We start from the raw sequence: 56854 nt of genomic DNA, 5'->3' as shown, positions 1-56854 counted from the left end.
CCGGTCGCCGAGTACGGCATCGACCTGGTCCGCGCCCCCCGCCACGTACCGGTGTCCGCCGCGCTCGTGCTGGCCCGGGGACACGGCGGCTTCAACGCGGCCGCGGCCTTGACCCGACAACGATGAGGAGAGACATGCCCGCCCAAGACGACCGCCACGCCCTGGTCACCGGTGCCACCAGCGGCATCGGGCTCGCCATCACCACCCTGCTGTGCGAACTCGGCCAGCGCGTGTTCATCTGCGCCCGCGACGAGGAGAACGTCGCACTCACCGTCGAACGCCTCCGCGGGAAGGGGTACGAGGTCGCGGGCCTGGCGTGCGACGTACGCTCCACCGAACAGGTCGGCGCCCTCGTGCGGGCCGCCGTCGACCGGTACGGGCCCGTGGACGTGCTGGTGAACAACGCCGGCCGCAGCGGGGGAGGCCCCACCGCGCAGATCACCGACGAGCTGTGGCTCGACGTCATCGACACCAACCTCAACAGCGTCCTGCGGATGACCCGCGAGGCGCTCACCACCGGCGGCATGCTGGAACGGGGCACGGGCCGAGTCATCAACATCGCCTCGACCGGCGGCAAGCAGGGCGTGGTGCTGGGCGCCCCGTACTCCGCGTCCAAGCACGGCGTCGTCGGCTTCACCAAGGCGCTGGGCCTGGAACTGGCCCCCACCGGCATCACCGTCAACGCGGTCTGCCCGGGCTACGTGGAGACGCCGATGGCCCAGCGGGTCAGGCAGGGGTACGCCGCGGTCTGGGACACCACGGAAGAGGCCGTGCTGGAACGGTTCGAGGCGAAGATCCCGCTCGGCAGGTACACCACCCCGGAGGAGGTCGCCGGCCTCGTCGGCTACCTCGTCACCGACCAGGCCGCACCCGTCACGGCGCAGGCGATCAACGTCTGCGGCGGACTGGGCAACTACTGACGGCCGTCCGAGGACCAGGAGACCCGCACCATGACGAACAACCACCGAGCCGAGCACCGGATCACGGTGCAGGCACCCGCCCGCACCGTCTACGGCCTGATCGCGGACGTCGAATCGTGGCCGCGGGTCTTCCCCCCGACCGTGCACGTGGACGTCCTCGACCGGACCGCCGGCGATGAGCGCATCCGCATCTGGGCGACCGCCAACGACGCCGTCAAGACGTGGACCTCGCGCCGCGTCCTCGACCCCGGGGGACTGCGGGTGGGCTTCCGCCAGGAGGTGTCCCAGCCGCCCGTCGCCGCCATGGGCGGCGAATGGACCGTCGAACCGCTGTCGGACACCGTCTCGCTGGTCCGCCTGACCCACGACTTCCGGGCCGTCGACGACGACCCGGAGGGCGTGGAGTGGATCACCCGCGCCATCGACCGCAACAGCGACGCGGAACTGGACGCGCTCCGGCGGGCCGCCGAGCAGGCCTCCGGCACCGGCGCCGACGACCTGTCGCTCGAGTTCGACGACGTGGTGGAGGTGGCCGGCGACCCCGCCGACGTGTACGACTTCCTCTACGACGCCCGGCGGTGGCAGGAGCGGCTGCCCCACGTGAACCGGGTCGAGCTGGAGGAGAGCACCCCGAACCTCCAACTGCTGGAGATGGACACGCTCACCCCGAACGGCGCCGTCCACACCACGAAGTCGGTCCGGGTCTGCTTCCCCTCGGCCGCCATCGTCTACAAGCAGCTCAGGACACCCGCCCTGATAACCGTCCACAACGGCCTCTGGCGGATCGCGAAGAGCACCTCCGGGTGCACCGTCACCTCGACGCACACCGTCGTCCTCAGCCGGGACGCCGTCGTCCCCGTCCTCGGCGAGGGCGCCACGGTCGGGGACGCGCGCACCTTCGTCCGCGACGCGCTCGGCCGCAACAGCACGGCGACGATGCTGCTCGCCAAGGAGCACGCCGAGCGAGCGGCACGGGAGCGCTGATGCGCGTCCTGTTCACCACCTTCGGCGCGCGCAACCACGTCCACGCCCAGGTCGCGCTCGCCTGGGCGCTGCGGGCCGCCGGGCACGAGGTCTGCGTGGCCAGCCACCCCGACCTCGCCGAGGTCATCGCCCGCACCGGACTGACCGCCGTCCCGGTCGGCCGCGAGCTGGGCGAGGAACGGCTGATGGAGGAGCTGCGGGAACGCGAGGACGCCTCCCGCGAGACCTACGACGAGGACGCCCCGGACGCCCAGCTGCTGCTGGCGATGGACGAACTGCGCCCGGAGAAGCTGACGTACGACCACATGCACGGCGTGTTCACCGCGATGACCTCGGCCGTCTTCCAGAACTACTCGTCGGCCGAGATGATCGACGACCTGGTCGGATTCGCCCGCGGCTGGCATCCCGACCTGGTGATCTGGGATCCGCTGACCTTCGCCGGAGCCGTCGCCGCCCGGGTCACCGGGGCGGCCCACGCCCGGCTGATGTTCGGGCTGGACCTGGTCGGTCGCATGCGCGAGAGCTATCTGGCGCAGGTGCGCCGACGGCCCGCCGCGCTGCGCGAGGATCCCCTGCGGGAGTGGCTGGGCACGGTGATGGAGCGCTACGGCGGAGAGTTCACCGAGGACCTGGTGACCGGCCAGTGGACCGTCGACCCCGTGCCGACCTCCCTGCGGCTGCCGGCGGACCTGCCCTACGTACCCGTGCGCTGCGTCGCCTACAACGGCAGGGGCAGCGTCCCGGACTGGCTGCGCGAGGCGCCCCGGCGCCCCCGGGTGTGCCTGACGCTGGGCGTCTCCCACCGCGAGGTGATGGGCGGCGACCAGGCGTCCGTCGGCGAGCTGATCGAGGCGGTGGCCGGACTGGACGTGGAGGTGGTCGCCACCCTGGACGCCCGCCAGTTGCGCGAGGTCGGCAGCCTTCCGCCCAACGTCCGCGCCGTCGACTTCGTCCCGATGGACGTGCTGCTGCCGACCTGCTCGGCGCTCGTCAGCCACGGCGGGTCCGGCACGGTGCACGCGGCGTTCCTGTACGGCGTCCCGCAGATCCTCGTGCCGGGCACCATGTGGGACAACGCGATCCGCGCGGACCTCGTGCAGCGGTCGGGCGCCGGACTGCGCCTGGACGCGCAGACCCTGACCGCCGCCGCCCTGCGCGACGCGCTCACCCGTGTCCTGACCGAGCCGTCCTTCACGGCCGGCGCCGAGCGGCTGCGCCGGGAGGCCCTCGCCACCCCGTCCCCTCGGGACGTCGTCCCGCTGCTGGAGTCGCTCACCGCCGAACACCGCGACGACCTTGTGAGGAACCATGTCTGACGCAGCACCCCTGCCCCCGGTCACGGCTCCGCCCCCGGCCCCGCGGTCGGTCGTGGTCACCGGAGGCGGCTCCGGCATCGGCAGGGCGATCGCCCACGCCTTCGCCGACGAGGGCGCGGCCGTCCTCGTCGTCGGCCGCACCGCCGCCGACCTCGCCGGCACGGCGAAGGGGTACGACACGATCAGGACGCTCGCCGTCGACCTCACCGGGGCCGATGCGCCCCGGGAGGTCGTGGAGACCGCGGTGCGCGAACTGGGCGGGATCGACGTCCTGGTGAACAACGCCGCGGCCCTGGGCCACCGCGCCCTCGCCGACGTCGACCCCGAGCAGGTGGCCGCCCAGCTCGGCACCAACCTGGCGGTGCCCGTGCTGCTCACCCGGGCCGCGCTCGACGCCCTCGCCGCCGACGGCGGCGGCACCGTCGTCAACATGGGCTCGTCCGGTGCACGCGGATCCAGGGCCTGGCCGGGCAACAGCGTGTACGGCGCCGCCAAGGCCGCCCTGGACTTCCTCACCCGCAGCTGGGCGGTCGAACTCGCGCCGCGCGGCATCCGGGCCGTCGGCGTCGCGCCCGGGCTGGTCGACTCCGGCTTCGCGGAGCGGGCGGGCATGTCGCCCGAACAGTACGACGGCATGCTCCACCACGTGGGCGCGCTGACGCCCCAGGGCCGTGTCGGCACCCCCCAGGAGATCGCCTGGTGGGTCACGCACCTCACCCGGCCCGAGGCCCGCCACCTGACCGGCGCCGTGCTGCCGGTCGACGGCGGGCTCTCCCTGACATGAACCGGTACGACCCCCACAGCGGTACGGGACCACAGCGGGCCCCCGGAGAGGCGGAGTTCAGCACATGGTGACCATGAACGAGAGCGAACTGGGCCGTGTGCTGCTCACGCACCGCGGCGTCCAGTGGATCATCGGCACGAAGGACGACCCGTACGCCCTGCTCGTGCGGGCCGCCGGCGACGACCCGCACCGGCTCGGCGAACTGATCCGGGAACGGGGCCCGCTGTACCGGAGCAGCGCCGAGGCCTGGGTGACGGCCCACCACGAGGTCGCCGCGGCCGCGCTCGCCGACCCGCGGCTGAGCGTCCGGCACCCCGACGCGGACGCACCCGCCCCGCAGGACGGGGCGGAGCAGCGCGAGCCCATGCCCTGGGAAGTGCCCGCACTGCGCGAGATCCTCCCCTTCGGCGGGGCCTTCCTGACCGCGGGCCGCGCCGACTGCGAGCGCGTGGGCGAGCTGCTCGAACCCCTGCTCGGCGCGAAGGCCCTGGAACGCCGGCGGCCCGTCGCCGAGCAGGCGCTGCGCCGCGCCCTCGCCGAGGCGGGCAGCGGCTTCGACCTCCGCACGGAGGTGGCCGACCCGTTCGCCGCCGGGATCGTGCGGGAGCTGCTCGGCGTACCGGAGGAGGACCACGACCGCTTCGCGGCGCTGTGCCGGGGCGCCGCGGGCCTCCTGGACGCCACGGTGTGCTCGCCGCACCTGCGCACGGCACGCGAGCTGATCGCTTCCGTCGAGGGCATGCGCTCCCTGCTCGCCGGAGTGATCGCGCAGCGGCGCGAGAAGCCCGGGGACGACCTCGTCAGCGCCCTGCTGGCGGCGACCCGTGAGGACGAGGTGCGGTCGGTGTGCACACTGCTGGCCCTCGTCGGGACCGAGCTGTCCGCGACCCTGTTCTGCGACGCGGTGGCGGAGCTGCTCGACCACCCCGCGCAGTGGCGGGCGCTGTGCGAGGACCCCGGTCTCGCTCCGGCGGTCGTCGAGGAGACGCTGCGCCACGCCCCGCCCGTGCGGCTCGTCCCGCTGTACGCGCTCGAGGACCTCGAACTGGCCGGGACACCCGTCCCGGCCGGCGGCCAGGTCGTCGTGGCGGTCGAGGCGGCCGGCCGGGACTCTGCCGTGCACCCGGAGCCGGCCGCCTTCGACCCGGCCCGGGAACGGGCCGCGGAGCCCCTGGTGTTCGCCGAGGGCCTGCCCACGTCGCTGCCGGCCTCGACGGCGCGGTTCCTCGCGGAGGCCGGGCTCCGCGCGCTCGCGGCCGAGGTCCCGGGCCTGCGTCCGGCCGGGCCCGTCCTGCGGCGCCTGCGGTCCGGTGTCACCGGGGCGGTTATCGAGATGCCCGTCGCCCGCTAGATCCTCACGGTGCGTGACGATCCCTTTGGTCGTGCGACTTGTACGGGTCGTAGTAGAGATACTATCTTTGATCTAACAGGTCTGATCGAAAGGTAGGGGCCTATGGCGGAGTTAAGTGATCTGCGCGAGGCGAACCGGGCTGCGGGAGCACCGGACGGCTCGGCAGGCGAACGAGTGATCGACATCCGCGGACTGCGTATGCGGTACGGGTCCAAAGACGTGCTGAACGGGGTCGACTTCAGTGTCCGCCGGGGCGAGGTGCTCGCTCTGCTCGGGCCGAACGGCGCCGGGAAGACGACGACCATCGAGATCATGGAGGGGTTCCGGACGCGCTCGGCGGGCGAGGTCAGCGTGCTCGGCGTCGATCCGGCCAAGGGCGACGAGGAGTGGCGCGCCAGGCTGGGCGTCGTACTCCAGTCGTGGCGCGACCACGGCAAGTGGAAGGTCCGGGAGCTGCTGGCCCAGCTGGGGGCCTTCTACCGGCCCTACTCCACGCCCGAGCGGCCGCGTCCGCGCGACGTGGACGAGCTGATCTCCATGGTCAGCCTGGAGGAGCAGGCGGACCAGAAGATCGGGTCCCTGTCGGGCGGCCAGCGCCGCCGGCTCGACGTCGCGATCGGCATCGTGGGCCGCCCGGAGGTGCTGTTCCTGGACGAGCCCACCGTCGGGTTCGACCCCAAGGCGCGCCGCGACTTCCACGACGTGGTGCACCGGCTCTCCGACCTGGAGGACACCACGATCCTGCTCACCACGCACGACCTGGACGAGGCCGAGAAGCTGTCCGACCGCATCCTGATCCTCGCCGGGGGCCAGATCGTCGCGGACGGCAGCGCCGACCAGCTCGCCCGGCAGACGTCGGGCAAGGCGGAGGTCCGCTGGAGCCTGAGCGGCGAACAGTTCGTCCACGCCACGCCCGACGCCAGCACGTTCGTCCACGAGCTGTTCAAGCAGCACGGCGACCGGGTCCGCGACCTGGAGGTGCGCCGGGCCAGCCTGGAGGACACGTACATGACCATGGTCCGCCAGCACGAGGCCGGCCGGTCCGACGAGGCGATCGCCGCGTTCCGGGAGGCAGGCCGATGAATCCCACCCTGTACGCCGTGCGACTCGGTCTGCGCCGCGGCTGGACCGAGTTCAGGCAGAGCGTGACGTCGCCGGGCGACATCATCTACTACCTCTTCCTCGGGGGCGTCTTCCTCGGGGTGCTGTTCTTCATGCGGAACTCGACCGTGGAGGGCACCGACCTGTCGCTGGCGACGCTGACCATGCCGAGCATGATCGGCGGCCTGCTTGCCTTCCAGGCACTGGGCGGAGCGGCGTTCGCGCTGGCGGCCGAGCGGGAGGACGGCACGCTGCTGCGGGCCAGGACCGTCCCGCAGGGGCTCGTCGGCTACATCGCCGGCCGCGTGCTGGGCATCGCGCTGAGCACCCTGCTCACCCTGGTCATCATCCTGGTGCCCAGCGTGTTCCTCTTCGACGACCTGATGACCGGGGACCTCGCCAAGTGGCTGAACCTGGTGTGGGTGCTGGCCCTCGGGCTCCTCGCCACCCTGCCGATCGGCCTGATCATCGGCGCCATGGTGAAGAACCCGCGCGGCGCCAACACGTGGGGGATCTTCCCGACGATGGGCCTGATGGCGATCTCGGGTATTTTCTACCCGATCACCTCGCTCGCGGGCTGGCTCCAGGGCATTGCGCAGCTGTTCCCCGTGTACTGGGTGGGCCTGGGCACCCGTGCCGCGCTGCTGCCCGACGCGGCGGTCGCGGTCGAGCTCGGCGACTCCTGGCGCAGGCCCATGACCGCGGTCGTGCTGCTCGCCTGGGCCGTCGTCGCGCTGGTGATCGCACCGAGGGTCCTGGGCCGTACGGTGCGCGGCGAGACGGGTTCGAAGGTCGAGGCCCGACAACAGGAGGCATTGAAGCGCGTTGGGTGACAAGGAAACCGGCGGCAAGCGCGCGTCGGCGCGCCGGGGCACGTCGGCGGCGGAGCCGGAGACCGGGGCGGTGGCCCCGCGGTCCGGCTCCGGCACCGACACGCCCGCGGCGGGCTGGCGTTCGACCGGCGAGCAGGGCCGTCCGCGCGGCGGCGCCGCGAACGAGACGGTGCACAACCGCATCGCCGTGCTGCGGGTCGAGCGCGCCATCACGCGCAGGCAGCTCGCCGACGCCCTCGGGGTGCACTACCAGACGGTGGGCTACCTGGAGCGCGGCGAGTACAGCCCCAGCCTGCACCTCGCCCTGAGGATCGCGGAGTACTTCGAGGTACCGGTCGAGGTGATCTTCTCGACCACCCCGTTCCCCCGGATCGGGAGCACTCCGCCCGCGTAGGCGGCAGCACACCGCGGCCGTCGGGGCACGTACACCCCGACGGCCGCGGCGCACCGGACCCGTTCTAGCGCGACCGGTGTTCGGCGGTGAGCCGCTCCAGGACCGGGACGACATCGGCGGGCGACGGCGTGGCGAGGACCTCCCGGCGGAGCCGGTCGGCGCCGGCACGGAACGACGGCTCCTGCAGCACCCGGACCAGCGCGGCGCGCAGCCCCTGCGGGGTCAGCGCCTCCGGATCGATGCACAGCCCGGCGCCCGCGTCGCGCACCCGGTGCGCCTTGGGGACGTTGCACCACATCTTGGCCGGCACGATCACCTGGGGCACGCCGTGCGCCAGCGCGGTCTGGAGGGTGCCCGAACCCCCGTGGTGCACGATCGCCGCGCTGGTCGGCAGCAGCGCGTCCAGCGGTGCGAAGTCGACGACCCGCACGTTGTCCGGTACGCGCCGGCCCGGATCGAGCTGGTCCGCGGTGAACGTCGCGACCACGTCGACGTCCAGGTCCGCCACCGCCTCCAGCAGGTCGCCGACCGATGTCCGGTCGGTGCCGACCACCTCGCGGAACGACCTGCCGAGGGTCAGGCAGACACGGGGCCGGCGGGGCGGCGGCTCCCGCAGCCAGTCCGGGACCTGCGCCTCGCCGTTGTACGGCACGTAGCGCACCGGCACCGACGGCAGGTCGACCGGCAGCCGCAGCGACGGCGGAACGGGATCGATGGTCCACTGCCCCACGACCAGGTCCTCGGTGAACTCCCGGCCGTACCGCCGCAGGATCCGGTCCATCCACTCCTCCAGCGGATCCTCCCGCAGCGCCGGCGGCAGTCCGGCCAGCCCCCGCAGGTAGTGCTGGCGCATCAGCCCGACCAGGTCCAGGCCGAACATCAGCCGCGCGTGCGCCGCGCCGCTGATCCGCGCCGCGAGCGCGCCGGGGTAGTACATGGTGTCCCAGACGACCAGGTCGGGCCGCCAGGACCGGGCGAAGTCGATCAGTTCCCCGGTGGTGTCGTCCGGCAGGGTGTTCTGGTAGACGAACGAGGTCCACGCGGTCAGTACCCCGTGGACATAGGGAAGGGTCAGCTTCTCCGGCCGCGTCTCGCTGATGTCGAGGACGTCCAGCCAGGCTTCGTCACGTATCTCGTCGGGCTCGTCGGTGTACTCCGGATTCATCGTGGCCGCGACGTCGAGGACCCCGCCGACCGCGACCGCGGTCAGGCCGGCGTTGTTGATGTCCTCGACCACGTCCGGCCGGGTGGCGACACGGACCTCGTGTCCCGCGGCCCGCATCGCCCACGCCAGGGGTACCTGGGTGTGGACGTGGGTGCTCGCCGGGAACGGCGTGAACAGCACTCGCATGGGAGGTCACCCTGCCGGTGCCCGTTCGCACGGCACTCGAGGATTCCCGCAGCCGCGCACGAGCCCGCGTCGACGGGCCTCCAGCGAACTTCGAAGCCCACCGGCGAGTCTCGGCCCCGGGCAACGGAGGTCCGACAGGACGGCCGCCACCGAAGCGGGAGAAGACGATGGCCACAGCTGACAAGGAAGTCGACGTACTGGTAGTGGGCGCGGGCCTGGGAGGCCTGTCCACGACGATGTTCCTCGCCCGCCTGGGCGTGCCGGTGCTCATGGCCGAGAAGCATCCGACGACGTCGATCCACCCCAGAGCGATCGGCCAGAACCCGCGCACCATGGAGCTGCTGCGGCTCGGCGGGATCGCCGAGCAGGTGCAGGACGCCACCGACCACCGCGGTGCCAAGGGCCACTTCACGACCCGGGTCGCCGAGACCGTGCGGGGCGAGGTGCTCGGCACCTTCGACGAGGGCTTCGACAACCTCGTCGCCACGACCGCGCCCTGTTCCCCCATGGCGTGGGCGCTGGCCTGGCAGGACCAGCTGGAGCCCCTGATGCTGGACCGGGCCCGCCGGGACGGGGCGCAGATCCGGTTCGCCGCCGCGCTCGTCTCCTACGAACAGGACGCGGACGGGGTGAGCGCGGTGCTCCGCGACCGCGAGAGCGGCGCGGAGACCACCGTACGGGCGCGCTACCTGGTGGCCGCGGACGGCGACCGCAGCCCCATCAGGGAAGGGCTCGGCATCGCCCGCCGTGGCCACGGCTCGCTGTCCCACGTGGTCGGCATGATCTTCGAAGCCGACCTGTCCGGGGTGCTCACCTCGGACGCGTCCGGGCTGTACTACCTGCGCAACCCAGCCTTCAGCGGCATCTTCATCGGCAGCGACCGACCCGAGCGGCACACCTTCCTGGTCGAGTACGACCCCGAACGCGGCGAGTCCGCCGAGGACTTCACTCCCGACCGCTGCCTCGAACTGATCCGCACCGGCCTGGACGCACCGGACCTGGAGCCCAAGGTGCTGGACGTCCAGCGCTGGGAGATGGCGGCCCGCATCGCCGAACGCTGGCGCGCCGGACGGGTGTTCCTGGTCGGCGACTCGGCCAAGGTCGTGCCCCCCACCGGCGGGCTCGGCGGCAACACGGCCATCGGCGACGGGTACGACCTGGCTTGGAAGCTGTCCGCCGTACTCACCGGCCAGGCCGGCCCCGGCCTGCTGGACAGCTACGAGCCCGAGCGCGGCCTCGTGGCCCGGCTCGTGATGGACGAGTCCATGTCCCTCTACGCCTCCCGGCTCGCCCCGCACCTGCAGGACCGGATGGCGGAGCCCGTCGGCTACGCCGAGGTGATCCTCGGCTTCCGCTACCGCTCGGACGCCGTCATCATCGAAGACGACGACCCCGCCCGGGTCGAGTCCCCGGCCCGGCCCACCGGAAGGCCCGGCTTCCGGATGCCGCACGTGTGGGTGCTCAGGGCGGGCGAGCGGATCTCCACCGTGGACCTCTTCGGTTCCGGCTGGCTGCTCATGACCGGCGCGGACGGCGCCGGCTGGACCGGCTGGGCCCGCAGCGCGAGCAGGGCACTCGGCGTCCCCGTCGAAGTCCACGGTCCGGCCACGGGTCTCGAGGACCCCGACGGCGAACTCGCAGAACGGTTCGGCATCGGCACCGGCGGCGCCAGCCTCGTCCGGCCCGACGGCATCGTCGCCTGGCGCACCGCCACCCGGCCGGACGACCCCGCCGCCGCCCTGCGCGACGCCCTCACCCGTGTCCTGTCCCGCTGAACGGGACCACCCCGTACCCCACCACCACGACGAAGGAGCGAACACGCCATGACGGCCCGAAGCGCCCCGGTCACGGCCGACGTCCTCACCGACGAGGCCCGCCGCCATTACCAGGAGAACGGTTTCGTCCGCATTCCCGAGGTCCTCACCGCCTCCGAGGTCGAGCGGTTCAGGACCGCCTCCGAGGAAGTGGTCGCCCAGCACGGGCCGGAGATCTGGGGCGCCGGCGAGGACGAGGTGCAGGTGCACTTCGTCGCCCAGGCCTGGCTCAAGCACGAGGCGCTGCGCGACCTCGCGCTGCACCCGGCGATCACCGGCATGGCCAAGCGGCTCGCCGGCGGCCCCTTGCGCCTCTACAGCACCGACATCCTCCTCAAGTCCGGCCGGGAGACCCTGAACACGCTGCCCACGCTCGTCCACGACGACGAGACGGGCCTCCCGCTGCACGGCATCGACCGGACGCTCACGGCGTGGGTCGCGCTGGTCGACGTACCGGCCGAGAGCGGGTGCCTCAGCTACGTGCCCGGGTCCCACCTGCGCGACGCCGCCCACCGGCAGGTCCACATGACCAGCTTCGCCGAGTACCGGCCCATCGCCGACATCTGGCCGGACTACGACTGGCAGCCGCGGATCACCGTGCCGCTGAAGGCCGGTGACGTCGCCTTCCACCACTGCCGCACCGTCCACATGGCCGGGGCGAACCTGACCGACAACCCCCGGATGGGCCACGGCATCGTCTACATGGACGACGGCAGCACCTACTGGCCCGGCACCGAGGACGCCCACATCTCCCACATGGCCCCCGGGGACCCGCTGGACAACGAGAAGTTCCCCCTCATCTAGAGGAGACCGTCGAAGGTGAGCGTCATGCACGGCACATGGAACCGCACGGACATCGGAGAGCTGGGCAGACGGCTCCAGCGCGCCCACGGAGAGGTGTGGCTGCACCAGGTCAAGGGCGATCCGTACGCCGACCTCCTGCGCGGCCACGCCGAGGACCCCCGTCCGGGCCAGGAGCGGATCCGCGCGCTCGGCCCGCTGTGGCGCAGCACGACGGGCGCCTGGGTGACGGCGGACCACCGGCTCGCCGGGGAACTCCTGGGCGCGGGGTGGCCGCACCGCCCCCTGGCAGACGACGAGGCCCACGTACCGGTGGACGACGCCGGGCTCGGCGGGGACGCCGCGCACTACGAGCGGCTGCGCGGGTACGCGCGGGACGCCGTGCCCACCGCCGCCGTGCAGGCGGTGTGCGAACGGGTGGTCGGCGCCCTGGCCGCGGACTTCGACCTGGTCACCGACCTCGCGGAGGCCGTTCCCACGAACCTGTTGGCCGCGACCCTCGGGCCGGCCGGCGCGGACCGCCGGGAGCTGGCCCGGGCCTGCAAGGCCGCCGGGGTCGTCCTCGACGGCCTGCTGTGCCCGCAGCGGCTGGACGTCACCCGGCGGGCGGTGGCCGCCGTCGGCCGGCTGCGCGAGCTCCTCGCCGGCCCCGCCGCCGACCCCGAAGCCGGACCGGGGGCCGGCCCGCACGAGGCCGCGGTCCTGCTGGCCACCGCCGGGGTGCGCACCGCGGCGAGCCTGATCGCCGGCTCCGTGCTGGCGGTGGCGGACCACCCCGGGGAGTGGTCGCGCGTCGCCGAAGACCCCGGGCACGCCGCCCTCGTCGTGGCCGAGGTCCTGCGCCACGACCCCCCGGTACGGATCCATCCGGCGGTCGCCCTCGCCGACGTCGAATTCGCCGGACAGCACGTGCGGGCGGGCGAGCGCGTGGTGGTGCTCGTCGCCGCGGCGAACCGCGACCCCGAAGTCTTCGACGATCCCGACCGGTTCGTCACCGGCCGCCCGGTCGAGGCGCTGGTCCCGGCCCTCCACCACCGGGTGACCCTGCCGTTCGCCCGCGCCCAGGCCGAAGCGGTCCTGCGCGCACTGGTGGCCGCCCGCCCGCGCCCGCGCCGCTCGGCCGGCCACCTGCGCAGCCGCCGCTCACCCGTCACGGGACACCTGCTCGGCTGCCCGCTCACCACCGGCTGACCGGCGCCCACAGAAAGGAACCCCGCGATGAGAGTCCTGTTCACGTCGATCGAGGGCAACCACTTCCAGCAGATGGTCCCGCTGGCCTGGGCCCTGCGCACCGCGGGCCACGAGGTGCGGGCGGCCTGCAACGAAAGCCTCGTCGACACCGTCACCCAGACCGGCCTGACCGCCCTGCCGATCCAGTCGCCCACCCTCTGGGAGCAGCTCGACGGCTTCCAGAAGGAGGCGATCTCCCTCTTCAACGAGATCGGCACCAGCAAGCAGGACCCCTCCGAAGCGACCTGGGAGGACCACCTCTCCTACGAGAACATGGTCGTCCCCGCGCTCTACCAGCCGCTCAACAACGACGCGCAGATCGACCAGCTCGTCGCCGCCGCCCGCAGCTGGCAGCCCGACCTGGTCGTGTGGGAGAGCTTCTCGATCGCCGGGGCCGTCGTCGCCGTCGCGACCGGCGCCGCCCACGCCCGCCTGGTGTCCGGGCCCGAGCTCGCCCTCCAGATGGTCACCCGCGGACACTTCGTACGCCACCGCGACCGGCAGCCCGAGCCGCTGCGCGAGGACCCGACGGCCGAGTGGCTCGACTGGACCCTCGAACGCCTCGGCAGCGACCGGCGGTTCGACGAGACCATGCTGACGGGCCAGTGGGTCGTCGACACCCGGCCCGCGAGCCTGCGCCAGGAGCTCGACCTGTCGACCGTCCCGATGCGCTACGTCCCTTACAACGGGCGCTGCGTGGTGCCCGGGTGGCTCAACGAACCGGTGGAGCGCCGCCGGGTGTGCATCACCCTCGGCACGTCCATCACCAGCGAGGAGTCCGAGCGGTTCCGGCTGGGCGAGACCCTCGCGGCCCTCTTCAGGAGCCTGGCCGGACTCGACGTCGAGATCATCGCCGCCCTCGACCCGGCCCAGCGCGGCGCCCTGCCCGACCTGCCGGACAACATCCGCACCACCGACTTCGTCCCGCTCAACGAACTGGCGCCGTCGTGCTCGGTCATCGTGCACCACGCCGGCTACCAGACCAAGGCCACCGCGGACCTGCACGGCGTTCCCCAGGTCGTCATCGTCGGCTACGAGTGGGTGAGCGAGGACATGGGCGAGGAATACGAGAAGTCCGGCACCACCCTGGCCGTCTCCGCCCGCGACCTGACCGCCGAGGTGCTCCGCGAGAAGATCCTGCGGCTGCTCGACGAGCCCTCCTACACCGAACGGGCCGGCGCGCTCCGTGACGAGATCCGCGCCATGCCGACGCCCAACGAGGTCGTGCCGGTCCTCGAGGAGATGACCAGGGAGCACCGGCGCCGCGGATGACCGGTCCACCGGCCCGGCGGCCGGTGGACCAGTGCTCCTCGTGCGCTCCTCGAGATCGGTCCCGCAGATTCGATGCCATGCCGAATCCGTGGGATCTCCCCGACGAACTGCCCACCGACCTTCCCGTCTCCCGCTGCGAACTGCCCGACGGCCGCGTGCTGTCGGCGGTGCAGGAAGCGGAGGCGCACACCCTCTGGGAGGAGATCAGCAGCGCCGCCCCCTACCGCAAGGCGGCCGAGGGCCTCCGCCCCGGCGAGGCCGTCATCGACGTCGGCGCCCACATCGGGCTGGCGTCCCTGCTCTTCGGCGGGCTGGCCCCCGAGAGCCGCGTGCTCGCCTTCGAACCCGCCCCGAAGGCCTACACCTGTCTGGAGGACAACCTCGCCCGCCTCCTGCCGGGGGCGACCGCCTTCCGGCAGGCGCTGGGAGCCGCGTCGGGTACGTCCGAACTGACCTACCGGCCCTACGTGGCCTCTGCCTCGACCCTGTACGACGACGCCGAGGACGACGCCCGCAACCTCGAAGCGCACCTCGACAACATCGGCGCCGACGAGCAGACCAGGGAGGTCGTGCGGCGCACCTTCAACGTGAGCCAGCGGGTCACGGTCGAGGTGACCACGCTGGCCTCCGTCATGGCGGAGCACGACGTCGACCGGGTGGGCCTGCTCAAGATCGACGTCGAACGCGGTGAACTCGACGTCCTCGACGGCATCGCCCCGGCCTGCTGGCCCCGCATCCGGCGGGTCCTCCTCGAGGTCCACGACATCGACGGCCGGCTCGGCCGGGTCGTCTCCCGGCTTTCCGGACTCGGTTTCCACGCCACGGTCTCCCAGTGGGGGGTCTACGTCGGCGGCAGCGTCCACCTGGTGCTGGCGGAGCGGGACTGACATGCCGAGGAGGAAGGGCCGATGAGCGACGGCGCTCCGCGTCCGTCCGGATCCGGGGCGACGGCGGACCGCGCCCTCGCCCCCGATCTCGCCCGGGGCCTGATGCTGCTGATCGTCGCCCTGGTGCACGCCCACATGTTCGTCAGTGGGAGCGCCGCCGTGATCCGGGGGTATCCGCCGGTCGCCGGCTCGCCCGCGGACGCAGCCACGGCGGGGGTGCTCACGGTGCTGGCCGACAGCCGCAGCTTCCCCATGTTCGCCCTGCTGTTCGGCTACGGCACGGGCCGGATCCTCGCACGCGAGAGGGAACGGGGACGGGACGGACCCGGTGCGCGCGGGGTGCTGCGCCGCCGCGCCCGCCGGCTGCTGGTGTTCGGGGCCGTCCACGCGCTGCTGCTGTTCGCCGGGGACGTACTGGGCGCCTACGGACTGCTCGCCCTGGTTGCCGTCGGCCTGACCGGCGCCCGTGACCGCATCCTGTTCACGGTGGCGGGCGCCGGTGTCGCCGTGGGGACGGTGCTGTACGCGAGCATGCTGGCCGCGGGCGTCTCCGGCGACCCGGACGACACCGCGGCGGCGATGTTCCTCGCCGCCGACCCGGTCTCCGACGCGGCGTACCGCATCGGCACCTGGGTGGTCACCACACCGCTGTTCGCCGTCATGTCGCTCGGCCCGTTCCTCATCGGTGCGCACGCCGCCCGGCAGCGGGTCCTGGAGGAGCCGGGCCGCCACCGGGTCCTGCTGCGCCGGGTGGCGGTGTCGGGCACCGCCCTGAGCGTCGCCGGAGGCCTTCCGCTGGCGCTGGTCACCTCCGGGGTGTGGACCGCGGCACCCTCCGACGTGGCCTGGGGGCTCAGCGCGCTGCACGTGCTGACGGGGTACGCGGGAGGCTGCGGCCTCGCCGCGGCGGTGGCCCTGCTCGCGCTGCGCCTGGAGGGCCGGCGGAGCAGGGCCGTGACCGCCGTCGCCGCGTGCGGCCGGCGGTCGATGAGCGCCTACGTCTGGCAGTCGGTCGTCTGGCTCGTGCTGTTCGCCCCGTACACCTTCGGGCTCGGCGACCGCGTGGGCGTCCTCGGCTCCGCGCTCGTCGCCCTCGGCGCGTGGGGCGCCGGTGTGCTGCTCGCCGACCTGCTGCGCCGAAGGGGGCGGCGCGGGCCCGCCGAGGCGCTGCTGGCCAGGGTCACCCGGCGGGCCCCTCCGGCGGCGGCAGCCGCTCCGGAGCGCGAGGACGTGGTACGCGAGGTCAACGGGCCACCGTCGCCGTGACGTAGCGCACCGGCGTCTCGATCGACAGGGGTCCGCCGTCGTGGCGCATCTCGTCCAGCGCCCCGGTGAGCCGGACCCGCAGCCGCTCCCGGTCGTCGTCGGGCAGGTGCTCCCACAGCAGGCGCATGCCCTGGGTGTGGGACCACGCCACCCACGCCTCGCCGGACGGGGCCACGAGGTCGACCGGTTCGTCGGTGATCTCCACCTCGTGGAACCCCGCGGACTCCAGGGCCCGGCGCAGGTCCGCCTCCTGTGCCAGCCAGCTGTTGAAGCGCTTCTGGAGTTCCTCCGGTCGCCACTGCGGCGGCAGGTTCTCCAGGAGCGAGCGCGGGATGAGCTCGGTGAAGACGGGCGGGAGGAAGGGGAAGGTGTCGTCGTCGAACACCGGGCTCGTGAAGGCGATGCGCCCGCCGTCGGCGAGCAGTTCGGCGTAGCGCGGCAGGGCGGCCCGGGCCTCGGGGAAGAAGATCAGGCTGTAGCTGCCGGTGACGACGTCGAAGGAGCGGGCCGGCAGCTCGGGGAACTCCCCGTCCATCACGCGAAGTTCGACGTTTGCGACGCCCAGGTCGGCCGCCTCCTTGCGCGCCTCCTCGATCATGGCCGGCGCGATGTCGATGCCGAGGACGCGGCCCTGGTCGCCGACGAGGGCGGCGGCGTGGAAGAGGCACGCCCCCCGCCCGCAGCCGACGTCCAGCACGCGCTGCCCGGGCTGCGGCGCGGCCCGTTCGACGAGGCGCCGCCCCATGGGGGTGAAGAAGGTGACCCCCATCCGGTCGTAGGACCCGGCGGCGCGGTCGAAGGCGGCCGTGACATGGGCCTTGTATGTTGTCTTGTCCACGTGCGTCGCTCCCAGGAATGGTCGGCGTGTCCGGCCCACCATCGTCCGGCCGGCACCTGCGAAAGCACTCGAGGGCAGATGGACCGGGCCCGGTCGCGGTCCGGGCCGGGGCTCTTGGCGTCCAGCCGTCGTTGAGGCGCGTACGAGACTCCGCGGCCATCATCGTCAGCAGCACGAGGGCCCGGTGGAGACCCCCGATCCTGGCACGCCGGACACGGGACCCAGGCGCTCACGGGCCACGGGCCACAGACCGCACATCACTGCATTGAATGGGAGTCCGGCATGGTTTCCTCCATGGAGTCGCGGAAACTCTCCGTCGAGGGCGCAATCGAATTCACCCCGCGCGTGTTCGACGACGAGCGTGGCATATTCCTGTCGCCCTACCAGGAGTCAGCGTTCTCCGACGCCACCGGCGGGCACACGCTCTTCCGCGTGGCCCAGACCAATCACAGTAGGTCACGGAAGGGCGTGGTGCGCGGACTGCACTACACCCTGACACCGCCGGGCTGTGCCAAGTACGTGTACTGCGCGCGCGGCAAGACGCTCGACATAGCGGTGGACGTCCGGGTCGGCTCGCCCACCTTCGGGAAGTGGGACGCCGTACTGCTGGACACCGAGGTCTTCCGCTCCGTGTACTTCCCGGTCGGCGTGGCCCACGGCTTCGTCGCGCTGGAGGACGACACCGTGGTGTCCTACCTGCTCTCCGGGGAGTACGTCCCGGAGCACGAGCTGGCACTGTCGATCCTCGACCCGGACCTCGCCCTGCCCATTCCCGGCGACATCGAGCCCGTCCTGTCCGAGCGCGACCTCGCGGCGCCCACCCTGGAGAAGGCCGCTTCGGACGGCCTGCTGCCCGACTACGCCGAGTGCCTGGCGATCGACCGCGCCCTGCGCCCGGCCTGATCGGCGGCGGTACGACGCGTGGGGGCGGCCCACCGGGATCCGGTGGGCCGCCCCCACGCGTCGCTGTCCGGCCGGCTCACCCGCTCACAGGCCCAGCGCCTCGCCGCCGGGCCGCCGAGGCGCCAGCAGGCTGTGCAGACAGGCCACCAGGGTGCGGGCCTGCACGTTGAGGTAGTGGCTGTGCCGCAACAGGGTGCTGAGCTGGTCCAGGGTCACCCAGCGGAAGTCCCGGTCCTCCATGGACTCGGCGTCGCCCTTGGCCTCGACGACGAGGTACCGGTTCAGGGCGTGGTGGAAACGGCCGCCCTCCTCGGACAGCAGGCAGGCGAACCTGGTCCGCTCCGGCGGGGCCGACAGCACGTCGTCGACGAAGCGGGGCAGGGCCGCGCCCGGCGGGACGCTCTCGGGGGTGAACTGGACGGTGGGTGAGAGCTCGACCCCGTCCACGTATCCCGGCTCCACGCTGGCCCGCAGCAGAATGTGGAGCACCCCGTCGATCTGCTTGACCAGCACGGCGATCACGCCGGTGCCGTGCGGCTCCAGCATGGGCTGGGACCAGCCCCGGACCTCGCGCGTGCCCGCGGAGACGTTCACCCCGATCACGGAGAAGAACCGCCCGCTGGTGTGGGAGACCCGCTCCGGCGAGCTGTGCCAGTCGCGCAGCTCGACCAGCGGTACCGGGCGGGTGGTGAGGTCGTTCTGGGCGCGGTGCTCGGTGATCCAGCTCTGGAGCTCGTCCACGTCGTGCACCCCGCCCGGCTCCCCGGCGCACGAGCGGGCCAGGGCGTCCCGGAAGCCGTCGCCGGTGTCCAGCAGGACGTCGAGGCCTCCGCCGGCCAGGGGCAGGCAGGACAGCGTGGTGCGCGTGTCCATGTTGACGATGTCCTCGACGGCCAGCAACCGGTGGATCTCGCCGAGGGTCATCCAGCGGAAGTCCTCCTCGACGGCGATGTCCTCGGTGACCTCGATGACGATGTTCCGGTTGCGCTTGCGGTAGAACCAGGCGCCCTGTTCCGACTGGAGCACGTCGGCGACGACGCGGTGCCGCGTCCTTTCCTGGAAGTACCCCAGATAGGGGACGGCGCGCCCTTTGTGCAGCCGCAGGTAATTGCTGCGGGTGGCCTGCACGGTGGGGGAGAGCTGCAGATGGTTCCTGTTCCCCGGCTCGACCTTGGCCTGCATGAGGAAATGCAGCACCCCGTCGAACTCCTTGGCCAGCAGGCCGAGTACGCCGACCTCCGGCTGGTGGATGATCGGCTGCTGCCAGTGGGGTACGGGACCTGAGGGGAAGCGCACGTCCAGCCCGTCGATGGCGAAGAAGCCGCCGCTGGAGTGCCGCAGCGCCCCGGTGCGCGGATCCCGCTCCCAGTTCTCGAGGCCGTCGAGGTCCACGCGGTCGACCCGCAGGCCCGACCGTTCGCGGGCGTCGGCGAACCACGTGGCGAACGGGGCCGGTTGGCGGACCCGGCTCTCCTCGGCGAGGGCCGACCGTGCGAGCCGGTCCTGGAGCGTGCGGAGGGCGGTCGGGGAAGGGTGCGGGAGGGCGATTCTGTTCACCAGGGATTCCTTTGCGCCGGGAGGACAGGGTCGTGCTGCGTACTCGGCGGTCTTCCGCGTCCGCGGCGTCGAGGAGGGTGGCCGTACCGGTGTCCGCGGATGCTCCCGTGGAGGTGGGGCCGTCGACGGCGCGCAGGGCCCAGTACAGTGCGCGCTGCCAGCAACGACCTCGAATCTCCCTGAACCTGCGCGGGCGGCACGGTCGGGGGTTCGATCGTTCTTCGAGGGTGACGCCCGATGGTTGTCGTCATGACGCCCCCCACGCGCCCGTATCGGCTCGCAGAGCGGACCCCTCCCCACGGGGTCGAGCCAGGATCGTGGCGGCCTCCAGAGGGAGCGGGGCGCCGGTGCGACGAGGCTCCGGATCCGGCACCGGCCGCGTCCTGCCACCGCCGCACCCCGACGGTTGTGCGCACCGAAAGGAACAGGCGCATTTCCGTGGTTTATTGGCGCGAATTCGAAGCGGAATCAAGACGGCGTCATGGTGCTCGAGCGCGAGCGCATCTCGGAAGATCTTATTCCGTTTAATCCTCGACTGTTTCGGGTCAATGGGTGTGCAGGTCGCCGGTGTTGCCGGGGCGAGATGTACCCAGGACGGTGGCATATGGCCTTGCCCCGCCTTAAAGGAAGAGTTAACTTAGTGCAAAGTCAGGGGAGAAGTCGCTTCGTGACCCTTACGTCGACCGGGCGGCGCTCGAACCTCTTGTGACTACGCAGTGTCACAGCATCACTGAACGGGGGACGTGAGATGGACTTCCGGATGCTCGGCCCGTTGGAGATTCTCGATGGTCCGCGCAATGTAGTGCCCACCGCACCCAAGCCGCGCCAGGTGATAGCCCTTCTCCTCATGAGGAGAAACACCCTGGTGCAGACCTCTGAACTTATCGATGAACTGTGGGAGAGTGATCCTCCCGCAAGTGCGATGACCACACTGCAAACGTATATATACAAACTCCGGAAGATTCTCACCGCGCGGAATTCGGAGGAAATTCTATTCACCCGGCCCGGGGGATACACGCTGGCCATTCCCGACCGGTCCGTCGACCTCCACCGATTCGAAACGGAAGCCGGCGAGGGTAAGTCGCTGTTGAAGAACGGAGACGCGGCGGGAGCGGCGGAGGCGCTCCGCCGGTCACTCGCGATCTGGCGCGGCTCCGCGCTGGTCGACGTCGTGCCGGGCGGTCTGCTGTCCTCGTACGTGACACGACTCGAGGAGTTCCGGGAGCGCACCCTCGACCTGCGGATCGAGGCCGATCTCCAGCTGGGTCGCCACCAGGAGCTGATCAGCGAGCTCAAGTCGCTCGTGCTCAGCCGACCGCTCCACGAGAACGTGCACGCCTCCCTGATGATCGCCCTCCACCGCTCCGGCCGGCGCCACGAGGCGCTCGAGGTCTATCAGGTGCTGCGCCGCAGCATGATCGACAACCTCGGCCTCGAACCGGGCAAGGAGCTCCGCGCGCTCCACCAGGCGCTGTTGTCCGAGGCCACGGGGGGCGTGCTGTACGAACGCCACCAGCAGCCCGTCCTGGTCGAGCCCGACCGGGGCCCGGCCGGGCATCCCGAGCGGGAAGAGCCGCCGGTGGCCGCCGCGCCCCGGCCCGCCGCCGCACCCGGAGTCCCCGCACCCGCCCAGCTCCCGCCGGACATCGCCGACTTCACCGGCAGGGAGTGCATCGTCGACCAGGCCCCCGCCCTCCTGGCCGGGGTGGGGGAACGCGACCGTCCCCCCACGGCCCCCGCCGTCGCGGTCATCAGCGGCATGCCGGGCGTGGGCAAGAGCGCGCTCGCCGTGCACATGTCCCACACCGTCCGGCCGTTCTTCGAAGGCGGACAGCTCTACGCGGACCTGCGCGGCTCCACCGGCAGGGGCACGGACCCCACGGAAGTGCTCCACGGATTCCTGCGCGCCCTGGGCGTCGCGGAATCCGAGATCCCCGCGGACCTGGAGGAACGGTCCAAGCTGTTCCGCTCCACCACGGTCGGCCGGCGCCTGCTGATCCTGCTGGACGACGTGTCCTCGCTGGCCGACGTACGCTCGCTGCTCCCCGGCGGCCCGGAGTGCTCCGTCGTCATTACGAGCCGCAGGCGCCTGCACGGCCTGGGCGGCGCCTGGAACGTCAACCTCGACGCCATGGACACCGCCGAGGGCCGCGAGCTGCTCGCCCGCATCATCGGATCCGCCCGGGTCAGGCGGGAGCGCAACGCCGCCAACCAGCTGATGGAGACCGTCGGCGGACATCCCCTGGCCGTGCGGTGCATCGGGGGGCGCCTCAGCGGCAGTCCGGGGCTCACCCTGTCCGGCTTAGCCACCCAACTGAACTGTTCCGAGAAGCTGCTGGACGAGCTCCGCCTCGGGGAACTCGACGTGCGCTCCCGGTACGACTTCAGCTACGAGGGGCTCGGCCGCGTGGAGCAGAGCGTCTTCCGGCTGCTGAGCATCCTCCCGCCCAGGCGGTTCACCGCCGATTCCGTCGTCGAGCTCCTCGGCAGCGACAGCCGCAGCGTGGAGCACCTGCTCCAGCGCTTCGTCGACAGCCACCTGATCAACATCGTCCGGTGGGAGGACGGCGGGGCCCACTACGAGTTCCCGGAGCTCACCCGCGTGTACGCCCGCGAGCGGCTGCTCGACACCCTCTCGGGCGATGGACCGGAACACGAGGGCATCTGGCCGGACCGCCGCCGGTGCTGACCCCCGTTCCCTCTTCCGCAACCACACCCGCCCGTTCGGTCCGTTCGGTTCGTTTCCGACCCTCAGCCCCAGACGGCCTCGGCCCACTTCCGGTTGACGGTCCTGCCCGCCTTCGCCTGCTGCTCCTCCGTCGGGAAGGTCGGTGTGCCCTCGACCGTGGGCAGCTTCTCCGCCAGGCTCTTGTCGAGGGTGCCGTTCTCCTCCATGGACTCCATGAGGACGGGGCGCGCGTACGCCCCGAGCCGGATGTTCTGCCCCTCCGGGCTGAAGAGGTACTCCTGCCACAGCCTCGCCGCCGCGGGGTGCGGGGCGTCCTTGTTGATTCCCTGCGCGTAGTACTGGGCGAAACTGCCGTCGAAGGGGATGGCGGTGTGCCAGTCCACGTCAGCGCCCTTCCTGCGGAAGTCGTCGGCGTATCCGAGGTTGAGGAAGTCCCAGTCGATGCTGATCGGGGTCTGCCCCTTCTCGATCGTGGCCGGGGTGGATTCAACCGGGATGAAGTTGCCGCTCTCGCGCAGCTCCGCGAAGAAGTCGATACCTGGCTGAATGTTGTCGAAGGAGCCCCCGTTCGCCAGGGCCGCGGCGTACACCCCGGCGAAGGCGGAGCCGGACTTCGTGGGGTCGCCGTTGAGCGAGACCTGGCCCTTGTACTCGGGCCTGCGCAGATCGGCGAAGGTCGAGGGGCAGGTCTTGACGCGCTCGGCGTCGCAGCCGATCGAGACGTAGCCGCCGTAGTTGTTGTACCAGCGTGCCCGCGGGTCCTTCTGTTCGTCGGGGATGTCGTCGTACGGGGCGACCTCGTACGGAGCGAGCAGGCCCTGCCGGGCCGCGGCCGGACCGAAGGTGCCGCCGACGTCGATCACATCGGGGGCGGTGCCGTCGCGCCGGTGCTCCTTGAGGGCGTTGACCTCGTCCTGACTGGAGCCCTCCGGATTCTCCACCGCGACCTCGATCCCGTACTTCTTCTCGAAGCCGTCGATCAGCGCCCCGTAGCCCGCCCAGTCCCTCGGGAGCGCGATGGTGTTGAGCGCCCCCTCCTTCCTGGCCGCCGCGGTCAGTGCCGCCATACCCCCCGCGTCCGCGGCAGAAGTGGCCACCGCGGGCGCCCTGGGCGCGGCGGGGGGCCTGTCTCCGCAGGCGCCGAGGGGCCCCGCGGCGAGGGCGAGGCAGGCGGCGACGGCGGCTGTCCGGAGACGAGGTGCGGGCACAAAGGCTCCATAACGGGCGGCACGTACTGATCCAGGCCAGCGTACGTGCGGCAGCCGGGCCGGCGCAGTCCCGGCGGGTCGCGTCCGCCGACTGTCCTCCGGCCGACGTACCGGAGCCCTCTCGGAACGCACCGGACCCCTCGGAACGCGCCGGAGCCGTCTCAGAACACCTCGTCGTCCCAAGCGGCGAGGAGCGCCGCACCCAGGTCCTCCCCGGCCGCGGAGGGCTCCGCGTGGAGGGCCTGCTCACTCCAGATGATCTTGCCGCGGGCGGTGTAGCGAGTGCCCCACCGCTCGGCGAACTGCGCGACGAGGAAGAGCCCGCGCCCTCCCTCGTCGGTGGCCTCGGCCCGGCGCAGGTGCGGGGAGGTGCTCGACCCGTCGGAGACCTCGCAGACCAGGCTGCGTTCGTACAGCAGCCGCACCCGGATGGGCTGCGACCCGTAGCGGACGGCGTTGGTGATCAGTTCGCTGAGGATGAGTTCCGTGGTGAAGGCGATCTCCTCCAGGCCCCACTCCGCCAGCCGGCGGGCGCAGGCGTTGCGCACCGGCGACACCGCCGCCGGATCGGAGGGCACCTCCCACTCGGCGATCCGCCCGGGGTCCAGCCGGCGGGTCCGGGCCACCAGCAGCGCGATGTCGTCGCTCTGCCCGCCGGGCAGCATCGCGCCGATCACCGCGGCGCAGATCTCCTCCGGGGTCCTCGCGGGCCCGGCCAGGGCGGCGCCCAGCGCCGCGAGACCCGTGTCGATGTCGCGGTCACGGCTCTCCAGCAGCCCGTCGGTGAAGAGCACCAGCTGGGCGCCCTCGGGCACGGTCAGCACCGCGGTCTCCATGGGCATGCCGGCGCCCAGGCCCAGCGGTGGCGAGACCGGCACTTCGGGGAAGGACACGGTGCCGTCGGGGTGGACGACGGCGAGGCCCGGGTGGCCGGCGGTGGCGGCAGTGACCTGCCCGGAGACCGAGTCGTAGACGGCGCACAGGCAGGTGGCGCCGGTGAGCCCCTGCCACTCCTGCTCACCGGAGCCCTCGTCGGTGTCGATGTGGGCGACCAGCTCGTCCAGATGGCTCAGGAGCTCGTCCGCGGGCAGATCGAGCGTCGAGAAGTTGTGCATGGCCGTGCGCAGCCGGCCCATGGTGGCGGCGGCGTGCAGGCCGTGCCCGACGACATCGCCGACCACCAGCGCCACCCGGGCGCCCGGCAGCGGGATGACGTCGAACCAGTCGCCGCCCACCCCCGCCTGCGCGGGCAGATAGCGGTGGGCGACCTCGACCGAGGACTGGTCCGGTACGCCCCGGGGCAGCAGGCTGCGCTGCAGCGTGACGGCCATGGTGTGCTCGCGCGTGAAGCGGCGGGCGTTGTCGATGGACAGGGCCGCCCGGGCGGTCAGCTCCTCGGCGAAGGACACGTCCTCCTCCTCGAACGGCGGGGAGGGCTGCACCCGCCAGAAGCCCGCCATCCCCAGCAGCACGCCGCGGGCCCGCAGGGGTACGGCGATCACCGAGTGGACGCCCTGCTCCAGCATGCGCCGGGACCGGGCGGGGTCCTGGGCCATCCAGTCCCGGGTGACCCGCAGGTCCGCCACGCGCACCGCGTGCTCGCCGGCCACCCCGATCGCCATGGGGCTGGTCGCAACGAACCGGATCAGCTCGCCGACCTGGTACAGGGGATGCGGCTCCTGCACGGCGACGACGGCGGTGCGCCGCATCTCGGTACCCGGCTCGGGCGGCTCCTCGCCGTGCAGCACCGGGTCCAGCAGGTCGACCGAGGCGATGTCGGCGAACCTCGGGACCGCCACCTCCGCCAGTTCCCCGGCGGTGCGTTCCACGTCCAGCGTCGTACCGATGCGCACCCCCGCGTCGTAGAGCAGCTTCAGCCGCTCGTGGGCCACCTCGGCCCGGCCGGACAGCGCCCGCAGCTCGGTGGTGTCCCGCAGGGTGACCACGGTCCCCGCCTGCCCGAAGGGAGCGGTGGGCCGGATGTTCACCGCCAGCAGCCGATCGGCCGCCAGGTGGAGCTCGTCGGTTGCGGAACGGCCCGAGGCGATCGACGCCGCGATCTCCTCCTCCAGGCCCAGCTCCATGACGGGCCGCCCCTCCGCGTCCGCCGGCAGGTCCAGCAGCCGCCGCGCCTCGTCGTTGGCCAGCAGCAGGCGCCCGCCGCCTCCCACGATCAGTACGCCCTCCCGCACCGCGTGCAGCACCGCGTCGTGGTGCTCGTACATCCTCGTCATCTCTGCCGGCCCCAGGCCGTGGGTCCGCCGCAGCAGCCGACGGCTCACCAGAGCCGTCCCGCCCGCGGACAGGGCCAGCACGAGCGCCGCCGAACCGATGACGACCGGCAGCTGCCGGTTGACCATGCTCTGTACGTTCGCGACCGTGACCGGGGAAGCCACGACGGCGATGACCCGGTCCTCGGAGTCCTTGACCGGAACCGCCGAGACCACGGACTGCCCCAGGGACCCCTCGAACGTCTCGGTGAAGGACTTGCCGGCCGCCGCCCTGGAGAAGGGGCCGACCACGCGCTTGCCGATCTGCCGAGGGTCGCTGTGGGTGATGGTGAGTCCGTCGAGCGTGTAGACGTTGATGCCGTCGACCCCGGCGATCTTCCGGGCCGCCTGGGCGCTCGGCTGCAGCAGCGCACTCGGGTTGGGACTGCGCAGGGCGGCGACGATGCCGGGGGACTCCGCGAACGTCCCGGCGGCGGCGAGCGTACGGTGCCGCGCGTCCAGCATGGCGTCGCTGCGGGCCTGCACCACGAGCGCCACCACCGCGGCGGCGACGAGCAGCACCACCACGACGAGCTGGAGGAGGAACACCTCGCCGGCCACGCTGCGCGCACTCAGCAGCGAGGACAGCCGCTGCGGCGGCCGGACCCTGCCCGCCCAGGGCTGGGCGGACTCCTGTTGCTCCTGCTGACGTCCTGAGCGGGGACCTTGAGAGGCGGCGGAGGAGCGTTTGGCCGAGCCGGGCAACCGACGCCGGAGATGTCCCAGGAAGACGCTCATAATCCATCTTCTAACCTCTCCCGCCCGTCGGCAGCGGGGAGCGGCGCCGAACTGCCGGAGCGCGCACCGAATCCCCCGGGACGGCTGAGCCGGCGAGCGCAGCGTCGTGGACTGCGGAGAACGCCCTTGACCTGCATGAAGCGGGCAGGGAGCCGAAAAGGACACGCCCCCGGCGTGCGCTGCAGAAGGGTGCATGCCTGCGGGTCGGGTAGGAGCACCCGTGAGCACGGCGGCAGGTGGACCCCGCGCACGTGGCCACCAGCCACACCAGGCGCCACCCGCCCGCGGGCGACGCCCCTACCACCCGAAAAGGACCCAGATCATGGGCGACGCACAGCAGCCGGAGGCACGGCGCAGCGGAAAGGGCGCCGCGACCCCGCAGGAAAGCAGGCACCTCAAGGCCGCCCAGCCCAAGGACAGCAAGAAGTCGGCCGCCGGCCAGGAGGACAAGTCGCAGACAGGTGGACCCACCCCCGAGGCGCAGCAGCCCGACCACCCGTGACCGGCCGACCTCCGGCCTCAGGCCCCTGGCACCCCAGGGGCCGTCACACGCTCGTCAGGATCTGCGGCGACAGGGTTTCGATCAAGGTGTCCGTCTCGATCAGCCGGCCGCCCCGCGGACCAGGGGTCTGGTGAGGCGGTCGGGCGGGAGAGGCGTTGGCCTGCCGGCCGAACGCGTCGTTCGGGCCGAGGCGGCCCCGGTGTACCCGGTCCACCACCCGGCCGCGTACGCCGACCATGGCGCCGTCCTTGACGGCGAGGTGTAGGGCGTCACCGTTCGAGTGAAAAAGGAGGCGGTCTCCACCCGGTGTTCGCGTACGTGTCCAGTCGCGCAGGCCATCCGGTGCACCCGGACCCCATGCTGCCTCCCGGCGACGACCGCAGCGGTGCGTCCGCCCGGCCGGGCGCTCACCAGGCCCCGAGATCGTTTACGGGGGAGCCGGGCCTTCCGGTGGCGGCGCGCCTGTGTCAGTCGACGGAGAGGGCTTGCAGGAGGTCGCCGACCTGGGGGTCGGGCAGTGCACGGGCGACGTCGGCCTGGGCGACGATGCCGACGAGTCGGTGGCCGTCGATGACGGGCAGGCGCCGTACCTGGTGGTCGGCCATCGTGCGCATGATCTCGGCGGCGTCGTCGTCGGCTCCGATGGTGACCGCTTCGCCCTGGGCGAGTTCTCCGGCCTTGCACTGGGCGGGGTCCTTGCCGGCGCCGAGGACCTTCACCACGATGTCGCGGTCGGTGAGCATGCCCTTGAGCTTGTCGTCGGTGCCGCAGATCGGCAGCGCTCCGACGCCCATCTGTGTCATCTTCTTCGCGGCCTCAAGGACCGTTTCCTCGGCGCCGATGCACTCGGCGCCTTCCGTCATGATCTCGCGAGCCGTGGTCATCCGGCCGCTCCTCTCGGTAGGTGTCGTCATTCCCGTGCCCTTGGGCCGGCAGGGCGGGTGGGCGGGCACCGCTCGGGTGCCCGCCCACTCGCGTTCGATTCAGGTGTGCAGGCGGCTGTTGATGCCGTCGTGGCTGTCGGCGTGGTCCTCGTCGAACCAGTAGTCGCCGGCGGCCAGGTAGCGGAAGGAGTGCACGCTGCTGCCGGGCAGGGCGACGGTGACCGCGCGGGTACCGTCTGCACGCGGCACCAGGGTGTGGGTTCCGGGCTTCCACTCGTTGAAGTCACCGACCACGCTGACCGGGCCGGGGGGCGTATCGGCGGGCAGGACGAAGGTGACCTGGGTGCGGTCCTTGAGCTGCTTGCGTTCCAGCACGGAGTCTCCTGGCGGCAGGGGTGGATCGTCGCGGGCCATCCTCCATCCGGCGGGGCCGGGCAAGGGCCGGACACGCCAAGGGAGGTCACCTTGATGGTCCTGCACTGGGCCGAAGTGGGTAGATGCTGCCTCTGGCCCTCCTGCCGACGTGGTGGGCCCGCGTCCCGAGGCGGGGACGCCAAGAACTCGGGAGGTCCACGCCGATCACCGCCCGCGCTCGCACTCGTCCGCGTCCAGAAGGCGGGCCGCCGCCTCGACGGTCGGCGGCAGCGGACGACGTGAGCGCAGCGCCGCCGGAAGCCGCTTGAACATCCCCACCAGCGCCTGCCGGGCCTCCGGGTCGCGCGCGGCGTCAGCGGCGAGCCGGCGGGTGTGCTCCGCAGCGACGCCCACCGGGCGGCGCAGCCACGCGGTCAGGGCGGCGTTGCGGCGCTGGACCGCGGGCCGGCCCGGCCGCACGCCACCGGTCGGACGGTGCACTGCCACCACGTCCGGAACGTGGCAGACGCCCCAGCCGAGCGCGGTCAGGTCGTAGGCGAGCAGGGTCTCCTCGCCTCCGAGGAACAGGATCGGGTGGTAACCGCCGGCTTGGAGGTAGGCGTCCCGTCGGGCGACGGCGGCGCAGGCCAGGAAACCGAGTACCTGCGGTCCCGGCAGATCGGCGGCGTGGTCGAGCGGGGAGGCGGCGAGCAGGGCGTTCAGCGGATCGGGGTCGGCATCGGGACCCACCCGGACGCAGGCGGCGAGCAGGCCCAGGCGCGCATGCCGGTCGAGCACGTCCGCCGCGCGCGCCAGGGAGCCGGCCTCCCACCATGAATCGTCGTCGCTGAACGCCACGTACGCCGTGCGCGCATGACGTACGCCCAGATTCCGGCCCGGAGCGCCTAGATTGCGGCCGGGCGCCAGCAGGGTGACCTCCGGCCGGAGCCGTGCGACGGCTTCGGGGGTCCCGTCGGTCGACGCGTTGTCGACGACGATCACCGGCGGCCGCTCGGGCAGCGCTGCCAGCCGGTCGAGGGTCTGCAGCAGCTGGTCGCGGCGGTTGTGGGTGATGACGACAACGGTGGTGCGGGGATCGGGCGTCACGGCCGGGTCACCTCTGGTGGGGGTCGGCGGGGGGCGATGCGCGAGGCCACGAAGGGCCCCGGTCGGGTCGGTCATGGTCTCTGCCGGACCCCTGCGGAGGAGCGCCGTTCGGGGCAGCCGGGGGCCGACGCTTGCCCACGGTCGCGGTCAGACAGTGGGGTCGGGTTCCTCACCCTCGGCGGGGGGATCGCCCTCGACGATGTGCACGGCCGCTTCCTCGGCGCTCGCCGCGCCTCCGTCGATGCCCTCGTCCCGGGCGATCAGTTCCTTGGTGGTGTCGCTTCGAACGCCCTCGTCCGGCGCCATCAGTCGCCCGGCGCGGTCGGTGCCCACCTCGGTGTCGATCAGTTCACCCTGCCCGCCGGGCAGGTCCCCCAGACCGTCCCCGTCGGGGTCCGCCACGTCCGGGACTTCCTGAGCCAGCCTGTCGTCCAGCGTTTCACCGGCGTTCTGCTCCTCCGCCGTCGTGCCGTACTTCGTGACACCCAACGGCTTCTCCGGAGGGGAGTGGCCCTCGTCCAGCATGTCGTCGTACGTGCGCTCGTCCACGGCGTTCTGGAGGTCCAGCGGCGCCGCGTCCTCTTGCTCCTCGTTGCCGCCCGTGGGCTGGTAGGCGTCGTCCGCCATCTGGTTCTCGCTCATCGGAGCTCCTTTCCCCTCGCTGTCAGGGCCGCAGCCGGCCGCAGGTTCGGTCATCGAGCGCCGAGGTCCTGATCGCGGTGGCCAGGTGCACGGCTTCGTCCCCTCTCACCGGCTCCCGGAGCCGGAGTCGGCGTCCGGTGTGTGCTCGGTCATCTCGCTGCACTTCTGTCTCGATGACCCCTGGGAGCGGCTGCCCGCAAGGGGGCGGGCGAAAACAGCCGTGAGCGCCGGACCGGCGGCACCTTTCCCGCAGGTGGCGCCGGTCCGGCGAAGGGGGAGGAGCGGCCCGCTCAGGAAGGTTCCTTGCCCCGTCCGCTCATCGCGTCACGGAGTCGGTCGACGAGCCCGACACCAGGTGCCAGGAGTTTGTTGGCGGGCGGCTTGTCCGGGGCGGACGGGTGCGGACGCGTGGGGGCCGTCTTCTTGGCCTGGCGCACCTTGTCACCCAGGTTCTCCAGCATTTCCGTGGAACAGGCCTGCTTCAGGCGAGGGAACAGGTTGTTCTCCTCGTCGTTCACATGGCTGCGGATCTCCGTCATCAGCTTCGTGATGAGCTCGTCGAACCGGGGGTGACCGGCGTCGCATCCCTCGAGTTCCTTCATGATGCGTTCCGCTGCGGCGTGGTCCTCCAGTTCCTTGTCGGCGATGCCGTCGCCGTTCGGAACGTGCTTGCGCACGGCGGGATACAGGTACGCCTCTTCGGCTACCGAATGCCGGACGAGTTCCATGGTGACCTGGTCGGCGTACATCTTCCTGCGAGCGTCACCGGAGGGAATCTCCTCGATGTTCGCGAATAGTTCCTCCACCTCCTCGTGGTCGGTCATCAATTCCGCGATCACGTCACCGCCGTGGCCCATGGGGAGTGCCCTTCTCTACGAGGTTGCCGGCCACCCAGTGAAGCGCGCGACGCCCACAGGACGTGGTTCCGCTTCACCCAGCGTGTCGGCCGACCTTGCGCCGAAAGGGTCTGCGGGGCGCGGATCAGGTGCGCGTGTCGCGCTCACGGTCGCTCCGTACGGGGGGTGTCCGGCCGCCTCCCCCGCGGGGCCGGATCGACCGGCGGTCCCAGAGAACCGCGATCATGCGTTGCCGCTCGGCCGGATGGAACGCGACTTCGCCGTCCTGACGAGACTTTCGGGCCCACCGTGCACCTGGCCCCCGACGGTGAACTCGACCCTTGGACGAGAACGTCATCGCATCCTCTCAGCCTTCGACGCCGGTGGCGGTGTGGGAGGAGCCCACCGACTTCGACTCCGGCGATCCACTGGCGCAGGTAGACGGAGAGGATGACCATGGCGGCCACGGCCAGCAGTTCCGACTGCCAGTTCTGCAGTGTCCTGTTCCAGAAGTCCGGTGAGGCCAGGTAGGCACCCCAGCCGATGGGGTCCTGGAGCTGTCGTAGTTGCTGCTCGTCGTAGGCGGCCACGCCCGCATCCCGGGCGCCGTCCATGCGCGCCCCGGACGCCCCGCAGCCCGCGAGGAACACGGCGAGCATCCCTGCCAGGGCCACGGCGCCGGCCGCCCTCAGAGCCGCACCGCGGGAGCCGGCTCCCGGTGTCATCGGCTGCCGGCGCTGGGAGCGGCCAGCGGATCCCGTGGCGCCTTCGGCTTCTCGGCTTCCATCCGCTCACCGAGTTCGGTGAGCCGGTTACGTCCCATCGCCTTGCGGACGTCGGGAAACCAGTCCTTCTCTTCTTCCTCGACGTGGTGGCGGACGTTCTCCATCAGGACGCTCATCTTCGCCTTGAACCGTTCGTCGGCTGCGTCCATGCCCTTGAGCTCGGACAGCATCCACACGACCGCGTGGTGCTCCTCGATGCTCTCCAGGATGTGGTCCGTGGTGTCCGGCGCTGCTTCCCGGGCGGCGGGGTAGAAGATCTGCTCCTCGATCCAGGCGTGGACGGTCAGCTCCTCGACTACCTGGTCGGCGATCCTCCGGCGTTCGTCCGTGTCCTCGTCCCCGGTCTTCTCGAACTGCTTGAACAGCTTCTCGACGGTCTTGTGGTCGTCACGCAGAAGTACGATCGCGTCCATGAATGGCCTTCGGGTGTGCGGATTACGGGATTTGTTTCCCTACCCTCGGGAAGCGGTCTTTGCCGCGCAGTCGGCCAGATGTCGCCCGAGTGGACCAAACGGAGCCGTTCTCCACCCCTGAGCCGACCCGATGCCCACCCGGAGCGGCCAAGGCCCGCCCCGTCCAGGGGGCCGCAGCGCGCGGACGCCTTCTGACCTCCTGCGCGGCCTGTTTGCTCACTGCCTGATCGGTCCAGCCATCAGCTCGACATCGGTGCGGAGGGGCTCATCGCCCGGGCCCCGCACCGCCGACCTGCACCCCGCCGAGCGAGAGGCATTGGCGTGGCCTCGGGATGGTGAAACATTGCCGCCCGGACAGGTGCACTGCCAGCACGATGATTCCACTGATGCCCCTGCTCAACCTGCTGTCGGTGCGGGTCCCGGCCGTGGCCGGGTGAAGCCGCCCCAGACCGAGAGGGCGCCGCGGGGACCGCCGGCGTCGACGCGGTAGCCGTCGTGCTTGGCCTCCCGGGCGCCGGCGGCGTGGTTGTACTGGCCGGCGAAGACATGCTGTCCGACCGGGACCGTGCGGGCCGGCTTGAGTATCCAGCGGTAGACCACTGCTCCGCCCTCGGGCTGCACGGTGACGGTGAAGTCGTCGGCGGGCAGCGTCCGCCAGCTGCCGGTGCTCTGCACTCCGCCGGTTTGCGTGATGCGCAGTTCCACGGTGAGTGCGGTGAGCGGCTGGGTGGTCTTGAGGGCGATGTTGCTCTGGGCCCAGTAGGTGTTGCTGTTCGCGTCCAAGGAGCCGGCCGACGACAGGGGCCCGTCCTGGACGTGCGCGCTGCCGGGCCGAGCCGAGCCCGTGCCGCCTGACGCCGCAGGACTGGGGCTCGTCGAGGGCGAGCGGTCCGGCCCGGTCGGGCCACCGGTGGTGGGCGCCGCCGACGGCGTCGAGTGGGGAGTCCCGGTCGCGGACGGCGCGGCGGGGGTGGCCGAGACGTCCGGCCGGGCCGGAGGGGACTGGACGATGGTGGCGACGGCGAAACCACCGACCGCCAGAATGCCCGCCGTGGCGAGGGAGACGAGCGCGACCCTGGGCCAGGGCCTCGCGCCGGACGACTCGCGGTGGCCGGCGGGGGCGCCGGACATGCCGCGTTCCACGCGTGCCAGGATCCGGGCGCGGTCGGGCTGGTGAGCCTCGGCGGCTGCGCGCAGCCGCCCGGTGAGTTCCTCGTTCAACGGCTCCTCCTCCCCGCCAACAGTTCCCCGGCCGCTCCTGTGCTGCCCAGCGTCCGTTCCAGTTCTGCCATCCCCTTCGAGGTCTGGCTCTTCACCGTACCGACCGATATTCCGAGCGCCAGAGCAGTGTCCTTCTCCGACAGGTCGAAGGCGTGCCGCAGGACCACGCATGCCCGCTTCCGGAACGGCAACCGGGCGAGAGCGGTACGCACGTCCACCACGGCGGCCACGTCCGGACCGTCCAACGGGTCCGCACCGCGGGACCAGAACAGGGCGATCCGGAGGCGCTCGCGCACCGCGCTGCGGATCCGTGACCGTGCCAGGTTGGCGACGACCCCACGGGCGTAGGCGAGTGGGTACTCGGCCTGACGCAGCCGGTCCCATCGCTGCCACAGTGCGGTCAGGGCGTCCGCGGCCAGATCGTCGGCAACGTCCGCCTCGCCCGTCAGGAGATGGGCGAACCGGGCGAGTTCGGCGTAGTGGCGTTCGAAAAAGTCGTGGAACTCCGCGGACGCGTCATCGAGGACCATGTCCGTCGGTCGCCCCCTCCGCAAATGTGTGCGTTAACATCGGGGCGGCAGCGTACCAGTGCCGGTTGATCGAAGGCGCTCCGATGCGCCCCCCCCGAATCCGCCACCCGGCCGCGGTGCGGTTCAGTGCTGGGCGAACTGGACCCGGGTCGGTTGTGCGACGTTCGGCAGCAGCGCGGTCCCGTCGACCGTCAGCTGCTCTCCGTAGATGTCGGTGATCCTCATCGCGCCGCCGCACCCGCTGCCGTCGGCGGAGAGGAAGTGGTTGTAGTCGGTACGAGGCAGTCTCCGCCAGCCCTTGGTGGTGCGTACCTCCAGCCGTGCGACCGGGTTCCGGTGGTCGATCACCTGGATGCCGCACCAGTGGGGGCTGGACCCGGTCTTGTACCGGATGGAGATCGTGCCGGACGTCCGGGGGCTCAGCAGGCTCCAGGTGATCGGGATACGGCCGACCTTGGGATCGGCCAGTTTCGCGAAGGCCTGTTCGCTGAGGTCCAGTTGTCCGGGTGCGCAGGGCAGTGGGCATTCGTTGGTGATCCGGACGGTGATCGAGGCGCCGCTCGCGGCGCGGACGCGCACGTAAGCGCCGCACGCCCTGGACGACTCGTAGTCGGTGGTGTTCATCGCCGCGATCATGAGGTCGTCGCTCGGGCCGAACAGGCAGGCACCGTCGCCGTCGCCGGCGGCGTAGGCGGTGGCAACGCCCTTGTAGGTCGTCTCGGGCTGGATGCGTCCTGCCGACGGTGCCGTGGTGGACGTCGCCGGCGGGGCCGCCTTCGCCGAGGGCGGTGGCGCCGCGGTGGTCGTACCGACGGCCGCGGTCGGGGTTCCCGCGGCATGCGAGCTGTCCGTCGTGGGCGCGGGGCTCGTCGGGGCCGAGGGCATGGCTTCCACCTGAGTGGCGGTGGGGGCCGCCACGACGGCCCCCGCCTCGTCCTTGGGGCCGGGGAGCAGGGCCGTCACCAGGCAGACGAGGGCGCCCGCCGCGGTCAGCATCACCGCCGTTCCCGTCATCAGCCTGTGTCTACGCCTGCGCTGCCGCGCGGCCTGCCGTGCAGTCTGCATGTCCGTCCTTCGGAGATTCGAGTCGAGGTGCACTGCTTGGTCGCCGCAGGATGCGAAAAGGTTGCCGACACGGGCCGGGCAACCGCGTTATCGGTCCGCTCACTGGGCGGGGGAGTGCGGGGAACCGGGCTGGGCGGCACGGATGCCGCGTGGAGAAGCTCCGAACGCGCGGCGACAGGCCTTGTTGAACGCCTGGAGGTCGGGAATGCCGACCGATGCGGCGACGGCGGGGACGGAGAGCGTGGTGGCCTGCCGGAAGTGGCGCGCGCGTTCCATTCGCCGGACCCGGATGTAGCCGACGACCGTCTCCCCCGTCGCGGCGCGGAAGAGGCGCGTCAGGTGGCTGTGGGAGACGCGGGCTGCCGCAGCGATTTCCGGTACCGTCAGAGGTTGCCCGAGCCGCGCCTCGATGAGGGCCACGGCGGCTGCGACCGCCGGATGAGCGGCCTGCGTGTTCCGCTCCCTCGGAGGGGCGAACTGGGTGACTCGCCACAAGGCGGCCCACACCTCGGCCGCGGCCCGTGCCGGACTGTTCGGCCAGGCGGCCAGTGCCTGCCGCAACCGGGCGGTGAGCAAGGCGAGATCGGGGCCGGCGTGCTGGACCATCGGAATGCTGCGGGGAGTTCCACCTGAGCCCAGGGGGAGGTGGACGTAGAGGTGTGGGGAGCGGCCCCGGTAGCGATAGCGGACCACTGCGCCGGGCGGTACGAGGCTGACCCGGCCGGGGCGGATCGCCGGTGCTGCGGCAGCAGGTGCTGGGCCTGTATGTGGCCACCTCGGCGCTGGACTCCCATGTCGTGGGCTGGTCGCTGTACGACGGTACGGGCCGCACCGCGCCCACCACGGGCGACGGCGACGAGCCGCCGTACGAGTCGGGGGGTGGCGGCGCTCGGGGCGGGCTGGCGGCTGATCCACGCCGCTCATCTGATCCCGCCGTACCCGGGTCACGAGTACGACGTCACGTCTCCTTATCTCAAGCACGAGTTCTTCTTCGAGCGGATCGTCGACGTCCGAGCGCAGCCGCAGGAGGCGGGCTCCCGGTAGGCGGGGCGACCCTCCTCGTGCGGGCGGCGGCGGCAGCGGCGCCGAGCCGAGGAGGGGCGAGGGCATGGTCAGGCTCCGGCCTTGCGCTTGTTGTAGACGTCGAAGCCGACGGCCGCCAGCAGTACCAGGCCCTTGATCACCTGCTGGTAGTCGGTACCCACGCCGACCAGCGACATGCCGTTGTTCAGCACGCCCAGCACCAGACCGCCGGTGAGCGCACCGAGGACGGTTCCCACACCACCGCTCGCGGAGGCGCCGCCGATGAAGGCGGCGGCGATCGCCTCCAACTCGAAGTTGATGCCGGCCTGCGGCGTACCGGCGTTGAGTCGCGCGGCGAAGACCAGCCCGGCCAGAGCCGCCAGGACGCCCATGTTCACGAAGGCCAGGAAGACGACCCGCTTGCTCTTCACCCCGGACAGCCTCGCCGCCGCCTCGTTGCCGCCGATGGCGTAGGTGTGCCGGCCGAGGATCGAGTTGCGCATCACGTACCCGAAGCCGCCCAGCAGGACACCGAGGATCAGCAGAACGACGGGCACCCCGTGGTAGCTGGCCAGCAGCAGCGTGAAGGCCACCACGGCCGCGGTGATCGTGCCGAGCTTGACCAGGAACAGCCCGGCCGGGAGCGGTTCCAGCCCGTACGAGGCGGCCCGCCGGCGTCCGCGCACCTCCTGCAGGATCGCGACGGCCAACACCACGAGGCCCAGCACCAGGGTGAGGTTGTGGTAGTCGGTGTGGGGGCCGATCGCGGGGAGGAAGCCGCTGCTGAGGTTCTGGAAGCCCTTGGGGAACGGCGCCACCGACTGGCCCTGCAGGAGGATCTGGGTCCCACCGCGGAACAGCAGCATGCCGGCCAGAGTGACGATGAACGAGGGGATCCCGAGATAGGCGATCCAGAACCCCTGCCAGGCTCCGGCGAGAGCCCCGATCAGCAGCGCGGCCACCAGAGCCACGGGCCACGGCACCTGGTGCTCGACCATCATCACCGCCGCGGCCGCCCCGACGAAGGCGGCGAGCGACCCGACCGACAGGTCGATGTGCCCGGCGATGATGACGATCATCATGCCGATGGCCAGGATGAGGATGTAGCCGTTCTGCTGGATCAGATTGGTGATGTTGAGCGGCTGGAGCAGGATGCCGCCCGTCCAGATCTGGAACAGCAGCACGATCAGCGCCAGCGCGACCAGCATCCCGTACTGGCGTAGGTTCCCGCGCAGCGCTCGGGCCAGTACGGCACCAGCAGACGGTCGTTGGCCGGTATCCGGTGTGGCGGGCGCGGTCTCTGGGGTGGTCTCGGTCTGGGCCATGCCTCACACCTGCTTGTCGGGGTATGCCGCGCTCATGGTCATGAGCCGCATGAGGGATTCCTGAGTGGCGTCCGCGCGGGTCACCTCACCGGTGATCCGGCCTTCGGCCATGGTGTAGATCCGGTCGCACAGGCCCAGGAGCTCGGGGAGTTCGGAGGAGATGACGAGTACCGTCCTGCCCTCGGCGGCGAGTTCGGCGATGACGGTGTAGATCTCCGCCTTGGCGCCGATGTCGATGCCCCGGGTGGGTTCGTCGAGGATCAGCACCTCCGGCTCGGCGAAGATCCACTTGCTGAGAACGACCTTCTGCTGGTTGCCGCCGCTGAGTTTGCCGGTCTCCGCGAACACCGAGGGGGCCTTGATGTTCATGGTCCGCCGGAACGATTCGGCGATCCGGGCCTCCTCGTGCCGGTTGACCCAGCCTCGCCGGGCGACCTTGCCGAGGGCGCTCAGCGAGATGTTCCGGCTGATGTCGTCGTTGAGGTTGAGGCCGAGCTGCTTGCGGTCCTCGGTCACGTACGCGATGCCGTGCCCGATCGCCTCCGGCACCGTCCGGGTACGGATCTCCCGGCCGTGCAGCCGCACCCGGCCGCCGGTCCACCGTCCGTACGAGCGGCCGAAGACGCTCATGGCCAGTTCGGTGCGGCCGGCGCCCATGAGACCGGCGATGCCGACGATCTCGCCTCGACGGACTTTGAGCGAGACGCCGTCGACCACCTTGCGCCGGTGGTCGATCGGGTGCCGGACGCTCCAGTCCTCGATTTCGAAGGTGACCTCGCCGATCTCCGGGACGCGCTCGGGGTAGCGGTGTTCCAGGTCGCGGCCGACCATGCCGCGGATGATCCGCTCCTCGGAGATGCCCTCCGAACCGATCACCATGGTCTCGATGGTCCGCCCGTCGCGCAGGATGGTGACGGCGTCGGCGACCCGGGCGATCTCGTTGAGCTTGTGCGAGATGAGGATGCAGGAGATGCCCTGAGCCCTGAGTTCGAGGATCAGGTCGAGCAGCTTGCGGCTGTCCTCGTCGTTCAGGGCGGCCGTCGGCTCGTCCAGGATGAGCAGCTTGACCTTCTTGGCGAGCGCCTTGGCGATCTCGACCAACTGCTGTTTGCCGACGCCGAGATCGGCGATCCTCGTGTGCGGGCTCTCGTCGAGTCCGACCTGCCGGATCAGTGCGGAGGCGTGGGTCAGGGTCCGGTGCCAGCTGATGACGCCCCGGGTGGCGTGCTCGTTGCCGAGGAAGATGTTCTCGGCGATGGACAGGTAAGGCACCAGCGCGAGTTCCTGGTGGATGATCACGATGCCGCGCTGTTCGCTGGCCCGGATGTCCCGGAACCGGCAGGGATCGCCCTCGAAGCAGATCTCGCCCTGGTAGCTGCCGTGAGGGTGGACCCCGCTGAGTACCTTCATCAGCGTGGACTTGCCGGCGCCGTTCTCACCGCAGACGGCGTGCACCTCACCCGCGGCGACGGTGAGGTTGACCTCGGAGAGGGCCTTGACACCGGGAAACGTCTTGCTGATCGACCGCATCTCGAGAACGGGTCGGGCCATGGTGGTGCATCCGTATCGTCGGGGCGGTGCGGTGCCGGGCGGTCTCCCGGGCGTCGCACCGCCGGTTCGGCGTCGCCGGACCCGTCGGTTCGGCCCCGTGGGCTACTTCAGCTGGTCCGCGGTGTACTGTCCGTTGTCCACCAGGACCTTCTGGTAGTTCTCCTTGTCGACGCTGACCGGCTGGAGCAGCTGCGCCGGTACGGTCTTGACGCCGTTGTCGTACTGGGTGGTGTCGTTGACCTCGGGCTTGCCGCCGGTCAGTAGCGCGTCGCCCATCTGGACTGCGGCCTTGGCCAGTTGGCGGGTGTCCTTGTAGACGGTCTGGGTCTGCTCGCCGGCGATGATCGACTTCACCGAGGCCAGCTCGCCGTCCTGGCCCGTGACGACGGGCAGTGGCCGGCCGGCGCCGTAGCCGACGCCCTTGAGCGACGAGATGATGCCGATCGAGATGCCGTCGTACGGCGAGAGCACGGCGTCGACGCGGGCGGCGGTGTACGACTTGCTCAGCAGGTTGTCCATCCGGGACTGGGCGAGACCGCCGTCCCAGCGCAGTGTGGCGATCTGGTTGAAGGAGGTCTGGCCGCTCTGCACGACCAGCTTCTTGTCGTCGATGTACGGCTTGAGGACGCTCATCGCACCGTTGAAGAAGAACGTGGCGTTGTTGTCGTCCGGTGAGCCGGCGAACAGCTCGATGTTGAACGGGCCCTTGCCGTCCTTGAGGCCGAGCTTGTCGACGATGTAACTGCCCTGGAGGACTCCGACCTTGTGGTTGTCGAAGGTCGCGTAGTAGTCGACGTTCCCGGTGCCGCGGATCAGCCGGTCGTAGGAGATGACGGGGACGTGGGCGTCGGCGGCCTTCTGCAGCACGTTGGTGAGCGAGGAACCGTCGATGGCGGCGATCACCAGCAGCTTGGCCCCTTTGGTGATCATGTTCTCCACCTGGGAGACCTGGTTCTCCACGACGTTGTCGCCGTACTGGAGGTCTGTCTTGTAGCCCTTGGCCTGGAACTCCTTGACCATGTTGTTGCCGTCGTTGATCCAGCGCTCCGACGACTTGGTCGGCATCGCGATGCCGATGAGGCCGCCTTTGGCATCCCCGCCGGCTCCGCCGTCGCCCGCTCCGTTGGCGCTCTGGCCGCAGGCTGCCAGCGACAGCGTCAGACCCACGGTGACAAGGCCCGCTGAAAACTTCCGCACAGTTCCTCCAGTGATGTCCCGCGACCGGCACAGTGCGACCCGGCTGGAGAACCGGAAGCGGTCGAGCGGGGCCCGGCCGGGAGTCGTTTCCTCGCGCCGTGCGTAGTCGGGGTGGCTACGGCTCCGGCCTGGCAATACCCGAGTGTTAACGCTCACAAGAGTGCCGTCAAGGGTCTGTTCGGATCACCGTCGGGTTAACAATTGCGCAGGCGATCGGCTTCCCCTGGCGGAGCACGTGCGCGTCGGGCGCGTCCGGCCACGCTGACCCACGCTGCGGCTTCGGGTAAGCGTTGGTCCCGCCATTGGTCCGGATCTCGGTCCTGAGGATCCGCACGCCCCACGCCCGGATGGTGGTGGCCCCCGCCGCATGCCCTTGTCCGTTGACGCTCACATGGCCTTCACCGGGGGCCGGTAGCGTACCGTGGCCCGGAGTCGAGGAGGGAAGTGCGAGTGGGAACCGACAGCGCCGGGGCCGAGCAGCGCCACCCAGTGATGGCGGACGTGGCGAAATTGGCCGGCGTGTCCCACCAGACGGTGTCCCGGGTGCTCAACGGCGCCCCGCACGTGCGGCCCGGCACCCGGGAGCGGGTGCTCGCAGCCATCCGGGAGCTGGACTACCGGCCCAACTCCGCCGCCCGCGCGCTGGTCACCCGCCGCTCGCAAACCCTCGGCGTGGTCAGCTTCCAGTCGACCCTGTACGGTCCCGCCTCGATGCTGGACGGCATCGAGCAGGCTGCGCGCAGTGCGGGGTATTCCGTCAGCGTGACAAGTCTGCGCTCCCTGGACGGCCGCTCGGTTCAGGAGGCTGTCGACCGGCTGCGCGACCAGGGCGTGGAAGGCGTTGCCGTGATCGCGCCCCAGATCTCAGCCGTCAGTGCGGTGGCCAGGCTCTCCAGCTCCGTGCCGGTCGTCGCGGTCGGATCGGGCAGCCAGTCGCGGGTTCCCATGGCCTCGGTGGACAACCGCTCCGGCGCCGAAGCGGCAACCAGGCACCTGCTCGATCTGGGCCACCGCACCGTGCACCACCTGGCCGGCCCGGCCGGCTGGCTGGAGAGCCAGGACCGCCAGGAGGGCTGGCGCGGGGCGCTGGAGGCTGCCGGAGCCCCCGTGCCGCATGTCGAGCGCGGCGACTGGAGCGCGCGCGCCGGCTACCAGGCGGGCTTGCGGATCTCCGAACTGGGCGACGTCACCGCCGTCTTCTGCGCCAACGACCACATGGCGCTCGGCCTGCTGCGCGCCCTGCACGAGGCCGGCCGCTCGATCCCGGGCGACATCAGCGTGGTCGGCTTCGACGACATTCCCGAGGCGGCCTACTTCACCCCGCCCCTGACCACCGTGCGGCAGGACTTCGGCGAGCTCGGCCGCCGGGCCCTGGAACTGCTCGTCGAGGAGTTGGAGGGCGTCGCGCACACCCGCCCCCATGTGCGGATCTCGCCAGAGATGGTGCTGCGTCGCAGCGTGGGTCCCGCCACTCGCCGTTGAGCCGGCACCATCGGGCGGGCTGACCGCCCCAGTGGCCCGCACTCTGCGAGGTGCACTGCCGCACTCGGTTGAGGGCTCCGTAACCCTTGACAGGGACGCAATGTGAACGCTAACAATTTGGCTCATCAAGGTGCAGGCCGAGACTGCCTTCGAAAACGCGGGTTCCGGGGAGGCGCGGCTGGAACTCTGCCGGTGACCGGCTGCTGGCGGAGATCGGTGTTCCGGTCACCGGCGACCGCTACACGAGTACGACCGTCGCGGCCGAGCTCGCCGTCCCGCTGGACGGCGTCCACGACCTGCGGCTGACGCTGCACGGCGGCTTCCGTCTGGCCGCCTGCTGCTTCACCACGTCCGGCGGGACGACCGACTGGGGCCCGCACCTGCGAGACCGGCGGCCCGTCCGAGGGGGGCGGGCCGCCACCCCTGCCCACAGCAGTGCCCGGACCTACGAGACAAGGCTCCCTGCGGCCGCCAAGTTCCGTCGCCTCGTCACCTCTCCGCCCGGAGGAACTCCCCATGCCGCTCACAGACCTCGACCTGGACGAACTCGCCCGATACCGGCCAGAGTTGTCCGATCCGACGGATTTCGACGCCTTCTGGCGGCGGACCCTTGCCGAAGCCCGGTCGCACGACGGGGCGATCAAAGTGGAACGGGTCACCGCCCAGCACCTGCTGCGCGCCGTCGAGGTCGACGGCGTGCGCTTCCCCGGCTGGAACGGCGAGCCGGTGGCCGCCTGGCTGCTGCGCCCGCGCGACGTGGCCGGACCGCTTGCGGTCGTCGTCACCTACATGGGCTACGGCGGTGGTCGAGGACTGCTTACCGACCACTTGTTCTGGTCCGCCGCGGGCTACGCCCAACTCGTCGTCGACAGCCAAAGCCACGACACCCCGGACCGGGGCGTGGTCGACGGTACGCAATGGGTCGAGGGCTTCATGACCCGCGGCATCGACGCTCCAGGCACCTACTACTACCGGCGATTGGTCACCGACTGCGTGCGACCCGTGGACGCGGTCGCGGAGCTGCCCGGACTCGACGGCCGTCGGATCGTGGTGGCCGGGGGCAGCCAGGGCGGCGGTCTGGCGCTCGCCGTCGCCGACTCGCCGGGGACCGCGTGGCGGCGGCGATGCCGGACGTCCCCTTCCTGTGCCACTTCCGCCACGCTGCCGCGATCTGCGGTGACGGCCCGTACCAGGAGATCGCCAAGTCCCTGCGCCGGCACAGCCGCCACCGCGTGGAGCCGGCCTTCACCACCCTCGACCACTTCGACGGCGTCCGCTTCGCCCGGCGGGCCACCGCGCCGGCGCTGTTCAGCGTGGGCCTGATGGACCCGGTCTGCCCGCCCTCCACGGTCTACGCCGCCTTCCATCACTACGCGGGCGAGGACCGCAGCATGACCGTGTGGCCGTTCGGCGACCACGGCGGCGGCTGCGGCTCCAACCCGCCCGTCCAACTGGCCCGACTGCGAGCGCGGCCTGGCGCCGGAGCTCTGATCGCCCTGCACCACCGGCCCGGGCAGACCGCGCGAGGGCGGCCGGCGCGCCGGGCCGCCCCACGCACTGAGCCCCGCCCCCGAGACCTAAGCGGTCTCGGGGAAGCCGAGACCGCTTAGGAGCCCGACAGACCCATGAGGTACCGCCCATGAGCACCCCGGCCTTCCCGGAACTGCCCGCCGGGTTCCGTTTCGGTGCCGCGACCGCCGCCTACCAGATCGAGGGCGCCCACGATCAGGACGGCCGCGGCCCGTCCATCTGGGACACCTTCAGCCACACCCCCGGCCGCACGCTCGACGGTGCCACGGGCGACACGGCCTGCGAGCACTACCACCGCCACGGCGAGGACATCGCCCTGCTGCGCGGACTCGGCGTCGACAGCTACCGCTTCTCGATCGCCTGGCCCCGCTTGCTGCCCCGGGGCACCGGACCGGTCAACCCCAAGGGCCTGGACTTCTATGACCGCCTGATCGACGAGCTGCTGGCCGCCGGGGTCGCCCCCGCCGTCACCCTCTACCACTGGGACCTGCCCCAGGCCCTGGAGGACCGCGGTGGCTGGCGCGTCAGGGAGACCGCCGAGGCGTTCGCGCAGTACGCGGCCCTTGCAGCCGAGCGCTACGCAGACCGGGTGGAGCGCTGGATCACCCTCAACGGGCCCTACTGCTCCGCCTTCGTCGGCTACGCCGAGGGGCGGCACGCACCCGGTGCCGAGGAGGGCCGCGGCGCGCTGGGGGCCGCCCACCACCTGCTGGTCGCCCACGGCCTCGCGATACGGGAGCTGCGCGCCGCGGGCGCCCAGGAGATCGGGATCTCCCTCAACCTCGATCGCATCCACCTCGCCTCCGCCCTCCCGGAGGACCGAGCCGCCCTGCGCCGTGCCAAGGTCCTCCACAACGAGGTCTGGACCGAGCCGCTCCTCGCGGGCCGCTACCCCGCGCACGAGGCCGAGACCTGGGCCGGCCTCGCCGACGGCCCCTGGCGGCTGCCGGGCGACCTGGAGCTGATCGGCGCCCCGCTGGACTTCCTCGGCGTCAACTTCTACCGCCCGATCACCGCCGCCGCCGCCCCCCACCGCACGAACGACCTCGAACTGCGCACCGCCGTGGACATCGGCGTCACCGAGCTGGACCCGTACAGGACCCGGCACACCACCATGGGATGGCCCGTCGTCCCGGACGCGCTCACAGCGTTGCTCCGTGAACTCCACGCCCGATACCCGCGGCTTCCGCCGGTCTGGATCACCGAGAACGGCTCCGCCGAGGCCGACACCGTCGGCCCCGACGGCCGGGTCCATGACACCGAGCGGATCGACTACCTCGCGGACCACCTCGCCGCCGTCGCCGACGCCATCTCCGCAGGGGTGGACGTGCGTGGCTATTACGTCTGGTCGCTGCTGGACAACTTCGAGTGGGCGCGCGGATACGGCCAGCGCTTCGGCCTGGTCCACGTCGACTACGACACGCTGACCCGAACGCCCAAGGACAGCTACCACTGGTACCGGGGCCTGATCACCGCGCACCGCGCGCGGACGGAGGAACCTGCACGATGAAGTTCACCGACGGCTACTGGCTGATGCGCCCGGGCGTCACCACGCGTTACCTCAGCGAGCAGCCGCCAGGTCGTCGGTGTCGAGGCGATCGTCCGTGGCCCGCGTCGAGCTGGTGCGCGCCCTGCGGGAGCTGGGCCTCGGGCTCGACGACGTGTGCCGCGTCCTGAGCGGCCGCACGACGGTCGCCGAGGTCACCGGCGCACATCGAACTGCCCGACGACCCCACACCCGAGCAGTTCGACGCCTGGATCGAACTGGCCGAGCTGGTGCGGGACCCCGACTTCCGCGCCCGGATGCCCACCATGCTGGAGCTGAGCACGCCGGCCCCTGGCCAGAGTCGTGCCCCCGGGGCGTCCATTTGGTGGGCCAGGCAGGTCGTGCAGACCGTCGCGGAGGTGAGGAACCGCGGGATCGCCCCTGAGGGACCGGCAGCGGCCGAAGGGCTGTCCGAGCTGTTCGGCGACGCCGCTCGGGCCGCGGGGCTGTTCCGGCCCTGCACGTGCGTGCGGAAGGGGGACGCCGGATCGTCCCAGCCTCCGGTCGGGGCCGCGGCTTCGGTGGAGAGCCGGTGGTTGGCGCGGAAGTTGTACAGCAGGCGGTCGACGTCGACGAAGCTGAGGTAGGCCAGGGTGCGGTTCTGATTGTCGAGCCATCGGCTGCTGGTGAGCCGGACCTGACCCAGGTCGAACGGGAACGTCGACACTCCGAGGTCGGACCTGACCGGGGGATGTCTCCGCCGCGGCGGAGGCGAAGCCGAGGACGGGGCCGGCAGCCGCGGCCATGGCCGCGACGCCGGTCGCCTTGATCATGGCGCGGTGGCTGAAGGGTGAACCGGCATGGCGAACTCCATAGTCCGTCAGAGCAGAAGTCGGGGATTCGGGGTCGATGGGCAGCGCTGGAGGCGCCGCACGGCGATGCGGCCGCCTTCGATCCGTCGCGTCACCTTCGCTGCGTCGCCCGGTCGTCATGTCCTGCTGGGGGACAGGACCGGTGGTGACGGGCGTCGGGGCCGGTCGGCCGGTGCCCGGCCGCGGGGACCGGACTGGGCTTCGACTGGTTCACAGGCCCTGTGCCAGTCTGTAGTACGCCTGGTTCCAGCGGAGATCGCGCCGGAACTGCTTCGGGGTGGTGGCCTCGTCGATGAGGACGAGTTCCAGGCGGAGCATTTCCGCGAGGTCGTCGAGGTGGTCCGAGGTGAGGGCGGTGCTGAGGACGGTGTGGTGCGGTCCTCCGGCCGTCAGCCAGGATTCGGTGGAAGTCCGCAGGTCGGGGTGGGGCCGCCAGACCGCGCGGGCAACGGGCAGGGCGGGCAGCGGGTGAGGGGGTGCCACCACGTCGATGTCGTTGGCGATCAGGCGGAAGCGGTCGCCGAGGTCGGCGAGCCCGACCACCACGGCCGGGCCGGGGGCCGCGTCGAACACCAGGCGCACCGGGTCTTCCCGCCCGCCGATGCCGAGGGGATGGATCTCGCAGCTGGGCCTGGCGGCCGCGATGGTGGGGCAGACTTCCAGCATGTGCGCGCCGAGGATGAGCTCGTTGCCGGGTGTCAGGTCGTAGGTGTAGTCCTCCATGAAGGAGGTGCCGCCCGGGAGGCCGGCGGCGGCCACCTTGAGGGCGCGCAGCAGGACGGCGGTCTTCCAGTCGCCCTCTCCTCCGAAGCCGTACCCCTGGGCCATGAGCCGCTGGACGGCGAGGCCGGGCAGCTGGCGCAGTCCGCCCAGGTCCTCGAAGTTGGTGGTGAAGGCCCCGAAGCCGCCCGTTTCGAGGAAGGTGCGCAGGCCGGCCTCGATGCGGGCCGCGTAGCGCAGCGAGCCGTGCCGCTCGCCTCCCGGGCGCAGTTCCGGCGGCAGGTCGTACAGGTCCTCGTACTCCTTGACGAGGGAAGCCACCTCGGTCTCGTCCGCGTTGTCGACGACCTTCACCAGGTCGTTGACGCCGTAGGTGTTGACGGAGACGCCGAAGCGCAGCTGGGCCTCGACCTTGTCGCCCTCGGTGACGGCGACGTCGCGCATGTTGTCGCCGAAGCGGGCGACCTTGAGGGTGGCCAGTTCGGCTCGTGCGGCGGCCGCCCGCGCCCAGATCGCGACGCGTGCGGTCGTCATCGGATCGGTGACGTGGCCGGCCACGGTCTTGCGGGGTACGCCGAGACGGGCCTGGATGTGCCCGAACTCGCGGTCTCCGTGGGCGGATTGGTTGAGGTTCATGAAGTCCATGTCGATGGTGTCCCAGGGCAGGGCCACGTTCGACTGGGTGTGGAGGTGCAGCAACGGCTTGCGCAGCGCGTCCAGTCCGGCGATCCACATCTTGGCCGGCGAGAAGGTGTGCATCCAGGCGATGAGCCCGATGCACCGGTCGTCGGCGTTCGCGTCGAGGCACACCCGGCGGATGGCGTCGGCGTCCGTCAGTACCGGCCTCCACGCCACACGCGCGGGAATGCCGGAGGCGTCGGCCAGCGAGGCGGCGATCTGCCGCGACTGTTCGGCGACCTGCTTCAGCGTCTCCTCCCCGTACAGGCCTTGGCTGCCGGTGAGGAACCAGATTTCCTGGGCGGGGGATGTTTGGCTGGGCACATGGACTCCTGAAGGTGACGTCCCGCAACGGAGGTGAGGGCGGCGGGCGTGGGCGGGGAAGCGGGAACGGCCAGCGTGCGGGGTCAGCCCGCGGTGTGAGCCGTGTCGCGGATGTTCCTCAGGCGGTGCAGCAGGCCGCCGACGGCGAAGTGGTCGTGCAGGAGCCGGTACTCGGCGAAGAGGGCGTCGTAGGCGTCGGCCCGGGAGGCGTCGGGCGTGTAGACGGCAGGACGACGGCGGCCCATGGCGGCGGTGGCCGTGCGCACGTCGGGGTGCGCGCCGGCGGCTACGGCGGCGTGGATGGCCGACCCGAGGGCGGGGCCCTGGTCGGACGCGGCCAGGGAGACGGGGCGGCGCAGCACATCGGAGTAGATCTGCATCAGCAGCTCGTTCTTGGCCAGTCCTCCGGCGACGATGAACTCGTGGACCGGTACGCCGCCCGCCTCCAGGGCCTCCACGATGACGCGCGTGCCGAACGCGGTGGCTTCGAGCAGCGCGCGGTAGACGTCCTCGGGGCGGGTCGCGAGGGTGAGCCCCACGATGACTCCGGAGAGGTGGTGGTCGACGAGGACCGAACGGTTGCCGTTCAGCCAGTCGAGGGCGACCAGTCCGTGGCCGCCGACCGGCTGGCCGGCAGCCTTCCGGGTCAGCAGGCTGTGCAGGTCCTCGCCGCGCTCGGCGGCCTCGGCGAGGTAGTCCGACGGGACGCCTTGGTCCAGCACCCAGGCGAAGATGTCGCCGACCGCGCTCTGGCCGGCCTCGTAACCGTAGGTTCCCTCGACGATCCCGCCGTTGACGACACCGCAGATGCCGGGGACACCGGCGAGGACGGGAGCGTTCACGACGTGGCAGGTGGAGGTGCCCATGATGGCGAGCAGTTGACCGTCCTCGACGGCCTGGGCCGCCGCTGCGGTGACATGGGCGTCGACGTTGCCCGCGGCCACGGCGATGCCGGGGCGCAGCCCTGTCCACGCTGCTGCCTCGGAACTGAGCGAGCCCACTCGTGAGCCCAGCGCGGAGAGGGGGAACGCGAGGCGGGTGCGTGCGAAGTCGGCGAACCGGGGGTTCAGCGCGGCCAGGTACTCCTCGCTCGGGTAGGCGCCGTCCTGGTGGATGCCCTTGTATCCGGCGGTGCAGGCGTTGCGGGACTCGGTTCCGGTGAGCTGCCACACGATCCAGTCGGCGGCCTCGATCCACCGCGCGCAGGTTTCGTAGACGAGCGGATCCTCCTCCAGGACCTGGAGGGCCTTCGCGAACTGCCACTCCGCGGAGATCCGGCCGCCGTAGCGGGCGATCCATTTCTCCCCGCGGGCGTGGGCGAGTTCGTTGATGCGGTCGGCATGCGACTGGGCCGCGTGGTGCTTCCACAGCTTGGGCCACGCGTGCGGCCGTGCGGCGAGCTCGGTCTCGGAGAGGGGAGTCCCGTCGGCCAGCGTGGGCAGGACGGTGCAGGCGGTGAAGTCGGTGGCGATACCGATCACCGCGGCGGGATCGACCCCGGCCGCCGCCATGGCCTCCGGGACGGCGTGACGCAGTACGTCCCGCCAGTCCTGGGGGTGTTGCAGGGCCCAGTCCGGAGGCAGTTGCGCACCGCCGTGCGGCAGGTGCCGGTCGATGACGCCGTGCCGGTAGGCATGGACCGCCGCGGCCAGCTCCTGACCGTCGCGAACCCGCACCACCACGGCGCGGCCCGACAGCGTGCCGAAGTCGACGCCGACCGTGTACTGCTCCGATTCCTCGGAATGCGGGGTGGGCGCGAGGGGATGGGGTGACGTCAACAGAGTGCCTTTCGAAGGCGCCGTGGGGCGGCAGGCGGCCCGGCAGGTGGAGTTGCCGCCCGCAATCCTGGCGGTCGGCCGGGCGGTCCACCGTAGTGTGAGCGCTAACAATGTCGATAGGCAAGAGCTCTGCGTGGGTCGTACGCGAACTCCTCTGGCGCAACGGTCTCCGTTTCTGCCGGGTGCCCGAGCGGATCTGCCGTCGACATGTCGGGGATGAAGACTCATCCGGGCGATGCGGCCGGGGCCGAGGCGTCGCGAAAAGATGGGGCCCGCCTCGTTGCCGCACCCGACGCGGTAACGGACAGGTAACGCGCGCAAGGGGGTTGAGAACGCGCCTTGTTAGCGCTCACAATGCGACGGCGCCCCCGGGTTCCTATGGGGTCGAGTCCGGCTCCCGCCGTGCGGAGCCTCTTCCGTACACCCTGAAAGGACACCCGTCATGGCTCGCAGAGCAGCTCTCGTCCTCACCGCCACCCTTCTCGCCTCCTCGGCGTTGACCGCCTGCTCGACCGAGGGCCCCGCCTCCGGCCCGGCCTCCGGGGCCAAGGCGGACTCCGGCGGCGCGATCACCATGGGCTTCGCCCAGGTCGGCGCCGAGAGCGGTTGGCGTACCGCCAACACCAAGTCGGTCCAGGAGGCGGCGAAGAAGGCCGGGATCGAACTCAAGTTCTCCGACGCGCAGCAGAAGCAGGAGAACCAGATCAAGGCGATCCGCACCTTCATCCAGCAGAAGGTCGACGTGATCGCCTTCTCGCCGGTCGTGGAGTCCGGTTGGGACACGGTGCTGAAGGAGGCCAAGGACGCGGGCATCCCGGTCATCCTCACCGACCGCGCCGTGGACACCAAGGACACCTCCCTCTACAAGACCTTCCTGGGCTCGGACTTCGTCAAGGAGGGCAAGTCCGCGGGCGAGTGGCTGACCAGCGCGTACGCGAACGAACAGGGCCCGGTCAACATCGTCGAGCTCCAGGGCACCACGGGCTCCGCGCCCGCCAACGACCGCAAGGCCGGCTTCGCCGACGTCATCCGTACCGACGGCAAATTCAAGATCGTTGCCTCGCAGTCGGGCGACTTCACCCGTGCCAAGGGCAAGGAGGTCATGCAGGCGTTCCTGAAGTCCCAGAAGGACATCGACGTCCTCTACGCCCACAACGACGACATGGCCCTCGGCGCCATCCAGGCCATCGAGGAGTCCGGCAAGAAGCCCGGTACGGACATCAAGGTGATCTCGGTGGACGGAATCAAGGACGCCTTCGTCGCGATGACCGAGGGCAAGATCAACGTCGTGGTGGAGTGCAACCCGCTGCTCGGCGACCAGCTGATGGAGCTGGCCAAGAAGGTCGCGGCGGGAGAGAGCGTGCCGACCCGGGTCGAGACCCAGGAGGGCGTCTTCCCGCAGGACAAGGCCGCGGCCGCCCTGCCGTCCCGGAACTACTGACGCGCAGGTTCCGGTGCCGCAGAAGGCCCGGCCCGTCTCTTTCGGATCTCGCGGGCCCGCGACGCCTGGCACCGGAGCTCGCTCCACCACCCCACCCATGAGAGGAGGGCGGATGGCATCCCCGTCCACCCCGCGGCCCACGGACGCCGGCGGCCCGCGGCCGGTCCTGGAAGCCCAGGACATCCACAAGCAGTTCCCGGGCGTGCTCGCCCTCGACGGAGTCGCCCTGCGGCTCTTCCCCGGTGAGGTGCACGCCCTGATGGGCGAGAACGGCGCCGGGAAGTCCACCTTGATCAAGGTGCTCACCGGTGTCCACCCCGCCGACGGCGGCACCATCCTCGTCGACGGCCGGCCCCACACGTTCGCGGACCCCCTCCAGGCGCAGCAGGCCGGAATCAGCACCGTCTACCAGGAGGTCAACCTCTGCCCGAACATCTCGGTCGCCGAGAACATCCTCATCGGGCGCGAACCGCGCCGGTTCGGTCTCGTCCACTGGTCCGCGATGCGGCAGCGGGCGGCTGAGCTGCTGACGGAACTGGACCTCGACCTGGACGTCACCAGTCTGCTCGGTTCGCACTCCCTGGCGGTGCAGCAGCTGGTCGCCATCGTCCGGGCGGTGGACGTCTCGGCGAAGGTGCTCGTGCTGGACGAACCCACCTCCAGCCTGGACCGAGAGGAGGTCGCCCAACTCTTCACCCTGGTACGGCGCCTGCGGGACCGCGGGGTGGCCATCCTGTTCGTCACGCACTTCCTCGACCAGGTATTCGACCTCTGCGACCGCGTCACCATCCTGCGCAACGGCCGCCTGGAAGGTGAGTACGCCATCGGCGAACTCACCTCGGTGACGCTCGTCCAGCGCATGATCGGCGGAGAACTCGCCACCCTCGACCAGCTGTCCGACCGTGCCCGCGAGGAAGCGGCCGAACGGGAGGCCGGCGAGCCGTTCCTGCGGGCCCGCCAACTGACCCGTACCGGCTCGATCGAACCGTACGACCTCGACATCCACGCCGGCGAGGTCATCGGACTGGCCGGCCTCCTGGGCTCGGGCCGCACCGAGGTCGCCCGCCTCCTGTTCGGCGCGGACAGCGCGGACGCCGGAGAGGTCAGCATCGAGGGCAGGAAGGTCCTCCTGCGCACCCCCCGCCAGGCCATCGCCCGAGGCATCGCCTTCTGCTCCGAGAACCGCAAGTCCGAGGGACTGGTGGGCGAGCTCACGGTCCGCGAGAACATCATCCTCGCGTTGCAGGCCGGCCGCGGCTGGACCAGGCCGCTGTCCCGTGCGAAACAGGACGAACTGGCACGACACTGGATCGAAGCCCTGCACATCCGCCCCGCCGACCCCGAAGCACAGGTACGCCACCTCAGCGGAGGCAACCAGCAGAAAGTCCTCCTCGCGCGGTGGCTGCTGACGGCACCACGGCTCTTGATCCTCGACGAACCCACCCGGGGCATCGACATCGGTGCGAAGGCGGAGATCCAGAAACTCGTGGCCCGCCTGGCGAGCGAAGACACGGCCGTTCTGTTCATCTCGGCGGAACTCGAAGAGGTCCTGCGCCTGAGCCACCGCATCGCCGTACTCCGCGACCACCGCATGGTGGCCACCCTCACGAACGACGACACCGTCACGCCCGAACGCATCCTCACGACCATCGCCACCGGAGCGGACTCATGACCACCCAGCCTGACCAGTCCAAGGCGGTCGGCGGAATCGGGAGACGACTGGCCGGGCACCGCCTGATGTGGCCAACGCTCATTCTGTTCGCTCTGCTCCTCGGCAACCTTGCGTTCCACCACGACTTCTTCTCCGTCCGCGTACGCGACGGCCACCTCTACGGCAGCCTCATCGACATCCTCCAGTTCGGCGCGCCCCTCACCCTGGTGGCGCTCGGCATGACCCTCGTCATCGCCACCCGCGGCATCGACCTCTCGGTGGGTTCCACCGTCGCCATCGCCGGTGCCGTCGCCTGTGGGCACATCTCCACCGCCGCACATCCCGGCGGCGTCGCCACCATGCTCACGGCCGTCGCCCTCGCGCTCGGCGTCGCCCTCGTACTGGGCCTCGCCAACGGGTTCCTCGTGTCCGGGCTGGGGGTGCAGCCCATCGTGGCCACCTTGATCCTCATGGTCGCGGGCCGCGGCGTCGCCCAGCTGATCACCGACGGCCAGATCACCACGGTGACCAGCGCCCCCTACAAGATGATCGGAGGCGGCTACTGGCTGACCCTCCCGTTCGCCGTCCTCCTGGCGACCGCCCTCGTTGCGCTCACTGCTTTCGTCACCCGTCGCAGCGCACTCGGCATGCTGATCGAGTCCGTAGGCGGCAACCCCGCCGCCAGCCGCCTGGTCGGCATCCGCGCCGGCGGTCTGCTCGCCCTGGTCTACGTCTTCAGCGCGTTGTGCGCCGCCATCGCCGGGCTGATGATCAGTTCCAACGTCTCCAGCGCCGACGGCAACAACGCCGGCCTGTGGATCGAACTCGACGCGATCCTCGCCGTCGTCGTCGGCGGCACCGCCCTGACCGGAGGACGCTTCTCCCTCGGCGGCACCGTCCTGGGCGCCCTGATCATCCAGACGCTGTCCACCACCGTCTACACCCTCGGCGTCCCACCCGAGACCACCCTCGTCTTCAAGGCCTTCGTCGTCATCGTCGTCTGCCTCGTGCAGTCCCCGGTCTTCCGGGCCAAGGTCCTGCGCCGCCGCAGGACAACGACTCCCCGATCCCACACCACGGCGGGTGCCGCCCCGCAGCAGCAGGAGGTACGCGCATGAGTACCGGCATCGCGAGCGCCGCCACGCAACTCACCCGCCCCTTCGCGACCGTGTCCCCGCGCACCCGCACCCGTATCCCCCTGATCGTCACGGCCGTCCTGCTGGTCGTCATGTTCAGCGTCGGATCGGTGCGCTACGAGGGCTTCCTCTCCGCGCAAGTCGTGCTGAACCTGCTGATCGACAACGGATTCCTCCTGGTCGTCGCGGTCGGGGCAACCTTCGTCATCCTCACCGGCGGCATCGATCTGTCCGTCGGCTCCATGGTGGCCCTGTCGACCATGCTCACCGCCTGGCTGGTCGAGTCACACGGCTGGCCCCTGGCCACCGTCATTCCACTGGTCCTGCTGGTCGGCGCCGCGAGCGGGACGCTCATGGGCTGGATCATCCACACCTTCGAGATCCAGCCGTTCATCGTCACCCTGGCCGGCATGTTCCTCGCCCGCGGGCTCTGCTACACGATCAGCACCGAATCCATCACGATCAGCGACCCCGCCACGGCGGCCATCGCGCAGACCCGGCTGTACGGCCCGGGAGGGCTGTTCGTCTCGATCCCGGTGGTCATCGCCCTGGCCGTGCTGGTGACCGCCTTCGTCGTACTGCACCACACGCGCTTCGGCCGCAACGTGTACGCGCTGGGCGGCAATGAGTCCTCCGCACGCCTGATGGGTCTTCCGGTGGGCTCCACCAAGATCGCCGTATACGCCGTCAGCGGCCTGTGCTCCGCACTCGGCGGCCTGCTGCTGACCTTCTACATGCTCTCCGGCTACGCCCTCCACGCCATGGGCATGGAACTCGACGCGATCGCCGCCACCGTGATCGGCGGCACGCTGCTGACAGGAGGTTCCGGCTTCGTCCTGGGCACCGCCCTCGGCGTGCTCGTCCTCGGAATGATCCAGACGGTCGTCAACTTCCAGGGCACGCTCAGTTCTTGGTGGACCCGGATCGTCATCGGTGCCCTGCTGCTCGTGTTCATCGTGCTGCAACGTCTGATGAGTGGACGCCGCCCTGCCGCCGACTGACCCCCGGCTCCGCTGCCCATCAGCCCAGCAGCCATCAGTCCGTGCCGCCGCGTTCGAGTGCCGCGATCACAGCTTGGGAACACTGCCATGGAACACGTAAATGAATCCGCAGACCAGGCCGCTGGGCCCAGGCGGACTGCCACCGGTCCGCGAACGGGCCGTCCCCTCCGCACGGCCGATGAAGGAACGGGGGAGAGGTGGCGGTTCGGCTTCCCCGGCCGGGCCCGCGCGGAGGTCCTCTCGCGCGGCGCCCGCCTGCATTCCCTGATCCTGCCGGACCGCTGGGGCCGCACTGCCGATGTGGTGCTCGCCGCCCGCGACCCCGCCGCCTTCGAGGGCTCCGCGCGCTACTTCGGTGCGACGGTGGGCCGTTACGCCAACCGCATCGCGCGCGGCCGGCTCGTCGTGGACGGCGTCACCCACCGGCTGGCCACCCAGGAGAACGGGCACACGCTGCACGGCGGTCCCGACGGGTTCGACCAGCGCGTGTGGCGGTGCGAACCCTTCCACTCCACGCACCGCACCGGTGTCGGCCTGTTCCTGCACAGCCCCGACGGCGACCAGGGATTCCCCGGTGCCCTGGACGTCCGCGTCACCTACGCGCTGGACCGGGACGACAACCTGACCCTGTCGTACCAGGCGGTCGCCGACGCGCCGACGATTGTCAACCTCACCAACCACACCTACTGGAACCTCGAGGGAGAGGGGCGCGGCAACGTCCTGTCCCACCACCTCCAGGTAGAGGCCCCCTTCTACACCCCCGTCGACGCCGCCCTGATCCCCGACGGCCCTCACCGCCCGGTCAGCGGCACGCCGTTCGACCTTCGCCGGCACCGGCGGCTCTCCGACGTCCTGACCCATACGGATGCGCAACTGGCTCTCGCCGGAGGTGGCTTCGACCACAACTGGGTCCTCGACGGCGCCCGGCGAGCCCGTCCTCGGAAGGCCGCCGTGTTGTACGCCCCCGCATCCGGCCGCCGCATGGACGTGCGCACCACGGAACCGGGCATCCAGGTCTACACCGCCCAAGGCCTGACCGGTGACATCACGGGCAAGGGAGGCAGGCCGTACCGTGCCTACGCGGGGGTCGCGCTGGAAACCCAGCACTTCCCCGACTCCCCGAACCGCCCCGACTACCCGACGGTCCTCCTGCGCCCGGGTGAGCTGTACCGGTCCACCACGATCCACAGTTTCACCACGGCCACCGCCTGAGAGGGGCGGCGCCGGCCGTATCCACTGTCCGGTGCCGCAGGGGCACCGGACGGCGGCTTTCGCGCCCGCGGCACCTTCCTCGTACGACGTGCCATCGGTGCCGGGGGCCCGGCTTGCCACGGGGAAGGGGAAACCCCCGGGCGGGGTCATGCGCTGGGGGGAGCGCTCCTGCGGGCCGTACTGGCGCGCACGATGAGCTCGGGCGCCACCACCAGGTGCGTCGACTCGTCGGTACGGCCTTCGATGTGGTCCAGGAGCAGCCCGATGCTGTCCCGGCCGATCGAGGCGAAGTCCTGACGGATCGTCGTCAGCGGGGGCGCGAAGAACTCCGCCTCGGGGATGTCGTCGAAGCCGGCGACCGCCACGTCCTCCGGCGTGCGCAGGCCCGCTTCCCGCAAGGCCCGCAGGACACCGAGGGCCATCTGGTCGTTGGCGACGAACACCGCGGTGAGGCCCGCTCCCCGCCCTCGTGACGCCAGGACCCGACCCGCGAGCTGCTGGCCGGCCTGGTATCCCGACAGCGGACTCCAGTCGCCGCGCAGCAGGGGCGGCACCTCGGCGCCGGCATCTCGTAGTGCGTCCTCCCACCCCTGTGTGCGGGCCTCGCTCTCGAGCCAGTCGGGAGGGCCTGCGACATGCCACACGGTGGCATGGCCCGACGCGAGAAGATGCTCCGTGATCATGCGAGCGCCGAGGTTCTGGTCCAGCGACACCCCTGGCAGGTCCAGGGTGTGTCCGCCTTCCACGGTGACCACCGGGCACGGTGCTTCCAATGCCGCCAGGGCCCGCACCGCGGCGCGTTGGGGAGTGACGGCGACGATCCCCTCCACGCCCCACCCGGCGAGGTGTTGCATGGCTTCGGCGAGGGCTGTCTGCGTGGCGGTCCGAAGCGTGACGGCGGACGTCAGGTAGCCGCGGTCCCGAGCCGCCTCTTGCACTCCCGCCACGGTGCTGGCGGGCCCGTGCAGAGTGGTGTTCACCGCGATGACGCCCAGCGTGTGGGTCCGGCGAGTGGCCAGAGCCCGGGCTGCCGAGTTGCGGCGGTACCCCAGCTGCTCGATGACCTGGGTCACTGCGGCCCGGGTCTTGGCGCTGACGTTCGGGTGATCGCTGAGCACCCGTGAAACGGTCTGATGGGACACGCCGGCGACGCGCGCGACGTCCGTCATCGTGGGCGCTCGCGAGACGTCTGGGAGCTGGGTCAACTCTCTTCCTTTCCTCATCGAGCGGCCTTCCCTCAAGGTACCGAACCAGCCGCGGCCCGCACACATCTCGGACCGACCGGGAGAATGCCGACGGGTATCGATGTTGGCGCTCACATTATGCAGCGGTGACAACATGCTGTGGGCAGGAAGATTCACGCAACTCTTGAGATTCCTGGCTGTTAGCGCTCACAATTTGAAGGGGTGGCTGCGTTCGCGCAGCCGCGATGCCTAGCGCGGCCCCCGATCAGTCCAGCCCACTCATGCGCGACTGCGGGGCCTGCCGGGCGCCGGTCCCAAGAAGCCGCCGCGCATGTCGGAGAGACGGTGAGAGCGTAGTGAGCGAGACCATCCTCAAGGACCTCCGTCGCGAGGTCCTCGCAGCCAACCTGCGCATTC

At 71.1% G+C, this 56854-nt stretch carries 50 protein-coding genes and 3 pseudogenes (2 of these 53 cut by a window edge); 29 read left to right on the top strand and 24 right to left on the bottom strand.

Going from position 1 to position 56854, the window contains the following annotated elements; genetic code table 11:
• The 9 genes from AB0F82_RS01925 to AB0F82_RS38640 all read left to right on the top strand — a co-directional run.
• Nucleotides 1–126, top strand: partial view of a ketosynthase chain-length factor gene (locus AB0F82_RS01925; protein ID WP_362622718.1) — the 3' end only. It extends 1095 nt beyond the left edge of the window; the window shows 126 of its 1221 coding nt (coding positions 1096–1221); its start codon lies beyond the left edge, outside the window; its stop codon occupies nucleotides 124–126.
• A gap of 8 nt (nucleotides 127–134) precedes the next feature.
• Nucleotides 135–920 (top strand): SDR family NAD(P)-dependent oxidoreductase, encoded by a 786-nt coding sequence (locus tag AB0F82_RS01920; protein ID WP_362622716.1) that lies wholly within the window; start codon nucleotides 135–137, stop codon nucleotides 918–920.
• Between the two features lie 30 nt (nucleotides 921–950).
• Nucleotides 951–1904, top strand: a complete 954-nt coding sequence (locus tag AB0F82_RS01915; protein WP_362622713.1) for an aromatase/cyclase — start codon at nucleotides 951–953, stop codon at nucleotides 1902–1904.
• Nucleotides 1904–3220: an activator-dependent family glycosyltransferase gene (locus AB0F82_RS01910; protein WP_362622711.1), complete on the top strand. Its 1317-nt coding sequence runs from the start codon at nucleotides 1904–1906 to the stop codon at nucleotides 3218–3220. The genes AB0F82_RS01915 and AB0F82_RS01910 overlap by 1 nt, the downstream gene beginning before the upstream one ends.
• On the top strand, nucleotides 3213–4004 hold the full coding sequence (locus tag AB0F82_RS01905; protein ID WP_362622709.1) for an SDR family NAD(P)-dependent oxidoreductase: 792 nt from the start codon (nucleotides 3213–3215) through the stop codon (nucleotides 4002–4004). The genes AB0F82_RS01910 and AB0F82_RS01905 overlap by 8 nt, the downstream gene beginning before the upstream one ends.
• Before the next feature lie 64 nt (nucleotides 4005–4068).
• Nucleotides 4069–5355 carry a cytochrome P450 family protein gene (locus AB0F82_RS01900; RefSeq protein WP_362622706.1) on the top strand — a complete coding sequence of 429 codons (1287 nt, stop codon included), beginning with the start codon at nucleotides 4069–4071 and terminating at the stop codon, nucleotides 5353–5355.
• Nucleotides 5356–5553: 198 nt separating this feature from the next.
• A complete protein-coding gene (locus tag AB0F82_RS01895) occupies nucleotides 5554–6438 on the top strand; it encodes an ABC transporter ATP-binding protein (protein WP_362623412.1) in 885 nt (294 codons plus the stop codon).
• Nucleotides 6435–7289, top strand: a complete 855-nt coding sequence (locus AB0F82_RS01890) for an ABC transporter permease (protein ID WP_030957368.1) — start codon at nucleotides 6435–6437, stop codon at nucleotides 7287–7289. The genes AB0F82_RS01895 and AB0F82_RS01890 overlap by 4 nt, the downstream gene beginning before the upstream one ends.
• A complete protein-coding gene (locus AB0F82_RS38640; protein WP_031147032.1) occupies nucleotides 7282–7683 on the top strand; it encodes a helix-turn-helix transcriptional regulator in 402 nt (133 codons plus the stop codon). Before AB0F82_RS01890 ends, AB0F82_RS38640 begins: the two co-directional genes overlap by 8 nt.
• A gap of 64 nt (nucleotides 7684–7747) precedes the next feature.
• Here the strand turns inward: AB0F82_RS38640 and AB0F82_RS01880 are convergent, their stop codons facing one another.
• Nucleotides 7748–9034 (bottom strand): activator-dependent family glycosyltransferase, encoded by a 1287-nt coding sequence (locus AB0F82_RS01880; protein ID WP_362622703.1) that lies wholly within the window; start codon nucleotides 9032–9034, stop codon nucleotides 7748–7750.
• A gap of 167 nt (nucleotides 9035–9201) precedes the next feature.
• Between AB0F82_RS01880 and rdmE the strand changes: the two genes are divergently transcribed.
• The 6 genes from rdmE to AB0F82_RS01850 all read left to right on the top strand — a co-directional run bounded on the left by rdmE (nucleotide 9202) and on the right by AB0F82_RS01850 (nucleotide 16304).
• Complete coding sequence (rdmE, locus tag AB0F82_RS01875) at nucleotides 9202–10809, top strand: aklavinone 12-hydroxylase RdmE (RefSeq protein ID WP_362622700.1); 1608 nt, start codon at nucleotides 9202–9204, stop codon at nucleotides 10807–10809.
• A 48-nt stretch (nucleotides 10810–10857) separates the two neighbouring features.
• Entirely contained in the window at nucleotides 10858–11652 is a 795-nt protein-coding gene (locus AB0F82_RS01870; RefSeq protein ID WP_356811773.1) for a phytanoyl-CoA dioxygenase family protein, read from the top strand.
• Nucleotides 11653–11676: 24 nt separating this feature from the next.
• Nucleotides 11677–12840, top strand: a complete 1164-nt coding sequence (locus AB0F82_RS01865; RefSeq protein ID WP_362622698.1) for a cytochrome P450 family protein — start codon at nucleotides 11677–11679, stop codon at nucleotides 12838–12840.
• Nucleotides 12841–12867: 27 nt separating this feature from the next.
• Complete coding sequence (locus AB0F82_RS01860) at nucleotides 12868–14151, top strand: activator-dependent family glycosyltransferase (RefSeq protein ID WP_362622695.1); 1284 nt, start codon at nucleotides 12868–12870, stop codon at nucleotides 14149–14151.
• 77 nt (nucleotides 14152–14228) lie between these two features.
• The gene (locus tag AB0F82_RS01855; protein ID WP_362622692.1) at nucleotides 14229–15038 is read left to right on the top strand and encodes an FkbM family methyltransferase; all 810 of its coding nucleotides are present in this window, start codon (nucleotides 14229–14231) and stop codon (nucleotides 15036–15038) included.
• Between the two features lie 21 nt (nucleotides 15039–15059).
• Nucleotides 15060–16304 (top strand): DUF418 domain-containing protein, encoded by a 1245-nt coding sequence (locus AB0F82_RS01850; protein ID WP_362622689.1) that lies wholly within the window; start codon nucleotides 15060–15062, stop codon nucleotides 16302–16304.
• Here AB0F82_RS01850 and AB0F82_RS01845 read toward each other — a convergent pair.
• Nucleotides 16282–17142, bottom strand: a complete 861-nt coding sequence (locus AB0F82_RS01845; protein WP_362622686.1) for a class I SAM-dependent methyltransferase — start codon at nucleotides 17140–17142, stop codon at nucleotides 16282–16284. The genes AB0F82_RS01850 and AB0F82_RS01845 overlap by 23 nt on opposite strands.
• A gap of 282 nt (nucleotides 17143–17424) precedes the next feature.
• Between AB0F82_RS01845 and AB0F82_RS01840 the strand changes: the two genes are divergently transcribed.
• On the top strand, nucleotides 17425–18045 hold the full coding sequence (locus AB0F82_RS01840; protein ID WP_031147050.1) for a dTDP-4-dehydrorhamnose 3,5-epimerase family protein: 621 nt from the start codon (nucleotides 17425–17427) through the stop codon (nucleotides 18043–18045).
• Nucleotides 18046–18129: 84 nt separating this feature from the next.
• Here the strand turns inward: AB0F82_RS01840 and AB0F82_RS01835 are convergent, their stop codons facing one another.
• A complete protein-coding gene (locus tag AB0F82_RS01835) occupies nucleotides 18130–19602 on the bottom strand; it encodes an NDP-hexose 2,3-dehydratase family protein (protein ID WP_362622683.1) in 1473 nt (490 codons plus the stop codon).
• A 748-nt stretch (nucleotides 19603–20350) separates the two neighbouring features.
• On the opposite strand from AB0F82_RS01835, the gene AB0F82_RS01830 reads away from it, so the two are divergent.
• Complete coding sequence (locus tag AB0F82_RS01830; protein ID WP_362622681.1) at nucleotides 20351–22291, top strand: AfsR/SARP family transcriptional regulator; 1941 nt, start codon at nucleotides 20351–20353, stop codon at nucleotides 22289–22291.
• 62 nt (nucleotides 22292–22353) lie between these two features.
• Here the strand turns inward: AB0F82_RS01830 and AB0F82_RS01825 are convergent, their stop codons facing one another.
• Together AB0F82_RS01825 and AB0F82_RS01820 are read right to left on the bottom strand one after the other, a co-directional pair.
• Complete coding sequence (locus AB0F82_RS01825) at nucleotides 22354–23358, bottom strand: ABC transporter substrate-binding protein (RefSeq protein WP_436842009.1); 1005 nt, start codon at nucleotides 23356–23358, stop codon at nucleotides 22354–22356.
• 302 nt (nucleotides 23359–23660) lie between these two features.
• Nucleotides 23661–26507: a SpoIIE family protein phosphatase gene (locus tag AB0F82_RS01820; RefSeq protein ID WP_362622675.1), complete on the bottom strand. Its 2847-nt coding sequence runs from the start codon at nucleotides 26505–26507 to the stop codon at nucleotides 23661–23663.
• Nucleotides 26508–26829: 322 nt separating this feature from the next.
• Between AB0F82_RS01820 and AB0F82_RS01815 the strand changes: the two genes are divergently transcribed.
• Nucleotides 26830–27009, top strand: coding sequence for a hypothetical protein (locus AB0F82_RS01815; protein WP_362622672.1), 180 nt, complete (start codon nucleotides 26830–26832; stop codon nucleotides 27007–27009).
• Nucleotides 27010–27097: 88 nt separating this feature from the next.
• Here AB0F82_RS01815 and AB0F82_RS38635 read toward each other — a convergent pair.
• The 12 genes and pseudogenes from AB0F82_RS38635 to AB0F82_RS01755 form a co-directional block, all read right to left on the bottom strand.
• Nucleotides 27098–27433, bottom strand: a pseudogene (locus tag AB0F82_RS38635) (hypothetical protein); the annotation flags it as partial.
• A gap of 43 nt (nucleotides 27434–27476) precedes the next feature.
• A complete protein-coding gene (locus AB0F82_RS01805; protein ID WP_356811782.1) occupies nucleotides 27477–27893 on the bottom strand; it encodes a CBS domain-containing protein in 417 nt (138 codons plus the stop codon).
• Between the two features lie 99 nt (nucleotides 27894–27992).
• Nucleotides 27993–28268 (bottom strand): hypothetical protein, encoded by a 276-nt coding sequence (locus AB0F82_RS01800; protein WP_362622667.1) that lies wholly within the window; start codon nucleotides 28266–28268, stop codon nucleotides 27993–27995.
• Nucleotides 28269–28472: 204 nt separating this feature from the next.
• The gene (locus tag AB0F82_RS01795; RefSeq protein WP_362622666.1) at nucleotides 28473–29354 is read right to left on the bottom strand and encodes a glycosyltransferase family 2 protein; all 882 of its coding nucleotides are present in this window, start codon (nucleotides 29352–29354) and stop codon (nucleotides 28473–28475) included.
• Nucleotides 29355–29501: 147 nt separating this feature from the next.
• On the bottom strand, nucleotides 29502–29996 hold the full coding sequence (locus AB0F82_RS01790) for a DUF5709 domain-containing protein (RefSeq protein WP_362622663.1): 495 nt from the start codon (nucleotides 29994–29996) through the stop codon (nucleotides 29502–29504).
• Nucleotides 29997–30286: 290 nt separating this feature from the next.
• The gene (locus tag AB0F82_RS01785) at nucleotides 30287–30853 is read right to left on the bottom strand and encodes a hemerythrin domain-containing protein (RefSeq protein WP_362622660.1); all 567 of its coding nucleotides are present in this window, start codon (nucleotides 30851–30853) and stop codon (nucleotides 30287–30289) included.
• A gap of 143 nt (nucleotides 30854–30996) precedes the next feature.
• Entirely contained in the window at nucleotides 30997–31446 is a 450-nt protein-coding gene (locus AB0F82_RS38630; RefSeq protein WP_436842021.1) for a DUF6766 family protein, read from the bottom strand.
• Nucleotides 31447–31553: 107 nt separating this feature from the next.
• On the bottom strand, nucleotides 31554–32030 hold the full coding sequence (locus AB0F82_RS01775) for a hemerythrin domain-containing protein (protein ID WP_362622657.1): 477 nt from the start codon (nucleotides 32028–32030) through the stop codon (nucleotides 31554–31556).
• A 396-nt stretch (nucleotides 32031–32426) separates the two neighbouring features.
• Complete coding sequence (locus AB0F82_RS01770) at nucleotides 32427–33251, bottom strand: hypothetical protein (protein ID WP_362622655.1); 825 nt, start codon at nucleotides 33249–33251, stop codon at nucleotides 32427–32429.
• Nucleotides 33248–33781, bottom strand: a complete 534-nt coding sequence (locus AB0F82_RS01765; RefSeq protein ID WP_362622652.1) for a SigE family RNA polymerase sigma factor — start codon at nucleotides 33779–33781, stop codon at nucleotides 33248–33250. The genes AB0F82_RS01770 and AB0F82_RS01765 overlap by 4 nt, the downstream gene beginning before the upstream one ends.
• A 123-nt stretch (nucleotides 33782–33904) precedes the next feature.
• Nucleotides 33905–34795, bottom strand: a complete 891-nt coding sequence (locus AB0F82_RS01760) for an expansin EXLX1 family cellulose-binding protein (RefSeq protein ID WP_362622650.1) — start codon at nucleotides 34793–34795, stop codon at nucleotides 33905–33907.
• Between the two features lie 150 nt (nucleotides 34796–34945).
• Nucleotides 34946–35452, bottom strand: a complete 507-nt coding sequence (locus AB0F82_RS01755) for a helix-turn-helix transcriptional regulator (RefSeq protein ID WP_362622647.1) — start codon at nucleotides 35450–35452, stop codon at nucleotides 34946–34948.
• A gap of 134 nt (nucleotides 35453–35586) precedes the next feature.
• On the opposite strand from AB0F82_RS01755, the pseudogene AB0F82_RS01750 reads away from it, so the two are divergent.
• Nucleotides 35587–35890 (top strand): annotated as a pseudogene (locus AB0F82_RS01750) (hypothetical protein).
• Between the two features lie 68 nt (nucleotides 35891–35958).
• Here AB0F82_RS01750 and mmsB read toward each other — a convergent pair.
• The 3 genes from mmsB to chvE all read right to left on the bottom strand — a co-directional run bounded on the left by mmsB (nucleotide 35959) and on the right by chvE (nucleotide 39942).
• A complete protein-coding gene (gene mmsB / locus AB0F82_RS01745; protein ID WP_362622644.1) occupies nucleotides 35959–37194 on the bottom strand; it encodes a multiple monosaccharide ABC transporter permease in 1236 nt (411 codons plus the stop codon).
• A gap of 3 nt (nucleotides 37195–37197) precedes the next feature.
• Nucleotides 37198–38745 (bottom strand): multiple monosaccharide ABC transporter ATP-binding protein, encoded by a 1548-nt coding sequence (gene mmsA / locus AB0F82_RS01740; protein WP_362622641.1) that lies wholly within the window; start codon nucleotides 38743–38745, stop codon nucleotides 37198–37200.
• 102 nt (nucleotides 38746–38847) lie between these two features.
• On the bottom strand, nucleotides 38848–39942 hold the full coding sequence (gene chvE, locus AB0F82_RS01735; protein WP_436842008.1) for a multiple monosaccharide ABC transporter substrate-binding protein: 1095 nt from the start codon (nucleotides 39940–39942) through the stop codon (nucleotides 38848–38850).
• Nucleotides 39943–40392: 450 nt separating this feature from the next.
• Between chvE and AB0F82_RS01730 the strand changes: the two genes are divergently transcribed.
• From AB0F82_RS01730 to AB0F82_RS01715, 4 genes and pseudogenes are all read left to right on the top strand, one after another.
• Nucleotides 40393–41424: a LacI family DNA-binding transcriptional regulator gene (locus AB0F82_RS01730; protein WP_362622636.1), complete on the top strand. Its 1032-nt coding sequence runs from the start codon at nucleotides 40393–40395 to the stop codon at nucleotides 41422–41424.
• A gap of 516 nt (nucleotides 41425–41940) precedes the next feature.
• Nucleotides 41941–42459, top strand: a pseudogene (locus AB0F82_RS01725) (acetylxylan esterase); the annotation flags it as partial.
• An 89-nt stretch (nucleotides 42460–42548) separates the two neighbouring features.
• Nucleotides 42549–43034 carry an acetylxylan esterase gene (locus tag AB0F82_RS01720; RefSeq protein ID WP_362622634.1) on the top strand — a complete coding sequence of 162 codons (486 nt, stop codon included), beginning with the start codon at nucleotides 42549–42551 and terminating at the stop codon, nucleotides 43032–43034.
• Nucleotides 43035–43063: 29 nt separating this feature from the next.
• The gene (locus tag AB0F82_RS01715) at nucleotides 43064–44464 is read left to right on the top strand and encodes a GH1 family beta-glucosidase (RefSeq protein WP_362622631.1); all 1401 of its coding nucleotides are present in this window, start codon (nucleotides 43064–43066) and stop codon (nucleotides 44462–44464) included.
• A 46-nt stretch (nucleotides 44465–44510) separates the two neighbouring features.
• On the opposite strand, the gene AB0F82_RS01710 is transcribed toward AB0F82_RS01715, so the two are convergent.
• The 3 genes from AB0F82_RS01710 to araB form a co-directional block, all read right to left on the bottom strand.
• A complete protein-coding gene (locus AB0F82_RS01710; RefSeq protein WP_362622629.1) occupies nucleotides 44511–45167 on the bottom strand; it encodes a beta-L-arabinofuranosidase domain-containing protein in 657 nt (218 codons plus the stop codon).
• Between the two features lie 355 nt (nucleotides 45168–45522).
• Complete coding sequence (araA, locus tag AB0F82_RS01705) at nucleotides 45523–47034, bottom strand: L-arabinose isomerase (RefSeq protein WP_362622626.1); 1512 nt, start codon at nucleotides 47032–47034, stop codon at nucleotides 45523–45525.
• 83 nt (nucleotides 47035–47117) lie between these two features.
• Nucleotides 47118–48812 carry a ribulokinase gene (araB, locus tag AB0F82_RS01700; RefSeq protein WP_362622623.1) on the bottom strand — a complete coding sequence of 565 codons (1695 nt, stop codon included), beginning with the start codon at nucleotides 48810–48812 and terminating at the stop codon, nucleotides 47118–47120.
• A gap of 442 nt (nucleotides 48813–49254) precedes the next feature.
• Here araB and AB0F82_RS01695 point away from each other — a divergent pair, with 442 nt between their 5' ends.
• The 5 genes from AB0F82_RS01695 (at nucleotide 49255) to AB0F82_RS01675 (ending at nucleotide 55253) form a co-directional block, all read left to right on the top strand.
• Nucleotides 49255–50253 carry an ABC transporter substrate-binding protein gene (locus AB0F82_RS01695; RefSeq protein WP_356811801.1) on the top strand — a complete coding sequence of 333 codons (999 nt, stop codon included), beginning with the start codon at nucleotides 49255–49257 and terminating at the stop codon, nucleotides 50251–50253.
• A 112-nt stretch (nucleotides 50254–50365) separates the two neighbouring features.
• Nucleotides 50366–51925 carry a sugar ABC transporter ATP-binding protein gene (locus tag AB0F82_RS01690; RefSeq protein WP_362622620.1) on the top strand — a complete coding sequence of 520 codons (1560 nt, stop codon included), beginning with the start codon at nucleotides 50366–50368 and terminating at the stop codon, nucleotides 51923–51925.
• The gene (locus tag AB0F82_RS01685; protein WP_356811803.1) at nucleotides 51922–53022 is read left to right on the top strand and encodes an ABC transporter permease; all 1101 of its coding nucleotides are present in this window, start codon (nucleotides 51922–51924) and stop codon (nucleotides 53020–53022) included. Before AB0F82_RS01690 ends, AB0F82_RS01685 begins: the two co-directional genes overlap by 4 nt.
• Nucleotides 53019–54041, top strand: coding sequence for a galactofuranose ABC transporter, permease protein YjfF (yjfF, locus tag AB0F82_RS01680; protein WP_362622616.1), 1023 nt, complete (start codon nucleotides 53019–53021; stop codon nucleotides 54039–54041). The genes AB0F82_RS01685 and yjfF overlap by 4 nt, the downstream gene beginning before the upstream one ends.
• A gap of 87 nt (nucleotides 54042–54128) precedes the next feature.
• On the top strand, nucleotides 54129–55253 hold the full coding sequence (locus AB0F82_RS01675; protein WP_362622613.1) for an aldose epimerase family protein: 1125 nt from the start codon (nucleotides 54129–54131) through the stop codon (nucleotides 55251–55253).
• A gap of 146 nt (nucleotides 55254–55399) precedes the next feature.
• Here the strand turns inward: AB0F82_RS01675 and AB0F82_RS01670 are convergent, their stop codons facing one another.
• Nucleotides 55400–56476: a LacI family DNA-binding transcriptional regulator gene (locus AB0F82_RS01670; RefSeq protein ID WP_436842007.1), complete on the bottom strand. Its 1077-nt coding sequence runs from the start codon at nucleotides 56474–56476 to the stop codon at nucleotides 55400–55402.
• A 317-nt stretch (nucleotides 56477–56793) separates the two neighbouring features.
• Here AB0F82_RS01670 and araD point away from each other — a divergent pair, with 317 nt between their 5' ends.
• On the top strand, nucleotides 56794–56854 hold the 5' portion of the coding sequence (gene araD / locus AB0F82_RS01665; protein ID WP_362622607.1) for an L-ribulose-5-phosphate 4-epimerase AraD. 677 nt of this gene lie beyond the right edge of the window; only the first 61 of its 738 coding nucleotides appear in the window; the start codon lies at nucleotides 56794–56796; its stop codon lies beyond the right edge, outside the window.

It is taken from the genome of Streptomyces virginiae (genome assembly GCF_040638905.1).
GTDB lineage: Bacteria > Actinomycetota > Actinomycetes > Streptomycetales > Streptomycetaceae > Streptomyces > Streptomyces virginiae_B.
This window is presented reverse-complemented; position numbering and strand designations above follow the sequence as displayed.

Coding starts and splice junctions, on each gene's coding strand:
- AB0F82_RS01860 (WP_362622695.1), top strand. CDS start 12,868: ATGAGAGTCCTGTTCACGTCGATCGAGGGCAACCACTTCCAGCAGATG.
- AB0F82_RS01790 (WP_362622663.1), bottom strand. CDS start 29,996: ATGAGCGAGAACCAGATGGCGGACGACGCCTACCAGCCCACGGGCGGC.
- AB0F82_RS01830 (WP_362622681.1), top strand. CDS start 20,351: ATGGACTTCCGGATGCTCGGCCCGTTGGAGATTCTCGATGGTCCGCGC.
- AB0F82_RS38630 (WP_436842021.1), bottom strand. CDS start 31,446: ATGGACGGCGCCCGGGATGCGGGCGTGGCCGCCTACGACGAGCAGCAA.
- AB0F82_RS01755 (WP_362622647.1), bottom strand. CDS start 35,452: ATGGTCCAGCACGCCGGCCCCGATCTCGCCTTGCTCACCGCCCGGTTG.
- AB0F82_RS01910 (WP_362622711.1), top strand. CDS start 1,904: ATGCGCGTCCTGTTCACCACCTTCGGCGCGCGCAACCACGTCCACGCC.
- AB0F82_RS01760 (WP_362622650.1), bottom strand. CDS start 34,795: ATGACGGGAACGGCGGTGATGCTGACCGCGGCGGGCGCCCTCGTCTGC.
- AB0F82_RS01880 (WP_362622703.1), bottom strand. CDS start 9,034: ATGCGAGTGCTGTTCACGCCGTTCCCGGCGAGCACCCACGTCCACACC.
- AB0F82_RS01895 (WP_362623412.1), top strand. CDS start 5,554: ATGCGGTACGGGTCCAAAGACGTGCTGAACGGGGTCGACTTCAGTGTC.
- AB0F82_RS01850 (WP_362622689.1), top strand. CDS start 15,060: ATGAGCGACGGCGCTCCGCGTCCGTCCGGATCCGGGGCGACGGCGGAC.
- mmsB (WP_362622644.1), bottom strand. CDS start 37,194: ATGGCCCAGACCGAGACCACCCCAGAGACCGCGCCCGCCACACCGGAT.
- AB0F82_RS01865 (WP_362622698.1), top strand. CDS start 11,677: ATGCACGGCACATGGAACCGCACGGACATCGGAGAGCTGGGCAGACGG.
- AB0F82_RS01785 (WP_362622660.1), bottom strand. CDS start 30,853: ATGGGCCACGGCGGTGACGTGATCGCGGAATTGATGACCGACCACGAG.
- AB0F82_RS01685 (WP_356811803.1), top strand. CDS start 51,922: ATGACCACCCAGCCTGACCAGTCCAAGGCGGTCGGCGGAATCGGGAGA.
- yjfF (WP_362622616.1), top strand. CDS start 53,019: ATGAGTACCGGCATCGCGAGCGCCGCCACGCAACTCACCCGCCCCTTC.
- AB0F82_RS01840 (WP_031147050.1), top strand. CDS start 17,425: ATGGTTTCCTCCATGGAGTCGCGGAAACTCTCCGTCGAGGGCGCAATC.
- AB0F82_RS01675 (WP_362622613.1), top strand. CDS start 54,129: ATGGAACACGTAAATGAATCCGCAGACCAGGCCGCTGGGCCCAGGCGG.
- AB0F82_RS01915 (WP_362622713.1), top strand. CDS start 951: ATGACGAACAACCACCGAGCCGAGCACCGGATCACGGTGCAGGCACCC.
- AB0F82_RS01825 (WP_436842009.1), bottom strand. CDS start 23,358: ATGGCGGCACTGACCGCGGCGGCCAGGAAGGAGGGGGCGCTCAACACC.
- AB0F82_RS01820 (WP_362622675.1), bottom strand. CDS start 26,507: ATGAGCGTCTTCCTGGGACATCTCCGGCGTCGGTTGCCCGGCTCGGCC.
- AB0F82_RS01870 (WP_356811773.1), top strand. CDS start 10,858: ATGACGGCCCGAAGCGCCCCGGTCACGGCCGACGTCCTCACCGACGAG.
- AB0F82_RS01815 (WP_362622672.1), top strand. CDS start 26,830: ATGGGCGACGCACAGCAGCCGGAGGCACGGCGCAGCGGAAAGGGCGCC.
- AB0F82_RS01805 (WP_356811782.1), bottom strand. CDS start 27,893: ATGACCACGGCTCGCGAGATCATGACGGAAGGCGCCGAGTGCATCGGC.
- AB0F82_RS01920 (WP_362622716.1), top strand. CDS start 135: ATGCCCGCCCAAGACGACCGCCACGCCCTGGTCACCGGTGCCACCAGC.
- AB0F82_RS01765 (WP_362622652.1), bottom strand. CDS start 33,781: ATGGTCCTCGATGACGCGTCCGCGGAGTTCCACGACTTTTTCGAACGC.
- AB0F82_RS01695 (WP_356811801.1), top strand. CDS start 49,255: ATGGCTCGCAGAGCAGCTCTCGTCCTCACCGCCACCCTTCTCGCCTCC.
- AB0F82_RS01690 (WP_362622620.1), top strand. CDS start 50,366: ATGGCATCCCCGTCCACCCCGCGGCCCACGGACGCCGGCGGCCCGCGG.
- rdmE (WP_362622700.1), top strand. CDS start 9,202: ATGGCCACAGCTGACAAGGAAGTCGACGTACTGGTAGTGGGCGCGGGC.
- AB0F82_RS01715 (WP_362622631.1), top strand. CDS start 43,064: ATGAGCACCCCGGCCTTCCCGGAACTGCCCGCCGGGTTCCGTTTCGGT.
- AB0F82_RS01775 (WP_362622657.1), bottom strand. CDS start 32,030: ATGGACGCGATCGTACTTCTGCGTGACGACCACAAGACCGTCGAGAAG.
- AB0F82_RS01900 (WP_362622706.1), top strand. CDS start 4,069: ATGGTGACCATGAACGAGAGCGAACTGGGCCGTGTGCTGCTCACGCAC.
- AB0F82_RS01855 (WP_362622692.1), top strand. CDS start 14,229: ATGCCGAATCCGTGGGATCTCCCCGACGAACTGCCCACCGACCTTCCC.
- mmsA (WP_362622641.1), bottom strand. CDS start 38,745: ATGGCCCGACCCGTTCTCGAGATGCGGTCGATCAGCAAGACGTTTCCC.
- AB0F82_RS01720 (WP_362622634.1), top strand. CDS start 42,549: ATGCCGGACGTCCCCTTCCTGTGCCACTTCCGCCACGCTGCCGCGATC.
- AB0F82_RS01670 (WP_436842007.1), bottom strand. CDS start 56,476: ATGAGGAAAGGAAGAGAGTTGACCCAGCTCCCAGACGTCTCGCGAGCG.
- AB0F82_RS01890 (WP_030957368.1), top strand. CDS start 6,435: ATGAATCCCACCCTGTACGCCGTGCGACTCGGTCTGCGCCGCGGCTGG.
- AB0F82_RS01905 (WP_362622709.1), top strand. CDS start 3,213: ATGTCTGACGCAGCACCCCTGCCCCCGGTCACGGCTCCGCCCCCGGCC.